Annotated in this window: 51 protein-coding genes and 1 pseudogene (2 of these 52 cut by a window edge); 42 read left to right on the forward strand and 10 right to left on the reverse strand. The window is 63.3% G+C overall.

The annotated features are described in order from the left end of the window. Positions 1 to 1763, forward strand: the 3' portion of a protein-coding gene (locus L0F51_RS01100) for a heavy metal translocating P-type ATPase (protein ID WP_234627565.1). 1066 nt of this gene lie to the left of the window's left edge; only the last 1763 of its 2829 coding nucleotides appear in the window; its start codon lies beyond the left edge, outside the window; it ends in the stop codon at positions 1761 to 1763. Positions 1764 to 1944: 181 nt separating this feature from the next. Further along, positions 1945 to 3180, forward strand: a complete 1236-nt coding sequence (locus tag L0F51_RS01105; protein ID WP_234627566.1) for a GTP-binding protein — start codon at positions 1945 to 1947, stop codon at positions 3178 to 3180. Between the two features lie 95 nt (positions 3181 to 3275). On the opposite strand, the gene folE is transcribed toward L0F51_RS01105, so the two are convergent. Continuing rightward, entirely contained in the window at positions 3276 to 3908 is a 633-nt protein-coding gene (gene folE, locus L0F51_RS01110; protein ID WP_234627567.1) for a GTP cyclohydrolase I FolE, read from the reverse strand. A gap of 363 nt (positions 3909 to 4271) precedes the next feature. On the opposite strand from folE, the gene L0F51_RS01115 reads away from it, so the two are divergent. From L0F51_RS01115 to L0F51_RS01135, 5 genes are all read left to right on the forward strand, one after another. Beyond that, complete coding sequence (locus tag L0F51_RS01115; protein ID WP_234627568.1) at positions 4272 to 5606, forward strand: DUF2778 domain-containing protein; 1335 nt, start codon at positions 4272 to 4274, stop codon at positions 5604 to 5606. A gap of 199 nt (positions 5607 to 5805) precedes the next feature. Beyond that, entirely contained in the window at positions 5806 to 6168 is a 363-nt protein-coding gene (locus tag L0F51_RS01120) for a hypothetical protein (protein ID WP_234627569.1), read from the forward strand. A gap of 305 nt (positions 6169 to 6473) precedes the next feature. Then, positions 6474 to 8372: a methanol/ethanol family PQQ-dependent dehydrogenase gene (locus tag L0F51_RS01125; protein WP_234627570.1), complete on the forward strand. Its 1899-nt coding sequence runs from the start codon at positions 6474 to 6476 to the stop codon at positions 8370 to 8372. A gap of 78 nt (positions 8373 to 8450) precedes the next feature. Continuing rightward, entirely contained in the window at positions 8451 to 8975 is a 525-nt protein-coding gene (locus tag L0F51_RS01130) for a c-type cytochrome, methanol metabolism-related (RefSeq protein ID WP_234627571.1), read from the forward strand. After that, on the forward strand, positions 8972 to 9835 hold the full coding sequence (locus tag L0F51_RS01135) for a substrate-binding domain-containing protein (RefSeq protein WP_370642282.1): 864 nt from the start codon (positions 8972 to 8974) through the stop codon (positions 9833 to 9835). The genes L0F51_RS01130 and L0F51_RS01135 overlap by 4 nt, the downstream gene beginning before the upstream one ends. Positions 9836 to 9932: 97 nt before the next feature. On the opposite strand, the gene L0F51_RS01140 is transcribed toward L0F51_RS01135, so the two are convergent. The 4 genes from L0F51_RS01140 to L0F51_RS01155 all read right to left on the reverse strand — a co-directional run bounded on the left by L0F51_RS01140 (position 9933) and on the right by L0F51_RS01155 (position 13435). Then, entirely contained in the window at positions 9933 to 10589 is a 657-nt protein-coding gene (locus tag L0F51_RS01140; protein ID WP_234627572.1) for a hypothetical protein, read from the reverse strand. A gap of 74 nt (positions 10590 to 10663) precedes the next feature. After that, positions 10664 to 11098: a hypothetical protein gene (locus L0F51_RS01145; protein ID WP_234627573.1), complete on the reverse strand. Its 435-nt coding sequence runs from the start codon at positions 11096 to 11098 to the stop codon at positions 10664 to 10666. Between the two features lie 97 nt (positions 11099 to 11195). Further along, positions 11196 to 12203 carry a YVTN family beta-propeller repeat protein gene (locus L0F51_RS01150; RefSeq protein WP_370642283.1) on the reverse strand — a complete coding sequence of 336 codons (1008 nt, stop codon included), beginning with the start codon at positions 12201 to 12203 and terminating at the stop codon, positions 11196 to 11198. Continuing rightward, on the reverse strand, positions 12200 to 13435 hold the full coding sequence (locus L0F51_RS01155) for an ABC transporter substrate-binding protein (protein WP_234627574.1): 1236 nt from the start codon (positions 13433 to 13435) through the stop codon (positions 12200 to 12202). Before L0F51_RS01155 ends, L0F51_RS01150 begins: the two co-directional genes overlap by 4 nt. Before the next feature lie 250 nt (positions 13436 to 13685). Here L0F51_RS01155 and L0F51_RS01160 point away from each other — a divergent pair, with 250 nt between their 5' ends. The 9 genes from L0F51_RS01160 to L0F51_RS01200 all read left to right on the forward strand — a co-directional run bounded on the left by L0F51_RS01160 (position 13686) and on the right by L0F51_RS01200 (position 21435). After that, positions 13686 to 15368: a cell wall metabolism sensor histidine kinase WalK gene (locus L0F51_RS01160; protein WP_234627575.1), complete on the forward strand. Its 1683-nt coding sequence runs from the start codon at positions 13686 to 13688 to the stop codon at positions 15366 to 15368. A gap of 55 nt (positions 15369 to 15423) precedes the next feature. Then, positions 15424 to 16173 (forward strand): response regulator transcription factor, encoded by a 750-nt coding sequence (locus L0F51_RS01165; RefSeq protein ID WP_234627576.1) that lies wholly within the window; start codon positions 15424 to 15426, stop codon positions 16171 to 16173. Continuing rightward, complete coding sequence (locus L0F51_RS01170; protein WP_234627577.1) at positions 16170 to 16667, forward strand: DUF3280 domain-containing protein; 498 nt, start codon at positions 16170 to 16172, stop codon at positions 16665 to 16667. Before L0F51_RS01165 ends, L0F51_RS01170 begins: the two co-directional genes overlap by 4 nt. 170 nt (positions 16668 to 16837) lie before the next feature. Further along, positions 16838 to 17050, forward strand: a complete 213-nt coding sequence (locus L0F51_RS01175) for a hypothetical protein (RefSeq protein ID WP_234627578.1) — start codon at positions 16838 to 16840, stop codon at positions 17048 to 17050. A 3-nt stretch (positions 17051 to 17053) separates the two neighbouring features. Continuing rightward, the gene (locus L0F51_RS01180) at positions 17054 to 17872 is read left to right on the forward strand and encodes an ATP-binding cassette domain-containing protein (protein ID WP_234627579.1); all 819 of its coding nucleotides are present in this window, start codon (positions 17054 to 17056) and stop codon (positions 17870 to 17872) included. After that, positions 17869 to 18672 (forward strand): ABC transporter permease, encoded by an 804-nt coding sequence (locus tag L0F51_RS01185; protein ID WP_370642284.1) that lies wholly within the window; start codon positions 17869 to 17871, stop codon positions 18670 to 18672. The genes L0F51_RS01180 and L0F51_RS01185 overlap by 4 nt, the downstream gene beginning before the upstream one ends. A 122-nt stretch (positions 18673 to 18794) precedes the next feature. After that, complete coding sequence (locus tag L0F51_RS01190; RefSeq protein WP_234627580.1) at positions 18795 to 19790, forward strand: ABC transporter substrate-binding protein; 996 nt, start codon at positions 18795 to 18797, stop codon at positions 19788 to 19790. After that, positions 19787 to 20626 (forward strand): ATP-binding cassette domain-containing protein, encoded by an 840-nt coding sequence (locus tag L0F51_RS01195; protein ID WP_234627581.1) that lies wholly within the window; start codon positions 19787 to 19789, stop codon positions 20624 to 20626. The genes L0F51_RS01190 and L0F51_RS01195 overlap by 4 nt, the downstream gene beginning before the upstream one ends. Positions 20627 to 20670: 44 nt before the next feature. Continuing rightward, positions 20671 to 21435: an ABC transporter permease gene (locus L0F51_RS01200; RefSeq protein WP_234627582.1), complete on the forward strand. Its 765-nt coding sequence runs from the start codon at positions 20671 to 20673 to the stop codon at positions 21433 to 21435. A gap of 66 nt (positions 21436 to 21501) precedes the next feature. Here the strand turns inward: L0F51_RS01200 and L0F51_RS01205 are convergent, their stop codons facing one another. After that, complete coding sequence (locus L0F51_RS01205) at positions 21502 to 22392, reverse strand: LysR substrate-binding domain-containing protein (RefSeq protein ID WP_234627583.1); 891 nt, start codon at positions 22390 to 22392, stop codon at positions 21502 to 21504. A 128-nt stretch (positions 22393 to 22520) separates the two neighbouring features. On the opposite strand from L0F51_RS01205, the gene L0F51_RS01210 reads away from it, so the two are divergent. The 15 genes and pseudogenes from L0F51_RS01210 to L0F51_RS01280 all read left to right on the forward strand — a co-directional run bounded on the left by L0F51_RS01210 (position 22521) and on the right by L0F51_RS01280 (position 40611). Beyond that, on the forward strand, positions 22521 to 22832 hold the full coding sequence (locus tag L0F51_RS01210) for a (2Fe-2S)-binding protein (RefSeq protein ID WP_234627585.1): 312 nt from the start codon (positions 22521 to 22523) through the stop codon (positions 22830 to 22832). Beyond that, the gene (locus L0F51_RS01215; RefSeq protein WP_234627586.1) at positions 22829 to 24205 is read left to right on the forward strand and encodes an NAD(P)/FAD-dependent oxidoreductase; all 1377 of its coding nucleotides are present in this window, start codon (positions 22829 to 22831) and stop codon (positions 24203 to 24205) included. The genes L0F51_RS01210 and L0F51_RS01215 overlap by 4 nt, the downstream gene beginning before the upstream one ends. Further along, positions 24202 to 25374 (forward strand): FAD-binding oxidoreductase, encoded by a 1173-nt coding sequence (locus L0F51_RS01220; protein ID WP_234627587.1) that lies wholly within the window; start codon positions 24202 to 24204, stop codon positions 25372 to 25374. Before L0F51_RS01215 ends, L0F51_RS01220 begins: the two co-directional genes overlap by 4 nt. A 35-nt stretch (positions 25375 to 25409) precedes the next feature. Further along, entirely contained in the window at positions 25410 to 27002 is a 1593-nt protein-coding gene (locus L0F51_RS01225) for an ABC transporter substrate-binding protein (protein ID WP_234627588.1), read from the forward strand. 14 nt (positions 27003 to 27016) lie between these two features. Beyond that, positions 27017 to 28081 (forward strand): ABC transporter permease, encoded by a 1065-nt coding sequence (locus tag L0F51_RS01230; protein ID WP_234627589.1) that lies wholly within the window; start codon positions 27017 to 27019, stop codon positions 28079 to 28081. 9 nt (positions 28082 to 28090) lie between these two features. Further along, positions 28091 to 28957: an ABC transporter permease gene (locus L0F51_RS01235; protein WP_234627590.1), complete on the forward strand. Its 867-nt coding sequence runs from the start codon at positions 28091 to 28093 to the stop codon at positions 28955 to 28957. 4 nt (positions 28958 to 28961) lie between these two features. Then, the gene (locus L0F51_RS01240) at positions 28962 to 29936 is read left to right on the forward strand and encodes an ABC transporter ATP-binding protein (protein WP_234627591.1); all 975 of its coding nucleotides are present in this window, start codon (positions 28962 to 28964) and stop codon (positions 29934 to 29936) included. Further along, on the forward strand, positions 29933 to 30958 hold the full coding sequence (locus L0F51_RS01245; protein WP_234627592.1) for an ABC transporter ATP-binding protein: 1026 nt from the start codon (positions 29933 to 29935) through the stop codon (positions 30956 to 30958). The genes L0F51_RS01240 and L0F51_RS01245 overlap by 4 nt, the downstream gene beginning before the upstream one ends. Continuing rightward, positions 30955 to 32325: an MmgE/PrpD family protein gene (locus tag L0F51_RS01250; RefSeq protein WP_234627593.1), complete on the forward strand. Its 1371-nt coding sequence runs from the start codon at positions 30955 to 30957 to the stop codon at positions 32323 to 32325. Before L0F51_RS01245 ends, L0F51_RS01250 begins: the two co-directional genes overlap by 4 nt. A 103-nt stretch (positions 32326 to 32428) precedes the next feature. Further along, positions 32429 to 34486 (forward strand): hydantoinase/oxoprolinase family protein, encoded by a 2058-nt coding sequence (locus L0F51_RS01255; protein WP_234627594.1) that lies wholly within the window; start codon positions 32429 to 32431, stop codon positions 34484 to 34486. Between the two features lie 18 nt (positions 34487 to 34504). Further along, positions 34505 to 36499, forward strand: a complete 1995-nt coding sequence (locus L0F51_RS01260) for a hydantoinase B/oxoprolinase family protein (protein WP_234627595.1) — start codon at positions 34505 to 34507, stop codon at positions 36497 to 36499. Then, positions 36496 to 37737: a multidrug effflux MFS transporter gene (locus L0F51_RS01265; protein WP_234627596.1), complete on the forward strand. Its 1242-nt coding sequence runs from the start codon at positions 36496 to 36498 to the stop codon at positions 37735 to 37737. Before L0F51_RS01260 ends, L0F51_RS01265 begins: the two co-directional genes overlap by 4 nt. 182 nt (positions 37738 to 37919) lie before the next feature. Next, a pseudogene (locus tag L0F51_RS01270) lies at positions 37920 to 38078 on the forward strand (aldehyde dehydrogenase family protein); the annotation flags it as partial. 14 nt (positions 38079 to 38092) lie between these two features. Then, a complete protein-coding gene (locus L0F51_RS01275) occupies positions 38093 to 39151 on the forward strand; it encodes a tartrate dehydrogenase (RefSeq protein WP_234627597.1) in 1059 nt (352 codons plus the stop codon). Beyond that, positions 39151 to 40611, forward strand: a complete 1461-nt coding sequence (locus L0F51_RS01280; protein WP_370642285.1) for an NAD-dependent succinate-semialdehyde dehydrogenase — start codon at positions 39151 to 39153, stop codon at positions 40609 to 40611. Before L0F51_RS01275 ends, L0F51_RS01280 begins: the two co-directional genes overlap by 1 nt. A 38-nt stretch (positions 40612 to 40649) precedes the next feature. On the opposite strand, the gene L0F51_RS01285 is transcribed toward L0F51_RS01280, so the two are convergent. After that, positions 40650 to 41927: an FAD-binding oxidoreductase gene (locus L0F51_RS01285; RefSeq protein ID WP_234627598.1), complete on the reverse strand. Its 1278-nt coding sequence runs from the start codon at positions 41925 to 41927 to the stop codon at positions 40650 to 40652. Positions 41928 to 41950: 23 nt separating this feature from the next. Beyond that, positions 41951 to 42619 (reverse strand): haloacid dehalogenase type II, encoded by a 669-nt coding sequence (locus tag L0F51_RS01290; protein ID WP_234627599.1) that lies wholly within the window; start codon positions 42617 to 42619, stop codon positions 41951 to 41953. 231 nt (positions 42620 to 42850) lie between these two features. On the opposite strand from L0F51_RS01290, the gene argE reads away from it, so the two are divergent. From argE to L0F51_RS01335, 9 genes are all read left to right on the forward strand, one after another. Next, complete coding sequence (gene argE, locus L0F51_RS01295) at positions 42851 to 43999, forward strand: acetylornithine deacetylase (protein ID WP_234627600.1); 1149 nt, start codon at positions 42851 to 42853, stop codon at positions 43997 to 43999. 159 nt (positions 44000 to 44158) lie between these two features. Beyond that, positions 44159 to 44995 (forward strand): GNAT family N-acetyltransferase, encoded by an 837-nt coding sequence (locus L0F51_RS01300; protein WP_234627601.1) that lies wholly within the window; start codon positions 44159 to 44161, stop codon positions 44993 to 44995. A gap of 17 nt (positions 44996 to 45012) precedes the next feature. Continuing rightward, positions 45013 to 46392 carry an aspartate aminotransferase family protein gene (locus L0F51_RS01305; RefSeq protein ID WP_234627602.1) on the forward strand — a complete coding sequence of 460 codons (1380 nt, stop codon included), beginning with the start codon at positions 45013 to 45015 and terminating at the stop codon, positions 46390 to 46392. Positions 46393 to 46395: 3 nt separating this feature from the next. After that, a complete protein-coding gene (locus L0F51_RS01310; RefSeq protein WP_234627603.1) occupies positions 46396 to 47325 on the forward strand; it encodes a glyoxylate/hydroxypyruvate reductase A in 930 nt (309 codons plus the stop codon). A gap of 264 nt (positions 47326 to 47589) precedes the next feature. Further along, positions 47590 to 48297: an HAD-IA family hydrolase gene (locus L0F51_RS01315; protein ID WP_234627604.1), complete on the forward strand. Its 708-nt coding sequence runs from the start codon at positions 47590 to 47592 to the stop codon at positions 48295 to 48297. 61 nt (positions 48298 to 48358) lie between these two features. Continuing rightward, complete coding sequence (locus tag L0F51_RS01320) at positions 48359 to 49987, forward strand: ABC transporter substrate-binding protein (protein WP_234627605.1); 1629 nt, start codon at positions 48359 to 48361, stop codon at positions 49985 to 49987. 77 nt (positions 49988 to 50064) lie between these two features. Beyond that, positions 50065 to 51018, forward strand: a complete 954-nt coding sequence (locus tag L0F51_RS01325) for an ABC transporter permease (protein WP_234627606.1) — start codon at positions 50065 to 50067, stop codon at positions 51016 to 51018. Beyond that, positions 51015 to 51860, forward strand: coding sequence for an ABC transporter permease (locus L0F51_RS01330; RefSeq protein ID WP_234627607.1), 846 nt, complete (start codon positions 51015 to 51017; stop codon positions 51858 to 51860). Before L0F51_RS01325 ends, L0F51_RS01330 begins: the two co-directional genes overlap by 4 nt. After that, the gene (locus tag L0F51_RS01335) at positions 51860 to 53521 is read left to right on the forward strand and encodes an ABC transporter ATP-binding protein (RefSeq protein WP_234627608.1); all 1662 of its coding nucleotides are present in this window, start codon (positions 51860 to 51862) and stop codon (positions 53519 to 53521) included. Before L0F51_RS01330 ends, L0F51_RS01335 begins: the two co-directional genes overlap by 1 nt. A 25-nt stretch (positions 53522 to 53546) precedes the next feature. Here L0F51_RS01335 and L0F51_RS01340 read toward each other — a convergent pair whose 3' ends face one another. Next, on the reverse strand, positions 53547 to 54035 hold the full coding sequence (locus tag L0F51_RS01340) for an Lrp/AsnC family transcriptional regulator (RefSeq protein WP_234627609.1): 489 nt from the start codon (positions 54033 to 54035) through the stop codon (positions 53547 to 53549). 221 nt (positions 54036 to 54256) lie between these two features. On the opposite strand from L0F51_RS01340, the gene L0F51_RS01345 reads away from it, so the two are divergent. After that, positions 54257 to 55582, forward strand: coding sequence for an FAD-binding oxidoreductase (locus L0F51_RS01345; protein ID WP_234627610.1), 1326 nt, complete (start codon positions 54257 to 54259; stop codon positions 55580 to 55582). An 81-nt stretch (positions 55583 to 55663) separates the two neighbouring features. Here L0F51_RS01345 and L0F51_RS01350 read toward each other — a convergent pair whose 3' ends face one another. Further along, positions 55664 to 56647 (reverse strand): AraC family transcriptional regulator, encoded by a 984-nt coding sequence (locus tag L0F51_RS01350; RefSeq protein ID WP_234627611.1) that lies wholly within the window; start codon positions 56645 to 56647, stop codon positions 55664 to 55666. A 149-nt stretch (positions 56648 to 56796) separates the two neighbouring features. On the opposite strand from L0F51_RS01350, the gene L0F51_RS01355 reads away from it, so the two are divergent. Beyond that, on the forward strand, positions 56797 to 57671 hold the 5' portion of the coding sequence (locus L0F51_RS01355) for an APC family permease (RefSeq protein ID WP_234627612.1). It continues 568 nt past the right edge of the window; 875 of the gene's 1443 nt are visible here — the first part of the coding sequence; the start codon lies at positions 56797 to 56799; the stop codon falls past the right edge of the window.

Genomic DNA, 57671 nt, shown 5'->3' on the forward strand with positions numbered 1-57671 from the left:
GCATGTCCTATGTCGATGAATCGATGATCACCGGCGAGCCGATCCCGGTGGAAAAGGCTGAAGGCGCCGAAGTCGTCGGCGGCACCATCAACAAGACCGGCAGCTTCACCTATCGCGCCGAGAAGGTCGGCAGCGATACGATGCTCGCCAATATCATCCGCATGGTGGAGGCAGCGCAGGGCGGCAAGCTGCCGATCCAGGCGATGGTCGACAAGGTCACGCAATGGTTCGTGCCGGCGGTGATGAGTGCCGCGCTGCTGACCTTCGTCGTCTGGCTGGTCTTCGGTCCGGAGCCGGCGCTGGGCTTCGCCCTCGTCAATGCGGTCGCCGTCCTCATCATCGCCTGCCCCTGCGCCATGGGGCTCGCAACGCCGACCTCGATCATGGTCGGCACAGGCCGGGCGGCCGAGTTCGGCGTGCTGTTCCGGCGTGGTGAAGCGCTGCAGACGCTGCGCGAGGCGGGCGTGATCGCGCTCGACAAGACCGGCACTTTGACGGAAGGCCAGCCCGAGCTCACCGATCTCAGCGTCTCTGAAGGGTTCGACGAGGCCGAGGTTTTGGCGCTCGTGGCGGCTGTCGAGGCAGGCTCCGAGCACCCGATCGCGGCGGCGATCGTGGCTGCGGCCGAAAGCCGTGGACTGGGGCTGGCGAAGCCCGAGGCTTTCGAGGCGATCCCCGGTTTCGGCATCACGGCACGCGTTGCCGGCCATGATGTCATGGTCGGGGCCGACCGATTGATGGCGGAGCACAAAATCGCTCTCGATGGCTTTACCGAGGACGCAGAACGTCTCGGCGCGGAGGGGAAGTCGCCACTTTATGCCGCGATCGACGGAAAGCTTGCCGCGATGCTTGCGGTCGCCGATCCGGTCAAGGCGTCGACGCCGGCTGCGATCAAGGCCCTGCACGATCTCGGGCTGAAGGTGGCGATGATCACCGGCGACAACCGCCGCACGGCAGACGCCGTTGCCCGCCGTCTCGGCATCGATGAGGTGGTCGCCGAAGTGCTGCCGCAGGGCAAGATCGACGCGATCAAAGCCTTGCGCTCTGGTGGTCGGAAGGTCGCCTTCGTCGGCGATGGCATCAACGACGCACCGGCGCTGGCGGAGGCCGATGTCGGTCTGGCGATCGGCACCGGCACCGACGTGGCGATCGAAAGCGCCGATGTGGTCTTGATGTCGGGCGATCTCGGGGGTGTCGCCAATGCGATCGCTCTCTCCAAAGCGACGCTTGCCAACATCCGTCAGAACCTGTTCTGGGCCTTCGCCTACAACGTCGTGCTGATCCCGGTGGCGGCCGGCGCGCTTTATCCGTCGACCGGCGTGCTTCTGTCGCCGGTTTTCGCGGCCGGAGCGATGGCGCTCTCAAGTGTCTTTGTCGTCACCAATGCCCTGCGGCTGAGGCGGTTTTCGCCGCCGCTCGAGGTGACGGGAACACACACGGCGCCCATCGCCAAGGCTGCGACGAGTGCCGACCCGGAAACACTGTCGGCGGCAGCACAATCTGTGTCCCAAACCCCGGCCATGCCGGCCGATGTTATGTCAGAAAAGGAGATTTCGATGCTGAAGCTCAAGGTTGAAGAGATGTCGTGCAAGCATTGCGTGGCAAACGTGGAGAAGGCGGTGAAGGGCGTCGATCCCGAGGCCAAGGTCGATGTCGACCTCGATGCCGGCACAGCCGCGATTGAGAGCTCGGCCGACGAGGCGGCGATCGAAGCTGCGATCCGTGAGGCGGGTTATCCGAACGAGAAGCTCGCCGCCGCCTGAGCGAGCTTTTTTCATCTTCCGGCCGGGCGGAAGCGCGAGACCCGACCTGGCCGGAACCCATACCTGCCTTGGTGCCGCCTCCCATCTGGCCCGTCTGGTGGCCGGCGAACGCGGCTTGACATGCGAAAGGCGATCTCGGTATCGATACGATATGTTATAAAATTACATATCGCGAGGCGAGATGCAGCAATCCAAGTCCAATGACGGGCGCCTGCCTGTGACCGTGCTGTCGGGTTTTCTGGGCGCCGGCAAGACGACGCTCCTGAACCATGTGCTCAACAATCGCGAGGGCCGGCGCGTCGCCGTCATCGTCAATGACATGAGCGAGGTGAACATCGATGCCGACCTCGTGCGCGAAGAAACGGCGCTGAACCGTGCCGAAGAGAAGCTCGTCGAGATGACCAACGGCTGCATCTGCTGCACGTTGCGCGACGATCTCCTCACGGAGGTACGCCGTCTGGCCGAAGACGGGCGCTTCGATTGCCTGCTGATCGAAAGTACGGGCGTTTCTGAGCCTTTGCCTGTCGCTGCCACGTTTGAGTATCGCGACGAGAACGGACGTAGCCTGTCCGACATCGCGCGCCTGGATGCGATGGTCACCGTCATCGACGCCATGCGTCTCCTGCAGAATTACGGATCGTCCGATTTTCTGGCCGATCGCGGTGAGACGGCGGGCGAGGGGGATGAACGCACGCTGGTCAACCTGCTGGTCGATCAGATCGAATTTGCCGACATCATCATTCTCAACAAGGTATCGGATGCGGAGCCTGCCCATCTCGAGGCGGCCCGTGCGATCGTGCATGGCCTCAACCCGGACGCAAAATTGATCGAGACCGATTATGGCCACGTCGCTGCCGACGACCTCTTCGATACCGGATTGTTCGATTTTGACCGCGCCCACCAGCATCCCATGTGGTTCAAAGAGCTCTACGGCTTTGCCGACCATGTGCCGGAAGATGCCGAATACGGTGTGACGAGCTTTGTCTGGCGCGAACGTCGCCCGCTCATTCCCGAGCGCTTCAACGAATTCCTGCAGACACCGTTGCCCGGCGTCATCCGCGCCAAAGGGCATTTCTGGCTGGCCACCCGAGCTCAGATCGTGGGCGAATTCAGCCTCGCCGGCGCGGCGGCGACGGTGAGACCGCTCGGCTTCTGGTGGACGTCGGTGCCGCAGTCGCGATGGCCGGATGATCCGGAATTCCACAAGCGTATCCTGAGCTTTTTCGACCCCGTTTACGGGGATCGGCGCCAGGAGATTGTCTTCATTGGCATGCTGGGCGAGATGAACCGCGAGCGCATTACGGCGATGCTCGAGCGCTGCCTTGCAGAACCGACCGAGGATGGTCGTTTCGATCCGAATGCCTATCGCGGTCTTCCGGATCCTTTCGAGGCGTGGGGATCGTCGCAGGCCGCCTGATGCTGGCCCATTAAAGTGACACCGCTTCCTGAAGCGGTGTCACTTGATGTCGAGAGCCCGCCGTTTCTCGGGCGGTGAAGCGCCCGTTGTCGCGCTCAGCCGAAACGCTCACTCGGGGCCGCGATTTGAGCGAGAAAGTCCCGCCGCAAATCGGAATTGTCCTTGAACGCGCCGACAAAGCGGCGGGTCACCATGCTGACGCCGGGCTTCCTGATGCCGCGTGTGGTCATGCACATATGAGCGGCCTCGATGACGACAGCGACCCCGCGTGGCCGGAGAACCTCCTCGATTGTGTCGGCAATCTGCGAAGTCAGCGTTTCCTGGATCTGCAGCCGTTTCGCATAGGCTTCCACGAGCCGTGCAAGTTTGCTGATGCCGACGACACGCCGGTTCGGCAGGTAGGCGATATGCGCCTTGCCGATGATCGGCACGATGTGGTGCTCGCAATGCGATTCCAGTCGCATGTTCCGAAGCACGATCATGTCGTCGTAATCGTCGGTCTCTTCAAATGTCCGGGCGAGAAGCTCGGTTGGATCGGTGTTGTAACCTTCGAAGAACTCCTCGTAGGCGCGCACGACGCGCGCGGGCGTGTCGATCAGGCCTTCACGATCCGGATCGTCGCCGGCCCATTCGATGATGAGCCGGACTGCGGCTTCGACGGCGGCGCGATCGGGACGCGGCCGCCCGAGTGTCTTTTCTTGCGGCATGGCCGCGGGGGATGATGTCATGTCTCTGAGGATAGCCTTGGTGATCAGGGCAATTATTTGAAACGTTATAACATCAAAATCAAGAATGATCCCTCGATGACGCCCGCCTTGCGAAGGTCCTCAGGTGAGGTGGATCGAATCCCCATCGGTGGGGAGGTTGCCCTGGCGCGAGCGAGCAGGCATTCTCCGCGCGATTTTTACGTATCTTTTGGCGGTTGCGGCACGGGCATCCCGCCGAGAGCGGAGGCGTCGGTTATCGTAAACGAAAGCATAACGAGCCTCGGCGTATAGAGGAGCGAACCACAGTCCGGAGCGCGCATGTGCCGACGTCCGGTCTGAGTGGGAGTTGCGGTTCGCTCGCAGGGGCAGGGGAGAAGCTTGTTGATGAAGCCGAGCTTTGATGCGCGTCTGTTGACGGCGCGGAGACGCCTGAAGGGCTCCAAGCCTCTGCTCTTTTTGAGCGCCGTTGCCGGCATGGCCGCGTTGGTAGGGACGACGCCGCTCGTCGCCGAGGGCGTCGTACAAGCCTCCGCTCATCTCATCGCGGCCGGAGAGGTTTTTTCGGCGCCGATGATCGGGGAAGACGCGCGGCTCAAACCCGCCTCGCGGGGAGACCGCCTGTCCTCGGTCGCTCTGAAGCAGGATCCCTCGAACCGTCTCGGACAGCGCAGTCCAACGGTGGAGCGCAACCTTTTTGAAGACCCCGATGTGAAGGGCCCGGCGACGGGCCTTTTCGACTCGCAGCGTTTCGCCTGGCAGCCGAGGGTGGTGCACTTGCCGGAAGTCGTTGCGGGCTATCCGGGGGTCCTGGTGCCGGCCAACGAAAGCGGCGCCGTACGACTGGCGACGGCCTTGACGATGGCCTCCCAGACAAGCGCCCAAGTGTTTGCGAACCGCTGGATGTCTGAAACTTTCGAGCCCACGGCCGGAGCATATCTCGCCGCTCTCGTCGGGAGCGAGCAAGTTCCATCGCCTGACCAGATGGTCCCAGACGCGGTGGCCGGCCTCGACTTCGTCCCGGCGCCGAGGCCAGATATCGGCGAAACGGAGATCGCCAGCCTGGAGCCCAATGCCCGCCCGGCATCGACGGTGGGTTTTGACGAGGCTCTCGATGCGCAGGCCGTTTTGAAAAAGGTGGCCGTGCCGGCATCCCGGCCCACGCCGGGCGTCGTTGCGAAAGGCGGGCGTTCGCCCGCAAGCCTTGCTTATGCGGCGGTCGAAGAGCCGACTGCAACCGATTCATCTGACGGCTTTTTCAATAAGCTCTTTGCGCCTGCCAGCAGGGCTGCGCTTCCGGGACGGGACAGCGGCATTGCCGTCTATGAGATTCAATCGGCGACGGTCTATCTGCCCAATGGCGAACGTCTCGAGGCGCATTCCGGCCTTGCCAGGATGCAGGACGATCCCCGCTATGTGCGGGAAAAGAACCGCGGCCCGACCCCGCCGAACGTCTACGATCTCGTCATGCGCGAAAGCCGCTTTCACGGCGCGGAGGCCATTCGCCTGCTGCCCTCCGACGGTCGCAAGAAATACAATCGCGACGGGCTCCTGGCGCACCCTTACATGTATGTCGGCGGCGGCTCGCGCTCTCAGTCCAACGGCTGTGTGGTCTTCGCCAATTACGAGCGCTTCCTGAAGGCTTTCAAGAAGGGGCACATCACCCGCATGATCGTCGTGCCGCGGTTGAAGGACCTCAACACCTATATGGCCGCGCTTTAGGCCTGCGTGGGCCCGTTGGCTGAGCCACCAGGCTGGTGGGTGAGGGTGCCGGCGCAGTGGATACCGAGATGGCAGGCTGGCGCGCAGCTGCGGCCAGCTGCGTTTCCGGCTCGGTTGGCAGGTGACTTCCGCGCCAGCCCGGCTGTGGCTAAACTTCTATAAAATCCGACAGCCTGTCGGCGCGATGGGAGGGCGAACGATGCGTCACACAATCTTTGGCCCCGTCCTTGCCGCCATTCTTTGCACGAGCCCGGCATTGGCGATGGCCGCCTCGGCCGGCAACGACTATCCGAGCGAGGCGATCGCCGAATATGTCTATGCCTGCATGAAGGCGAATGGCGAGACGCGGCCGGTTCTCTCCGCCTGCGCCTGTTCGATCGATGTTGTCGCTTCGCTCCTGACCTACGAGCGCTATCTGACCGCCAGCACCTTCTTGAGCATGCACCAGCTGCACGGCGAAGGTGCCGATATCTTTCGCAACAGCCCGCGTTCGAACGCGTCGATCCAGGATCTGCGCCGCGCCCAGGCCGAGGCGGATGTGCGCTGTTTCAAGGGCAACTAAACGCCCGAAATCACGGCTTTCTCTGGTCTTTTTGGCCTTGGGTGCATCTAAGTGCGACAAGGAGTCATAAGTATCCTTGCCGAGAGCCCAGGATACCTTTACAGTACTCATTAGGTTTTCGACAAAAAAAGACTCCAACCTGGGAATTGGATTCTGTCGAAGGTTAGTTCGAGCGCGCCAATGCAAGCGTAGCTCGATGTCGTGGCGTATTGTCGAAAACCCATTTCAATAAGCGTTCGTGCGTGTGCCAGAGGCTTTGCGTAACGAAACCATAGACGACGCTAATGTCGCAATGGGAGGGTCTAATGGGTCGCATCTTGACGGCGCTGTGCGCCGTGTTTGGGCTCGTCATATTGATGGGGCCTGCTTTCGCAAATGAAAAACTCATCGAAATGGAGAAGAACGCGAAAGAGTGGGTCATGCCCACCGGAAACTACGCCAATCACCGCTTCTCCGAGCTCAATCAAATCAACAAGGACAATGTCGGCGATCTCCAGGTCGTCTGGACGTTTTCCACCGGCGTGCTGCGCGGTCACGAAGGCGGACCGCTCGTCATCGGTGACACGATGTATGTGCACACGCCTTTTCCGAACATCGTCTACGCGCTCGACCTCAACAACGATGGCGCGATCAAATGGAAGTATGAGCCGGTTCAGGATTCGGGCGTGATCCCGATCATGTGCTGCGACACGGTCAATCGCGGCCCGGCCTATGCGCCGGAAGGTGAGGGCCATCCGGCGATGTTGATCCTCAGTCAGGCTGATACGACGGTCGTGGCTCTGAACGCCGACACCGGCGAAGAGGTGTGGAAGGTTAAGAACGGCGACCCCGGCAAGGCCGAGAGTGCGACCGCAGCGCCCCTGGTCTACAAGGACAAGGTGCTGATTGGCGTCTCCGGTGCCGAGTTCGGTGTGCGTGGTCGCGTCACCGTCTACAATCTCGCCGACGGTTCGGTCGCCTGGAAGGCGTTTTCCACCGGTCCGGATGAAGACATGCTTGTCGATCCGGAAAAGACGATGGCGCTCGGCAAACCGATCGGCAAGGATTCCAGTCTGCAAAGCTGGGAAGGCGATCAGTGGAAGACCGGTGGTGGCACCACCTGGGGCTGGTATGCCTACGATCCGGAGCTCAATCTCATCTATTACGGCACCGGCAATCCATCGACCTGGAACCCGAACCAGAGGCCGGGCGACAACAAATATTCGATGACGATCTTCGCACGCGACGCCGATACGGGCATGGCGAAGTGGCTCTATCAAATGACGCCGCACGACGAGTGGGATTACGACGGCGTCAACGAGATGATCCTCGTCGATCTCGAAATGAACGGCGAGATGGTGAAAGCGCTCGTGCATTTCGATCGTAACGGGATCGCCTACACCATGAACCGCGAGACGGGCGAACTCCTGCTCGCCAAGAAATATGACCCGGCCGTCAACTGGACGAGCGGCGTCGACATGGACAAGAACAGCGAAACCTACGGTCGGCCCACGGTGGTCAGCGATTATTCGACCGATGCGCAGGGTGAGGACACCAACGTGGAGGGCATCTGCCCGGCGGCTCTCGGCACCAAGGACCAGCAGCCGGCCGCTTATTCCCCGAAAACCAAGATGTTCTATGTCCCGACCAACCATGTCTGCATGGATTACGAGCCGTTCCGGGTCAGCTACACCGCCGGCCAGCCCTATGTGGGCGCGACCGTGTCGATGTATCCGGCACCGGACAGCCATGGCGGCATGGGCAACTTCATCGCCTGGGACGCCACGACTGGCGAGATCGTCTGGACGATCCCCGAACAGTTCTCAGCCTGGGGCGGCGCGCTCGCCACGGCCGGCGACGTCGTCTTCTACGGCACGCTCGAAGGCTATCTGAAGGCGGTCGATATCGAGACTGGTAAAGAGCTCTACAGGTTCAAGACGCCCTCCGGCATCATCGGCAACGTCAACACCTATGAGCACAACGGCAAGCAGTACATTGCCGTGCTTTCGGGTGTCGGTGGCTGGGCCGGCATCGGTCTTGCCGCGGGTCTCCTGTCGCCTGAATCGGCTGCCGGTTGGCACGAGGCTGTCGACCAGGGGCGCGAGCAGGGGGACACGGAAGCTCAGGTGGGTACGGCCGGCCTCGGCGCCGTCGGCGGCTATTCGGGCCTTGCCAACTTCACCAATCTCGGTGGCGTGCTGACGGTCTTCGCGCTTCCCGATTGAGACTGACGAGCCGAAGCGGGAGCCCGGCTTTTGGCCGGGCTCTCCACCGATGCCCTCATCAATCAGTCAGGAGTTACGATGCTCGCTCGCAGCATGGTTGCGCTCGTCTTTGCTGTCGTCGCCGGATTGCCAGCTTCTGTCGCCGTCGCGCAGAACGATACTCCGGGAGATCCCGCAATCGCGGAGGAGCGGGACGGAAAGTATTTCGACGCCGACGGGACCCCCACCTTCAAGTTCGAGAATGGGCAAGTCGACTGGTACACGTTCTCCGGCTATCGCCGCTATCACGCCGCCTGCCATGTGTGCCATGGCCCCGACGGTCTCGGCTCGAGCTATGCGCCCGCGCTCGCCCACTCGCTCGAACATCTCGATTACGCGAATTTCCTCGCCGTCGTCGCGGGCGGACGCGAGAACGTGTCGAGCTCGCAGAAGAACGTCATGCCGTCCTTCGGCACCAATCCGAACGTCATGTGCTACATCGACGACATCTACATTTATCTGAGGGCGCGTGCGCAGGGAGATCTGCCGCGCGGCCGGCCGCCCAAGAAGGAAAAGAAGCCGGATTCCTTCATGAAGGCGGAAAACGATTGTCTCGGCACATGATGCCGCCTCTTACCCGCATCCGCTGGGCGATCGCAATCTCGACCGCCATCCTCGGGGTCTTTGCGACACCCTGGCCGAGCCTGGCTCAGACGACCGGCCTCGGCGAGGCCATCGAGCTCGTCGATCCGAACGTCTTCCGCGTCTGCGCCGATCCGAGCAACATGCCTTTCTCAAATCAGGAGGAGGAGGGCTACGAGCAGAAGCTGGCCGAGCTCTTCGCTGAAAAGCTCGGGAAGACGGTCGCCTATACCTACTTTCCTGAAGTGATGGGCTTCGTCCGCCATACGCTCGGCGCGTATGAATGCGACGTCATCATGAGCTACGCGCAGGGCGATGAATTGGTGCAAAACACCAACGCCTATTATCAGACCGCCTATGCGCTGGTGACCATGCCGGGCTCCGACGTCGGAGACGTTACGACGCTCGCCGATCCGCGCCTCAAGGACAAGCGCATCGGTGTCGTCGCGCGCACACCGCCGGCGGCCAACATGGCCATGTACGGGCTGCTCAAGAAGGCGAAACCCTATCAGCTGATGGTCGACACGCGGCAGGGGACGAGCGCCGAGGCGATGATCGCAGACCTGAAGAAGGGCGAGATCGACGTGGCGGCGCTCTGGGGACCGCTCGCCGGCTGGTTTGCGAGCCAGTCCGATCCGCCTCTCAAGGTGACCCCGCTTTTGAACGAGAAGGGCGGCTCGCGCATGGTCTACCGCATCACCATGGGCGTCCGGCCGACCGATCAAGAGTTCAAACGCACGCTCAATCGGCTCATCAGAGAGAACCAGGACGCGATCGACGCAATCCTGCTCGACTATGGCGTGCCCATTCTCGATGCGCACGAAAACCCGATCACGCATTGATCCGATGCGCTCCGGCTGGTGCTTTCAGCCGGAGCACCTTCCCTCGATGTGGGGATCTTCGGACGGGGAGGGCGCCGGGGCGTGGCGTGCGTCCCGCTCAATCCGGCAGCTCGGCCTGTATCACCCTTGCGAGCGCGAAGAGCCGTTGTTCGATCAGTGACGACACTTCGCAGACATAGGTGAGGGAATGTCGCCGGTCGTCGAAGATGCGGACCTGCACGAGTAGGTTGGTTTTGAGCTCCTGAGCTTGCGGAGAATGGGGCGAGGCCTGACGGACGTCACTCAGGCGCGATTGCTGCATGCGGATTTCCTCCGCCATCGCCTTCTGCCGCCGCGCATAATGCTTGATGCCGTTCATCACCTCGCTGCGCTCTGCGTTCAGCGTCGTGAAAATCCCGGCGAAGAGTTGGGTCAGACGCTCCTCTTTCCGGGATGGATCGAGCCGAGCTGAAAAGTCCCGGACTGCATCCTCCGCGTCCTCGATTGGCATGCGGCGGGCGCAGAGCCGCCGAGCCAGCCCTGCGATTTCCTCGTCGTCGCGCCACGCCGTCATCGCCTCATCGACCGAGGGGCCGGTCCACACCTGCACGACCGAGAGCGTCGGCACTTCGGGCTGAATGCACGGCCAGTCGGGATCTTTGCGTGGCTGGGCGATCGCAGGCGCGCCCGTCAGAGCGAGTCCCGTCAGAGCGAGCCCCGTCGGAGCGAGCATTGCAGCGACGACGATCAGGAAGCGGCATCCGGAGACGACCATGCAACCAGAATGCGCGTCGATGGGGCCGGCCGCAAGCCCATCAGGGCGATGCCGCCGGCCCCCGCCCCCACCCCTCATTTGACCAGGATCTGTGCGCCCTGGGTCTCCCCGGTGGTGTTGGGAACTCGCAATTCGAACCGGCCGGGCCGGATCGGCACGAAGGTCATCTCCACTTCGCCCGCAGCGTCGAACTCGATCGAATCGACGCCGAGCGGGCGGATTTCGATGTCGTTGATGACGATTTCGTTCACCCAGACATTGCGGAAGAAATCGGCACCATGCACGGCGAGTTCGGCCGTTCCGTCGGCCTCGATCGTCAGCTTGTACTGCTTGCCGGATTCAAGCTCGATCGGCGCCTCGACCAGCGGCTTGCCCGAGGACAGCGTGATCGGCCCAACAGCGATCGGCCGGGTCAAGAGCCCGGACTGGGCATAGGCGCCCACGGGCGTCAGCGCGCAAGCTGCAGCCGCCGCCAGAATGGCAAGTCCTGCGCTCCTCTTCATCTGCATGGTTCTTCCTCCCCTCGTTTTCGCCCTGGCGCTTTTCGACCGTGTCGTTCCGTTCCCTTTGTGTCGCAGTGTCTTGGCCTTTCCAGCCGGCGACCGCCTATTCCGGCGTCGTCACCACCCCCCAGGGCAGTCGCCCGACCTGAACGCTCTTGATCACCTTGCGATCGGCCACATCGATTACGGAAATGTCGTTGGAGATTCCGTTCGTCGAGAAGAGAAGGCTTTCATCGGGCGAGAAGGCGAGCTGCCAGACCCGCTGCCCGACGAGGAGGTACTCCTCCACCTCATAGGTTTCGGCATTGACGATGGCGACGCGGTTCGCCGGGCCGAGAGCGACGAAGGCGGTCTTGTCGTCGCCGGTGATGCGCACCCCGACAGGCTGGATTGCTTCGGGCCGCAGGCCTGGGATTTCGAAGGTGATCTTGTGGGTCACTTCATGGGCAGCCGTGTCGATCACGCTGACCGTCCCGCCGATCTCGGCGGAGACCCAGACCTCCGAGCCGTCGTGTTTGAACTCAGCGAAGCGAGGCCGGGAATCGACGAGCACGTTGTCGGTGATGTCGTGCGTTTTGGCGTCGATAAAATGCGCCATGCTCGTGGTTTCCGACGTGTTGACGATCACCGATCCGTCCGGTGACACGCCCATGCCTTCCGGCTCCACGCCGACCGGGATCTCGCTGACGAGCGAGCGGTCTTCGACGTCGACGACGGTCACGAGGTTGTCGTCCTCGTTGGCGATGTAGAGAAGGCGCCCCTCCGGATCGAGGGCGAAAAGCTCGGGATCCGGGCCGGAGGGGAGCGTGGCAACGACCTCATAGGTCTCGGAATCGATCATTTGCACGGTGTCGTCGTCACTCGCGCAGAGAAGCACGTATTTGCCGTCGTTGGTGATGGTGATGCCGCGCGGACGCTGGCCGACGGGCACGGTCTCGATCACCTCCATGGAGGCGCTGTCGAGCACCGTCATGGTGTTGTCGCCCTCGTTGGAGACGAAAATCTTGTAGGCGAAGGCGGGCGCCGGCAGCGACAGCGCCGTTGCCGCGAGCATCACCCCAACGAGACGGCAGAGCGTCTTGCGCTCTCTTTTCCGAGTGTCCTGTGTCATAGCCGGCACTCGCTCTCGGGTCGGTCGTAGCCGAGTGTGTCGAGTGTCGAGGTCTGGTGCAGGAAACCGTCCTGTGGCGAGACGGAGACGACCATGCGCCCGTCGGCGAGCAGGATCGGTTGCCGGAGCTGCCAGTTCCAGTCGCGCAACGTCAGCTTCTGTCCCTTGAAGGCTGCCACCTCGAACTTCGGTCCCTTGATGAAATCGGCCATCGTCGCGGCATCGCTACTGGATGCGCGCGTCGCCGCCTCGCCGATCATCCGGACGGCCGTCCAGGCGTCCATATCCTTTGCTGTCATTTGTCGGTCGTAGGCAGCGACGAAGCGGTTCTGGATCTGGATTCCAGCCCATTGGTCGTGAGCCGGCGACCAGCTCGTCGGCCTCAGCCCGGAGGTCCCGGCGACCGGCCTCGGATCCCAGGTGTGGTAGGGGACATAGGGCCCAAATATCTCGCTCTCGTCGGCGACGACGACCACGTCGTGATCAGGTGCCGACTGGGTGAAGACGGCCATCTGCGCGTCGACCTGGACGAGGCCGGAATCAGTGGTGCGGGCGCCGCCGGTATCGGTGAAGACGCGCTTTTCCACGATTCTGGCGCCGAAGCGTTTCGCGGCCCGTTCCACCGCGGCGGCATAATCCTGATCGGCTGAATGCGAGCCGACGAGGAGGAACAGCCGCGTCCATTTCTTGGTGACGAGATATTGCACGAGCGCGTCGGCGAGCATCGCCCGGCTCGGCGCCACATGAATGAGATTGGCCCGGCAATCGGATTCGCGCAGCCGGTCGTCGGCGGCGCCGATATTAAAGACGAGCGTATCCCGCTTCGCAGCCTCATCGGTGACGGCAAGAAGCGTGTCGGCAGGAAGGTCCGCCACGACAAAACGGACGCCCCCAGCGCTCATCTCGCCGAGGGCGTCCAGTGCCTGCTGCTGGTCGCTCGCAGTGGCATCTTCAAGTTCGTATTCCTGGCCGGTGAAGCGGCCGGTCGTGTTGTTGTCCGTAATCGCGAGGCGTGCGCCGGCGATGCCGTCATCCTCGCGCGGCCGCTCGCTCAAAGAAATGGGAAGCCAGTCCGGCAAGGGGCTACGCAGGTAGCCGATCATGACCTTGCCCTTACCATCCTGTGCCACGCCCGGGCTGGCGCTGCCGACGACGAGCGCGAACGCAACGGAAAAAACGATCGCGAGGAGATTGCGCGCAATGTCGATCCGCATGAAACGCCCGTTTGCCATGTCTCTACCTCACGTCATCTCGCGTTAGAGCGGAATTAAGCGAAGGTTAGAATACGGTGAGAACTCCAACGCATCCTCTTTTTGGTGTCCGGCCTGCATGCCGAGACTGAGAAAGATATGTTTGCGCACTTGCCGGGAAGAATTGAACGGGTAACATTCATCCGGCGCGACGAAGGCTCGTGAAAAAGAGCAAATAAAAAGCGCGAAAGGGAGGAGGCGACACTTTCGTGCCTCCGGACAGAGGGCCGGCATGCGGATATTTCCGCCGATGACGATCCGCACGCGCATCCTGGCGTTTCAGCTGATCGTCGGGGCCTGTGTCGTCGTCCTCATCGTCGGGGCGTTTCTGGCGATTCAGGCTTTTCACTTCTACCTTACACGCGGGGCGCTCGCCCACCGTCAGCTTGCTGCCGTCACCGCTCTGGCGCGCGACGTCGATCATTACTCCAAGGCGCTCGCCGCGTTGCTGATGACGGGAAAACCGGGGCTCGGCGAAGTGGTGCGCCTTCAGACCAGCATCGGCGCCGCCTTCGAAATCTTGTCGGAAGCGACGCGCGAGGAGACGGCCTTCCTCGACAGACGTGGTGACGCCCGTGGCCAGACGGAGGAGGCGACGCGGATCGCGCGCCTGAAAAGCCTCTATGACGACATGAACCGTCGCGGCGTAGCGCTTCTCGCGATGCAGAAGGTGGGGCAGGGAGAGGCCGCGGCGCAGGTTTTCTTCCGTGCGATCGATCGCCGGGACGACGAGGAATTCTCCGCCCTCATCGATATGGCGATGGCGGACGAGATCGCCGAGATCGAGACGGCCGACCGCGAGGCTCGTGCGCTTCTCGCCCGGCTCGGCTGGGGGATCGCGCTTGTCTCTGCGGTGCTTCTGGCGGGGGCGTTGATCGCCGGCTATGTGCTGCATCGCTCGCTGGTGCGGCCGATCGGGCGGCTGAGTGCGGGGGCCGAAGCGATCGGACGCGGCGAGCTCTCGTTCCGGCTCGGGCCGCTCGGCGATGATGAGATCGGCGTTTTCGCCCGCCGTTTCGATGCGATGGCGGCTCGCATCGAGAAGCAGCGGGCAGAGCTTCTGAAAGCGCGAACGGGCCTCGAGGCGGAGGTTGCATCGCGCACGCGAGAGCTTGAAGAGGCGAATGCCGCCCTCTGCGAACGCGACCGGTCGCGGGTTCGCTTCCTTGCCGATGTGAGCCACGAATTGAGGGCCCCTCTGACCGTCCTGCGCGGGGAGGCCGAAGTGACCTTGCGGACAAAATCTCTGCAGCTCGCCGATTGCCGGGAGACGCTTCAGCGCGTCGTCGAAGAGGCGGAGACGATGGGGCGGCTCGTCGAGGACCTGATGGTGCTTGCACGCTCTGAAACAGACGAACTGGCTCTCGCCTCTGACCAGGTCGACATGAAAGATGTCGTGGAAGACGTCGTGCGGGAGGCGGCGAGCCTTGCGCGGCCGCGGGCCATTCGGATCGCTTCGGAGATGACGGCCGCGCCGATCGTCATCGGCGACCGGCCGCGGTTGAAGCAGGTGTTGATGATCCTGCTCGACAATGCCGTGAAATACTCAAAGCAGGGAGAAACGGTCCACCTCAGCCTTGGCTGCAGCGACGGCGCGCTCGAACTCGCCGTCGTCAATCGCAGCGGTCCGATCGCCGAGGACGAGCTGCCGCGGCTCTTCGACCGCTTCTATCGCGGGCGCGATGCAGCGATGGCCGGTTCCGCCGGCAGCGGTCTCGGCCTCGCGATCGCGCGGTGGCTGGTGGAGAAGCACGGCGGCACGATCTCTCTCGATCGATATGGCTCAGACAGAATCAAGGCCGTGCTGCGCCTGCCGGCAGCCGCGATCGAACGCGACGGCACGGCTTCCTCGCGCCCGATCGAGGCCCGGGAGACGGGCGAGTGGGAGCCGGCCTATCTGCCGGCGGCAGAATGATCGACATGCGTGAGGGATACGGGCCGATGAACGGATGGAACGGGGAGCGGAGATCATGACGAGGCTTCTCCTGGTGGAAGACGATCCGCGCATCTCGGGTTTCGTGCGTCGGGGGCTGAAAGCGGAAGGCTATGTCGTCGATCTCGCCGAAAATGGCCGGGAAGCCTTGGCGCTCGCCTCCGAGGCGGCCTATCCGCTCATCATCCTCGACCGCATGCTGCCCGGTGTCGATGGCATCGAAGTTTGCCGAGAGCTCCGAAAACTCGGCCTGCGCAGCATGATCCTGATGCTGACGGCGAAGGACAGCTTGAAAGATAAGGTCGACGGATTTTCGAGTGGCGCCGATGATTATCTCACCAAGCCCTTTGCCTTCGACGAACTTGTTGTGCGTCTGCAGGCTCTCTTGCGCCGCGGGCCGCATCTCGACGAGGAGGGGCCGCTCGTCGTCGGCGACCTGACACTCGACCCATCCGGCCATTCTGTGCGTCGCGGGGGGCGAGACATCGCGCTGACGGCGCGCGAATTCGCGCTCCTCCACTATCTCATGCGGCATGCTGGCAAGGTGGTGAGCCGCACACGTCTTCTCGCCAATGTGTGGGGCTACAGCTTCGAACCGGGGACGAAGACGGTCGACGTCTATATCCGCTACCTGCGGCGCAAGATCGACGAGGGAGAGGCGGAACCGCTGATCCAGACGGTGCGCGGCTTCGGTTACAAGCTGTCCGCGGGCGGCACAGGCGCCGGCCGGACGGTGCCACGCGAACCGTTGCCGTCTTCCGCCAGAAATGCCGGGTGTCTCCCATGAGGCTGTCCCACCTGGCTCTCTGTATCGTCTTCGCTCTTGCAGGTCTCTCGGCAGAGGCCGCGCCGCTGAAGATCGCAGTCTTCGATTTCGAGCTGATCAACACCACGACCAGCGACCCCCCGAACGCAGCCGAAAAGCAAAGGCTCGTGATGCTCTCCGATCGGCTGCGCGCGGCGCTCGACGCCGACCAGACATTCAAGATCGTCGATATCGCACCGGTTCGCGAAAGGGTTGCTGAGACGCGGCTGCAGGCCTGTGGCAATTGCGATCGCAACTTCGCTGAAAGCCTCGGCGCCGACCTCTCCATGGTTCCCGTCATTCACAAAATGTCGGAGCTGATCCTGAACATCTCGATTGCCGTGCGCGACGTGAAGACGGGCAGGATCATCGCCGGTTTCAACGCCGATATCCGATCCAACACCGATCGTTCCTGGCAGAAGGGGCTCGATTGGCTCCTGGCGAACCGCATCCTTCCGAAGGGTCTGCCAGAATGACGGCGATCATCAGGACAGGATCGGTGCACGCTGGTCTTACCGCGGACCAATCCCGCCATATTTACAACCGCGCGTCGCATCAGCGGCGTTTATCTGCATGGGCCGAAGTGACCGTCGCAGGACGGATCCGAGGACCTTCCCCGGGGGGCACCGGTACGAGAGGAGATGACATGGACGTCGTCGATCTGGTCCTCGCCGTGTGTCTGGTGAACAGCCCCAATAGCTGCCACGAAGAGCACCTCTACTACCAATCGAGCGGGCCGCTGAAGGCCTGCCTCTGGGAGGCGATGCCGACCATGGCGCAATGGGCGGGCGAACATCCGAAATGGCGCATTGCCGGTTTCCATTGCGCCTGGGTGAACGACAGGGAAGAGAAGATCTGAGCGATGGTGGTCCTGCGGGCGGTCTCGGCGCAAAGCGACCTTCTCGGCGAGGTGCCCGTAAAGGCCGAACGGCAAGCCCTTCTTCTGGAGCATCTCTCCTTCTCCTACCGCGACAAGCCGGTGCTCGATGATGTCGGCTTCGCCGTGGAAAAGGGACGATTTACGGCGCTCCTCGGTCCCAACGGCGCCGGCAAGACGACGCTTTTCTCGCTGATCACAAGGCTGCTTGCGACGTCGCAGGGGCGCATCCTGATCGCTGGCCGTGACACGCGAGAGACGGGCGCGGCAGCGCTTGCGCCGCTTGGCATCGTCTTTCAGCAGCCGACGCTCGATCTCGATCTCACGGTGCGTCAGAACCTTGCCTATTTCGCGCGGCTCCGGGGCCTTTCCCGGAGAGAGGCGGGCCGGCGGATCGACCGCGAACTCGCCCGCTTTGACATGGCCGAGCGGGCCCGAGAGACGGTGCGCTCGCTCAACGGGGGGCATCGGCGCCGTGTGGAGATCGCCCGCGCGCTCCTGCATGATCCGGAGCTTCTTCTGCTCGACGAACCGACGGTCGGGCTCGATGCGCCTTCGCGGAAGGCGATCGTGCGCCATGTGCATGCGCTGGCGGGCGAGCGTGACGTCGGCATTTTGTGGGCGACGCATCTGATCGACGAGATCCAGGATGAGGATGCGCTCGTCATTCTCCACGCGGGCAGGGTGGTGGCGCGCGGCACGGCGGCCGATATCATCGTGCGGTCTGGCACCGGCTCTCTCGATGCTGCCTTCACCATGCTGACGATGCCGGCGTGGGAAAGCTCGGTGGGAGGGAGGGCGTGAGCCTCTATGCGCGCGCCTTCACGGCGATCGTCTGGCGCGAGATCATGCGCTTTCTCTATCAGCGCGAACGCTTCCTCGCGGCGCTGGTGCGGCCGCTCGTCTGGCTGATCGTCTTCGCCGCCGGCTTCCGCGCCGTCCTCGGCATCTCGATCATCCCGCCCTACGAGACCTACATCACCTACGAGGTCTACATCGTGCCGGGGCTCATTGGCATGATCCAGCTCTTCAACGGCATGCAATCATCGCTGTCGATGGTCTACGACCGGGAGATGGGTTCGATGCGCGTGCTTCTGACGACGCCGCTGCCGCGCTGGTTTCTTCTGGTGGCGAAACTGACGGCCGGAACCGCAGTCTCGCTCCTTCAGGTCTATACGTTCCTTGTGATCGCCTGGCTCTTTGGCATCGAATTCGCTCCTCTCGGTTACGTTTTCATCCTGCCGGCGCTTGTCGTGAGCGGGCTGATGCTGGGCGCTGTCGGCATGTTCATCTCCTCCACCGTCAAGCAGCTGGAGAATTTCGCCGGCGTGATGAACTTCGTCATCTTCCCGGCCTTCTTCCTGTCTTCGGCTCTCTACCCGCTGTGGCATATGCGCGAGGCGAGCGTCGCGCTCTACAGGATCTCCATGGCGAACCCCTTCACGCATGCGGTCGAACTCGTGCGGTTCGCGCTCTACGGCAAGCTCGCACCTGTCTCGCTGATGGTCGTTCTCGGCTGCCTTGCGGTTTTTCTCGTTCTTGCGATCTGGGGCTACAAGCCGGCGCAAGGGATGGAGATGCGGGCCCGGCCTGCGGAGGCATAAAGATACCGATCACTTCGGCCGGGCGCGACAACAGCTTGGCAGCGGCAAAGATACTGCTAAATTCATAGAAAAATCCGCTCCCGCATGTCTGCGGCGGGAAAAACGGCTGCGATTTGGAGGAAATGATGCGCCATCTAGTCTTGGCGCTCTCGGTGTCGTCCGTCTTATGTCTTGCCATCCCCCAAACGGGGGAGGCAGGCGCGGAAGAAATCGTGCGCGTTGGCGTCTTGAAGTTTGGGACCGTCAACTGGGAAATCGACACCATTACGAACAATGGCTTCGACGAGAAGCATGGGTTCAGGCTGGAACCGGTGGTGCTTGCCGGCAGCGATGCCGGCCGCATCGGCATCAATGCCGGCGAGATCGATGTCATCGTCAGCGACTGGCTCTTCGTCTCCCGCCAGCGGGCGGACGGCATCCCGCTGACCTTCGTGCCTTATTCGACTTCGGTCGGCGCCATCATGGTCCCGGATGACAGCATCGCGAAGACACTGGCAGACTTGAGGGGAAGTCGTGTCGGCGTCGCCGGAGGCCCGCTCGATAAGAACTGGCTCATGTACCGCGCCGTCGCGGAGGACAGATACGGTTTCGATCTCGCCGAGGAGACAGAGCCTGCGTACGCTGCGCCGCCGTTCCTCGCGGAGAAGCTGAAGGATGGCGAACTCGCTGCCGCGTCGAATTTCTGGCATTACAACGCGCGCTTGGAGACGGAAGGCTACCGTGAGCTCCTGAGCGGTCAGGACGCTGCGACAGCCCTCGGTGCGACGGGACCGATCTCGGCGATCGGCTATGTCTTCAATGAGGAGTGGGCGGCCGAGCACAAGGACACGATGCTCGGCTTTGTGGCCGCCTCGCGCGAGGCGAAGGAGCTTCTCGCCTCCTCGGATGCTGCCTGGGACAAGCTCCGCCCGAGCATGAATGCGGAAAACGACGCCGTCTTCCACAATCTCGTCCGGCGCTACCGCGAGAGCATTCCGAGCCGGCCGATTGCCGAGGAAGAGGCCGATACCAAGAAAATCTATCTGAGGCTCGCAGCGATCGGCGGCGAGAAGCTGGTCGGGTCGGCGAAGACCTTGTCGCCCGGCACCTTCTGGTCGGCTCTGAAGGATGCCCAGTGACCACGGACGGGCCAATCCCCCCGCAAGATGCGCGTGTCGGCGCAACGGTGCTGCCCTTCCATGCCGCCTTGCATGCGCCGTTCAATCCGCTGCTTGCGGCCAAGGCGCAACGTGACGCCTTTTCCGTTCACATCGCGGCCAAGCGCTTCAAACGTGCGAACGGTGGAGAGGTGGAGGTCATCCGCGACCTGTCCTTCGCGCTGGAGCCGCAGACCTTCACCTGCCTTCTCGGCCCGTCGGGATGCGGTAAGACGACGACGCTGAAGATCATGCTCGGCCTCGACGGCGACTTCTCCGGCGCGGTTTCTTCAGCGCTCATGCGCGCGCGGTCCGCCGCTGTCTTCCAGGAGCCGCGGCTTCTGCCCTGGCGCAGCGTGGAGGACAATATCCGTCTCGCTCTGCCGCCGGAGATGGCGGAGAAGGATCTGATGCCGGTGCTCGACGCCGTCGAACTCACGCATGTTCGCAATGCTTTTCCCTCCGAGCTGTCGCTCGGCATGGCGCGCCGCGTGGCGCTGGCGCGCGCTTTCTCCGTGGAGCCGGAGGTTCTGCTCCTCGACGAGCCTTTCGTATCCCTCGACGAGATGACGGCGAACCGGCTTCGCCACCTGCTTCTGCAGCTTTGGCAATCCCGGCCCGTCACGGTGCTCATGGTCACCCACAACATTCGCGAGGCGGCACGGCTCGCCGACCGGCTGATCGTCCTCTCGCCGTCGCCCGCACATGTCGCCGGAACGGCCGAGATCTCAATCCCCCGTGCCGATCGCATCGGCGCAGCGCTTGGAAGCCTTCTCGTCGATCTTGCCCGACGCTTTCCGAGCCTTGCGCTGGAGTGAACGAGCCGGCTTAATCGCTCGACCCACAATGACAGGAGCGGCGCATGAGGTCCTTCCTCGGAGGGCCGGTCGGGCTGCGGGCGATCTCGATCGCAGCCTTTTTCGCCGTCTGGACCACCGCCTCCTACGCTTTTGGTCCGCGCCTTTGTCCGGGACCTGCCAGCGTCTTCGCTTTTGCGGCGGAGGAGATCGTCTCGGGCGAATTGCCCTATCATCTCGCGATCACGCTTCTCAGAGTGATCGCGGCCTTCGCAATCGCCATGTCGATCGGTCTGGCGACCGGCCTCATGATGGGACGCAGCCGGATCGCCAACGATCTCGGCGAGCCATGGCTCATTCTTTTCCTCAACGCGCCGGCGCTGATCGTCATCGTGCTTGCCTATATCTGGATCGGCCTCAATGAGAGTGCGGCGATCCTGGCGGTCGCGCTCAACAAGATCCCGAACGCCACCGTCACCATTCGCGAAGGGGCGAGGGCGCTCGACACGCAGCTCCTGGAGATGACGCGCGTCTACGGTTTTGGGCGCATGAAGACGCTGCGCCATGTCATCCTGCCGCAATTGCAGCCCTATATCGCCGCGGCGAGCCGCTCCGGCCTGGCGTTGATCTGGAAGATCGTCCTCGTCGTCGAGCTTCTCGGCCGCTCCAATGGCATCGGCTTCCAGATCCACCTGTACTTCCAGGTCTTCGACGTGCGCGCCATCCTCGCTTACACGCTCGTTTTCGTCTGCGTCATGCTCCTGATCGAACTCGCTGTGGTGCAGCCACTCGAACGGCACGCCAACCGCTGGAGACCCAAACCGGCGTGAGGCTCGCAGCGGATGCGGCAGTCTCTGGAGATGGCTTCGCCCGGGCCAGATGGGCCGGGCCGGTCGTCAGCCTTCCAGATACTCTTCCACCGCCTTCTGCAGATGCTCGATCATGCTGTTGCGGAAGCGCGACCACGGAAGCGTTTCTGACAGAAGCAGATTGATGGGCAGAGAGAGGAGGGGCCGGAACGGTCGCCAGTCGACGTTTTCCGGTGCCATCAGCATGGCGAAGCGGTCGACGATGGCGACCCCCGACCCCTGGGCCACCTGTACGGCCGCAACGATCGACATCGTCGCCTGGATGTCGACACGTCGGGTCTCGTCGTACTGCAGGAAGGCTTCGTCGAGGAGCGCGCCGAAATGGTTCAACGAGTTGAAGGAAATGAACGTCTCGTCGGTGAGGTCAGGCGGCGTGACGTGGCTGAGGGCCGAGAGCCGGTGTCCACGCGGGAAGATGCAGATCATCTCCACCTGACCGAGGCTCCGCATGGTGAGCGTGTGAAGATCCTGCGGTGACAGGCAGAGGCCGAGATCGACCTGATGTGAACGCACCATCTCCGCGGTCTCGGCTCCCGGCAGGAGATGCGAGACGATCTTGACCCGCGGATTTGCCGCACGAAACGATGCGATCGCGCGCGGCACGATCGCGGCGGCGAGCGAGGAGGAGGCGGCGATGCGCAGCACTCCGCCCGAGCCGGCGCGCAACTCCTCCGCAAGAAGCCGCAACGCTCCGAGATCTCGAAAAACGCGGTCGGCGTCCGGGAAGAGCATCTCCGCCTGCGGTGTTGGATGAAGGCGGCCGCGGATTCGCCGAAAGAGCCGGAGACCGAGTTGATCCTCCATGTGATGGAGGATCTTGCTCACGGTCGGCTGCGACACGTTGAGAAGCTTGGCCGCGTCGGTGACGCTGCCTGTCTGCATGATCGTGCGAAAAATCTCGAGCTGGCGCGCGTTCATGGGTCTCCGGCCGGCTTTGTTCTGCCAGCCTATAGCCGCAGGCTATTGTTTGTCGACACATCGGAATTTGATCTCGTCTGTATCTCGCTCTTCAATCGCGACAACGAGACGCAGCGGTTTTGCATGTCATGGACGAACAGTCGCTCTTTCTTCGTGTCGCCGAACAGAAACGTGAGATCGTGCCCTTCTTTGTGAACGGACACCCAGCGACGGCGCTGTCTGGGGACACCGTACTGACGGCGCTCCTGACCCATGATCACGAAGTGCGTCGCAGCGAGATCCTGCAACAACCGCGAGCGGGCTTCTGCCTGATGGGGGCCTGTCAGGACTGCTGGATTTGGACTGAAGACGGCAAAAGAGTCCGTGCCTGCTCCACGATGATCGAGCCGGATATGCGGTTGCGGACGCGTTCGCCTTTCAACGGAGCGCGTCCGGAATGAGCTCGTCTCGGGTCGTCGTCATTGGTGCGGGGCCGGCCGGAACGCGGGCGGCGGAAACGCTGGTCGCCGCCGGATTGCGACCGGTGGTCGTTGATGAAGCACCGAGGAGCGGCGGCCAGATCTATCGCCGCCAGCCGCAGGGTTTCAGCCGCCCCTTGAAGAAGCTCTACGGGTTCGAGGCCGACAAAGCCGCCCGTCTGCACGAAACCTTCGACCGTCTTCAAGACAAGGTCGACTATCGTCCGGGGACGATGGTCTGGGGCACGGAGGGCCGCAATCTCCACCTTGCCGACCGCGATGGCCGCCAAGACGTCGTCGGTTTCGACGCCCTCATCCTCGCCACCGGCGCCGTCGACCGCATCGTTCCTTTCGAGGGTTGGACGATGCCCGGTGTCTATACCTTAGGCGGCGCCCAGATCGCTCTCAAATACCAGGCCTGCCTGATCGGCCGGAATGTGGCGCTCGTCGGGTCCGGACCGCTCCTTTATCTCGTCGCCTACCAGTATCGCCGTGCCGGCGGCAAACTCGCCGGCATCTTCGATACGACGCCGCTCTCGCGTGAGCTTGCGGGTCTGCCGAGAATGGCGGCAAACCCCGCCAACACGGCGAAGGGGCTCTACTATTTCGCCTGGCTGGCGGCACACGGCGTTCCCATGCTGCATGGCGTGGCGCCGGTGCGCGCAGAAGGCGAGGGGTGTGTCGCGCGCCTCGTTTTGCGCGACCGCAAGGGCCGCGAGCGGACCTTTGCCTGCGATGCGGTCGCGACAGGCTATCATGTCCAGTCGGAGACGCAGCTTGCCGATCTTCTCGGCTGCGATTTCGATTTCGATGCCCGCGCCGGGCAATGGCTGCCCCGCCAGGACGAGATGGGGCGTTCCTCGGTGGACGGCGTCTATCTCGCCGGAGACGGTGCTTCGGTGCGTGGCGCCGATACGGCCGAGGCGACCGGCACGCTTGCCGCGCTCGCCTGCCTCGAGGATCAGGGCCTGCCACGTGATGCTGCCGTGCGCGATCAGGCGCTCCGGGCCATGCGGCGAGGTTCGGCCTTCGCGTCGGCGCTGCGTGATGCTTTCCCGTTTCCCGAGCATCTCTACGAGAACCTGGCCGATGAGACGATCCTGTGCCGATGCGAGGAGGTCTCGGTCGGCACGTTCCGCGCCACCTTGCGGGACAAGGGCGCTGACGAGGTCAATCGTGCAAAGGCGTTCTGCCGTGTCGGCATGGGGCGCTGTCAGGGGCGCATGTGCGGTGCTTCGGCCGCGCGTGTCGCCGCGCAAACGCTCGGTGTCGAACTCGCTTCCGTCGGCCGCCTGCGCGGACAGGCGCCGGTGAAGCCGCTGCCCGCCGCCATTCAGACGGAGGCCGGCGAATGACGGACGCGACGAAATACGACGTGGTCATCGTCGGCGGCGGGCTGATGGGCGCGTCCGCAGCCTTCTTTCTGGCGACACGCTACAAAGCCTCCGTGGCGCTTGTGGAGCGTGGTCGCGTCGGCGCTCAGGCGAGCGGCGTCAATTTCGGCAATGTGCGGCGCCAGGGGCGTCCCTTCATCCAATTGCCGCTCGCGCATCATGCCCGTGACATCTGGGGCCGGCTGCCGGCCTTGATCGGCGAGGATTGCGAATTCCTGCCGACGGGTCATCTCAAGATCGCCTTCGACGAGGAATCGCTTGCAGCCCTCGAGACCTATAACGCGGAGGCGCGAAACTGGGGCCTGTCGCTGACGCTCGTCGGTGTGAATCGGCTGCGTGCGGACTATCCGTTTCTCGGGCCCGGTGCCGTCGGCGCCTCGTTCTCGCCAGAGGACGGACACGCCAATCCACGGCTCGCTGCACCCGCATTCGGGCGGGCGGCACGGCGGGCGGGCGCGCATGTCCTCGAGCAATGCGAAGTGATCGGCGCCACGCGTCAAAGTGACGGTTTCATTATCGAGACGGCGGATGGACGCATTCTGCGCGCCCCGATCCTCATCAACAGCGCCGGGGCATGGAGCAATCGCTTCGCGGCCGGCTTTGGCGAACCCGTCCCGATGGAAGCCCGTGGCCCGCAGATGGGCGTAACGGAATCGCTTCCCTACTTCGTCTCGCCCGTGCTCGGGACGGGCGATTCCAGTTTCTACATGCGCCAGGTGAAGCGCGGCAGCGTCGTCTTCGGAGGCGGTGCTCATGTTGCGGTCGATCTCGCCGATCCGAGGCCCCGGCCGCGTCCCGCACATCTCCTCACACAGCTGCGTTCGCTTACGAGATTTCTCCCCTCCATGGCCGGCGTTCAGGTGGTGCGCACCTGGAGCGGCGTTGAAGGCTACCTCCCGGACAAGCTGCCGGCGCTCGGCTGGAGCGCGAAGGTCCCGGGGCTTCTGCACGCTTTCGGCTTCAGCGGTCACGGTTTTCAGCTCGGTCCAGGCGTCGGATCGGTCCTCGCCGATCTCGCCGCGACCGGCGACACGAACGTTCCGATCGAGCCTTTCTCGATCCAAAGGTTCGCGGGCAACGGTCCCGCGAAAAGCTCGCCCGCAGCGCCCTCTTCGGGCGGCGCCCGGTGAGATCTCCTCACGAGCAAGAAAAAGGGGAACGATCGATGAAATGGATGAGGATGCTGGCCCTCGCGGCCGGTGCATTCTGCGCAGCTTTCGTGGCGGCGACGCCGCCGGCGGCTGCACAACAGCGCGGCGGCACCATGGTGATCGCCTTGAGCGGCGAGCCGAGCGCACTCGTCGGCTTTCTGCACACCGATACCGGCGGGCACAGCATCGCCGCCAACATCTTCAGCGGCCTCGTCGGGCTCAATGAAGATTTTGAGCCGGTTCCTGAACTCGCCCGTTCCTGGGAGATCTCCGAAGACGGCCTCACTTACACCTTCCATCTCGATCCGAATGCGCGCTTCCATGATGGCGTGCCGGTGACGGCGGAGGATGTCGCCTTCACCTTCAACGACGTCGTCGCGAAGTACCATCCAAGCCGCGGCTCGTGGTGGCCAAACGTGGAATCGGCCACCGCGGAAGACGAGCACACTTTCGTCATGAAGCTGAAGAAGCCATTTCCACCGCTTCTCACGCTTCTTGCCTACCAGCTGCGGAGCGGCGCGGAGATCCTCCCGAAGCATATCTACGAGGGCTCCGATCCGATGACCAATCCGGCGAACGAGCACCCGATCGGCAGCGGCGCCTTCAAGTTCGTGGAATGGTCGAAGGGAAGCCATGTCGTTCTCGAGCGTAACGACGATTACTTCATGGAAGGAAAGCCTTATCTTGATCGGCTGATCTTCCAGTTTATCCCGGATCCGAACACCCGCATCCTCGCTTTCGAGCGCGGCGAGGTCGATTTCATCGATTATACGGCGGTGCCGCACAACGAGGTGGCGCGGCTTGCCAAGGATCCGCGCTTCAAGCTTCTGACCGGCGCGGATGCGATTGCCGTACAGGGCATGTGGCTTCTCAACGTCCGCAAAGGGCCTCTTGCCAAAAAGGAAGTGCGGCAGGCGCTCTCCTATGCGATCGATGTCAATGAGATCTCCGAAAAGGCGCTCTTCGGAGCCGGCCGGCCAGCCCACAGCTTCCTCAACAGCAATCTAAAATGGGCCTTCAACGGCAGCTACGACGTCTACGACCGCGATGTCGAAAAGGCGAACCAGCTCCTCGATGAAGCGGGTTATCCGCGCGGTGAAAACGGCACCCGCTTCACGATCAACATCCTCTGGGCCGCGGGTCGTCCCTATGACGGCAAGTCGGCGGAGATCATCCGCGATCAGCTTCGCGACGTCGGCGTCACTGCGGATGTGAAGACCTACGATCGGCCGACCTTCATCGAGAAGGTCTTCGATCAATGGGATTTCGATACGGCGATGCAGCTTTACAGCACCGGCCCCGATCCCGCGATCAGCGTGGTGACCCGCTATCACACCAAGCAGATCAACCATTCCCCCTTCACCAACGCCATGGGCTACTCGAACCCGGAGCTCGACAAGATCTTCGACGAGGACGCTTCTGAGGTGAGCGACGAGAAGCGCAAGGAGAATTGGGACGAGGCGCAGAAGATCCTGATGCAGGATCTGCCGGCGATCCCCGTCTTCGAGTTCCCCGACGGGCATCTCGCCAACGCCCGGCTGATGGACGCGGTGACCGGCCCCTACGGTTACTTCCAGAGCCGGCATAACGCCTGGTTCAAGGATTGAGGCGCGGGCGGATCATGGTCGAGGCCACCTCCACAGCAAATGGCGGCGACGCCGTCGCGACAGACGTCGCGGCGGCAGGGAAGGCGAGAGCCAAACGCGGCATTCGCTTTCGCTATGCCCGCTATGTCGTGCGGCGCCTTCTGCAGGCGGTGCCGATCATCGTTGTCATCGTGCTCATCAACTTCACGCTGATCCAGGCAGCTCCCGGCGATCCCGTCTATGCCCTGATCGGTCAAATGGAGACGACGCCCGAATACATCGCTCAGGTGCGCGAGGAATTCGGTCTCGACGAGCCGCTGCCGCAGCAATTTCTCTCTTATATCGCCAAGATCGCCACCTTCGATCTCGGCTATTCCTTCCGTTTCCGTCAGGACGTCTCCGGTCTCATCTTCGAGCGGGTGCCGGCGACGTTCCTCCTGATGGGCACGGCCCTCGTCATCAGCAGCCTGCTCGGGATCGGTCTCGGCGTCATCGCGGGTCGCCGTCCGTTCGGCTGGACCGACAATGCGGCGACGATTTTCGCGCTCGCCGGCTTCTCCATGCCGGTCTTCTGGCTCGGCCAGCTCGTGCTTCTCGTCTTCGCACTCAAACTACCCTGGTTCCCGGTTCAGGGCATGGTGTCGCTTCGCGCGCCGAGCCACGGCTGGGGCTATATCGCCTCGGTGCTCCACCATCTGGTGCTGCCGGCAACGGTCTACGGCATCTACCATCTGACGCTCATCTTTCGCATGACGCGCATCAAGATGATGGACGTGCTGGTGCAGGACTTCATCACCACGGCGCGGTCCAAAGGCGCGGGTGAAAGGCGGGTTCTTTTCGTGCACGCCCTGCCCAATGCCATCCTGCCGGTCATCACCGTCATCGGCTACAATTTCGGCTTCATGCTCGCCGGCTCCGTGCTCGTGGAGACGGTCTTCGGCTGGCCGGGCCTCGGGCGCCTCATGTACGAGGCGATCAACGCCCGCGACTACCCACTGCTTCTCGGCCTCTTCGTGGTGATCTCGCTCTTCGTGATCATCGCGAACGTTCTCACCGATATCATCTATGCGCTCATTGATCCGCGCATTCTGTACCGCTGAGAGGTGGCGATGACGATCGAGACATCCAGCTTCAACGTTGCCTCCCAGCCGAGCGGTCTGCGCATCTTCTTCCGCAACCGCGCCTCGGCGGTGGGCACGGCCGTCCTCATTCTCCTCGTGCTCCTGGCCGTGCTCGGCCCGGTTCTGTCGCCCTACGATCCCTTGAGCATCGGCGTCGGTGAGACGATGGCACCGCCGTCACTCACCCACCTTTTCGGAACCGACGAACTCGGCCGCGATATCTTCAGCCGGGCGAGTCTCGGTGTCGGCGTATCCCTCTTCGTCGGGTTCGTTGCGGCCGCCATGTCGAGCACGATCGCCATTCTGATCGGCTGCATCTCGGGCTATTTCGGCGCTTTCGTCGACGACGTCCTGATGCGCATGACGGAGATCTTCCAGGTCATCCCGCGCTTTTTCCTGGCGATCCTCCTCGTCGCCTTCTTCGGGGCGAGCATCGTCAACATCGTCATCGCCATCGGCCTCTTGAGCTGGCCGGAGAGCGCGCGTGTCATTCGTGCCGAGGTGATGAGCCTGAAGAACCGGCAATACGTCTCCTCCGCCCGCATCGCGGGCGCGAGCACCGCGAGCATCATCTTCGGCGAGATTCTTCCGAATGCGCTCGGTCCTGTCATCGTCAACGCCACCCTTCAGGTCGGTCAGGCGATGCTCCTGGAAGCCGGGCTCAGCTATCTCGGTCTCGGTGATCCGAACCGCATCAGCCTCGGTCTGATGTTGCATCAGTCGCAGGAGATCATGCGCACGGCCTGGTGGGCCACGGCGCTGCCGGGAAGTCTGATCTTCTTCGCCGTCCTCGCCGCCAATCTCGTCGGCGATGGCCTCAACGATCTTTTCAATCCCCGTGCGCGAGCGAGGTGAAGCCGTGACCGACGTCCTTCGCATCGATGATTTGAGCATGCACCTGGAGACCGAACTCGGCACGGTCCGTGCCGTGGAAAACCTCTCGCTCCGCGTGGACGAGGGAGAGGCGGTCGCTCTCGTAGGTGAATCGGGCTGCGGCAAGTCGATGACCGCGCTTTCCATCATGCGCCTTCTGCCGCCTTATGCACGCTTCCGGTCCGGCTCCATCCGAGTGGCGGGCAAAGACCTGGTGACGGCGCCCGAACGCGCCATGCGCCAGATCCGCGGCGGCACGATCGGCATGATCTTTCAGGATCCGCTGACCTTCCTCAATCCGTTGCGGCAGGTGGGCGAGCAGATCGCGGAAGCGGTCAGGCTCCATACTGGGGCAGGCCGGGCAGAGGCGGATGCGCAAGCGCTCGAGGCCTTGCGGCGCGTGCGCATCGCCGACGCCGAGAACGTCGTGCACAATTACCCCCATCAGCTCTCCGGCGGCATGCGCCAGCGCGTTTTGATCGCAATCGCCGTCGCGTGCCGGCCGTCGCTCCTCATCTGCGATGAGCCGACGACGGCGCTCGACGTGACCATCCAGGCGCAGATCATGGAGCTGATCGACAATCTTCGCCATGAACTCGGCACGGCGGTCCTGCTCATCACCCACGACCTCGGCCTCGTCGCGCAATATTGCAGCCGGGTCTATGTCATGTATGCCGGGCAGGTCGTGGAAGATGCCAAAGTGCGGGAGATTTTCCAGCACCCGCGCCATCCCTACACGCAGGCGCTCCTGCAATCGTCTCTGCGGCCGGATCGGGTGAGCGAGGATTTCGCCGTCATCGAGGGCCAGCCGCCGCAGCTTCTGGCGCCACCGCCTGGCTGTCGCTTCCATCCGCGCTGTCCCCGCGCGTTCGATCCCTGCCCATCGGCGATGCCCGGGCTCGATCGGGCAGGAGAGGGCCGCGCCAAGGTGCGCTGCCACCTGCAGGAGGCACATCAATGACCAACGCTCTCCTGACGATCCACGAGCTCAAGGTTCATTACGAAACGAGCGGTGGACTTTTCAGCGCCGGCAGCCTGCCCGTGCGGGCCGTCGATGGCGTGAGCCTCGAATTGAAACGGGGCGAGCTTCTCGCTCTCGTGGGGGAATCCGGCTGCGGCAAGTCGACGATCGCACGCACGCTCGTCGGCCTCACCGAACCGACCGCTGGCGACATCATCTATTCGGGGCGCAACGTCGGCAATTTCAATGCGCAGGAACGCCAGAATTTCCGCCGTTCCGTGCAGATGGTCTTCCAGGATCCCTTCGATTCTCTGAACCCGCGCAAAACGGTCTTCTCGACGATCGCGCAGCCCCTGCGCATCCACAAGATCGTCCCGCGCGCTGAGCTCAAAGCCGAAGTCATCCGTCTTCTCAACGCCGTCGGGCTGTCGCCTGCCGAAGCCTATCTCGGGCGCTATCCGCATCAATTCAGCGGCGGTCAGAGGCAACGCATCTGCATCGCCCGGGCCATCGCCTCGCGGCCGAAGGTCATCATCGCCGACGAGGCGGTGTCCGCGCTCGACGTGTCCATCCGGGCGCAGATCCTGACGCTGTTCCGCAAGCTGACGCGAGAGCTCGATCTCGCCTCGATCTTCATCACCCACGATCTCAGCGTCGTCCGTTCGCTCTGCGAATCCGTGGCCGTGATGTATCTCGGGCAGGTGGTCGAGCGCGGCCCGACTGAGAGAGTTTTCACCCGTCCGCAGCATCCCTACACGCGCGCCCTTTTGCAGGCGAGCCCGATCGCCGACCCGGATGTGGCGCGGTCCAGACGGGGTTTCCTGCTCGAAGGCGACGTGCCATCGCCGGCCAATCCGCCTGCGGGTTGTCGTTTCCATACGCGCTGCCCGATCGCGCAGCCGAAATGCGCCTCCGAGCCGCCGGCATTGCGGTCGATCGAGGGCGTGGAGGCAGGGTGCCATTTTCCGGAAGGCTGGCGGCAGACCGAAAAGGTCTCACGGGCGGAGGAGGCGGTCTCGTGAGGACGACGGCGCGCTTCTGTGAATGGGCTGCGGAGACCTCGCGAGACTGGCCGGCCGCCTGCCTGAAGGAGGCGCGGCTCTGCCTGATCGATACGATCGGCTGCATGCTTGCCGGATCTGTCGAGCCGGCGAGCGAGAAGGTCGTGACGACGGTTGCCGCCTGGGGAACGGGCGAAGCGACCGTCCTCGGAGGAACGAGGCGCTTGCCGCCTCCCTTTGCCGCCTTTGCCAACGGAACGGCCGCGCATGCGCTCGATTACGATGACGTTCTCGATCCGGCGATGGCGCATCCGAGCGCGCCGCTGACGGCGGCACTCCTCGCGCTCGCCGAGGAGGAAGATCTTTCTTGGGCGGAATGTCTGGATGCTTTCATCGTCGGCTTCGAGGTGATGGCGCGCCTCGGCGAGGCGATGAACCTCGCGCATTACAACAAGGGCTGGCACAGCACGCTCTCCCTCGGAGCCCCGGCGACGGCTGCTGCCGCTGCCCGGCTGATCCGGCTCGATGCGGCCCAGACGGCCTCGGCGATCAGCCTCGCAACCAGCATGGCGGGAGGCTCCAAACAGCAGTTCGGCACGATGGCAAAGCCCATTCATGCGGGGCTTGCCGCAAAAAACGGTCTTATCGCTGCACGACTGGCGCAAAGCGGCGTGACCGCGGCGGAGGAAGCCATCGACGGGCCGTGGGGGATCGTCGCCATGACGGCGGGCGAGGCGGCGCCGGGCACCAGAGTGATTGACGAAAAACTCGGCGGCGAGCCTGCGATTTCGGAGTATGGCGCCTGGCGCAAGCTCTACCCGTGCTGCGGTAGCACCCACCGCCCGATCGACGCTCTTCTTGCCATACGCGCGGAGGAGGGGCTGAAGGCCGAGGATGTCGCCGAAGTCGAGGCCTTCGTCTCGCTCGCAGCGGCCACCAATCTTCGCTACCGGCTGCCACAGAATGTGGCCGAGGCGCGCTTCAGCTTGCCGTACTGCGCGGCGGCGGCCCTGATCGACGGGCGGGTCGATACCGAGACGTTCACGCCCGCGGCGATCCGACGACGCGATGTCCTGGCCCTTGCCGAACGGGTGACGGTGACGCGCGACGAAGAGCTTTCGGAGATGGGTGCCGTCTCCGAAACGCCTGAGCGGGCGCGCGTGCGGGTGACGCATAAAGGCGGCCGTGTGAGTGAGCGCGTCGTCTCGGTTCCGAGCGGCCATCCGCAGCGACCTCTGAGCGAAGACGCGCTCAAGACGAAATTCCTCGCCTGCGCGGCGCGCTCGGCGATCGCCGTGGATGCCGAGGCGATCTGGCGCGCCGTGCACGGTCCGCCGGGCGAGGGACGCGTCGCGGAGATGATGAGGCATGTCCAAGTGCATCACTGACACCGCGCCAGCCCAGAAATTCGAGATGGATGCCGACCAGAGCGCCGGTCTGCCGAAGGGCGGGCGGCGAAGGGAGCGGCTTTGACGACAAGGAGACGTAACGATGAGCTATCGAGTCGGTGTCGATATCGGCGGGACCTTCATAGATTTCTGCTTTTTCAACGAGCAGACGGACGACATTTTCACCCTCAAAGTCCTCACCACGCCTTCGAAGCCGGGCTCTGAGGTGATGGAAGGGCTGAAGATCGCGCAAAGTCGCCACGGCATCGAGCCCTCCGAGATCACGAGCTTCGTCCACGGCACGACCGTCGGCGTGAATACTCTGATCCAGGGTGTCGGCGCGCGGCTCGCGCTCTTCGCCACCGAGAATTTCGAAGACGTTCTCGAGCTGGCGCGCCTGCGCATGCCGGAGACCTACAATCTCCAATCCTCACGCCCAGATCCGCTCGTGGCAAAAGACCTCGTCTTCTCCATTCGCGAACGCATGCGCAGCGACGGCAAGGTGTTGCGGTCGCTCGACCGCGACAGCGTCATCGCAGCCATTGAACGCGCTCGGGAGAAAGGGGCGGAGGGCATCATCGTCGCCCTCATCAACGCGTATCGCAACGCCGATCATGAACGCGAAGTGGTGCGCATCGTGCGCGAAGTGGCGCCGGAGCTCTTCGTCTTCGCTTCCACCGACATCTGGCCGGTGATCCGCGAATATGAGCGCACCACGACGGCCGTCATCAATGGCTACGTCCATCCGCGCGTCGCCCATTACATCTCCTCGCTGCAAGAAGCCCTGCGCGAGCATGCGGTGGAGCCGGAACCGCTGGTGACGAAGTCGAACGGCGGCATCATGAACGCCGAGCTCGGCAAGGAGAACTGCGTCAGCATGCTCCTTTCCGGCACAGCCTCGGGCGTCATGGGCGGTGCCTTCGTCGCCAGCCGGGCCGGCTGCATGGACGCGCTCACCATCGATATCGGCGGCACCAGTGCCGACGTCGCGGTGATCATCGACGGCAAGCCGCAATTCGCTGCCGGCGAGAAGGTGGGGCCACATTCCCTCTACGTCCCGGCAGTGGCGGTGTCCTCGATCGGTGAGGGCGGCGGCTCCGTCGCCTGGGTCGATGATTTCGGCGTTCTCAAGGTCGGACCCGAAAGTGCTGGTTCCGATCCGGGACCTGCCTGCTACGGGCGCGGCGGCACGAAGCCGACGATCACGGACGCCTTCGCCGTCTGCGGCCTCATCGGTCATGAAAGCCTTGCCTATGGCAGCATCTCCATCGACGTGGATAAGGCACGTGCGGCTGTCGGCACGATCGCGGACAGGCTCGGCTGGAGCCTGGAAGCGACGGCGCAGGCGATCATCAACGTCGCGATCTCCGGCATGTATCTGGAGATCAACAAGCTGATCGCCCGTCACGGCATCGACGTTCGAAGCTTCACGCTCGTCGCTTTCGGCGGTGCGGGCCCGATGCTGGCGCCCATGCTGGCACTCGAACTTGGCATCCGCCAGGTGCTCGTGCCGACGACGCCCGGTGTCGTCAGCGCGCTCGGCGGCCTTGTCTCCGACATCCGCAACGACTTCATCGCAAGCCATTATCTGACCGTGGCGCCCGATAATATGGAAGCGATCCGTGCGGGATTTGCCGAGCTGAAGAGCGAGGCCCTCGCATGGCTGCGCGACGAGCAGAAATTCAAAGGCGAGCCGACGTACCTGCTCTCCGCCGACATGAATTACGCCGGCCAATCCTTCGAAATCGAAGTCGACCTCGAGGCGAACTGGCTCGAGGGAGAGGACGTGACGGCGATCATCGACGCCTTCCACGCACGCCATGTGCAGCTCTACGACTTCCATGACGCCGATGCCGAAGTGAACATCGTCAATCTGCGTCTCGTCGTGACGGCCGCTGGCCCGCGTCCCGAGCTGAAGAGCGTGCCGGTCTCTCCGGCGCCTGCGGAGCCCGCACGCTACGTCCCATCGACCTTCGCCGACAAGAAGGTGCAGGCGGGCCTCTACCTCCGTAGCGACCTCGTTCCGGGACATTCTTTCGAAGGTCCCGCGATCGTCATCCAGTCCGACACCACGACCTGTGTTCCTGAAGGCTTTTCAGCCTCCGTCGATGGCTTCGGCAACATCATGCTGCAGGCGACTGCGGAAAAGACCCTCATCTGATCGGCCCGGGAGAGAAACATGACCGACAAGGCTACCCTGCAGATCCTCGCCAACCATTTCCGGGCCGCCTCGGAGAGCATGGCCTACACGCTCTACCGCACGGCTCAATCCGCCTTCGTCAAGGAGACGGAGGATTTCACCATCGCGCTCGTCACGCCGGAAGGAACGACTTTTTCGGTGCCCCTCGATTACGGTGCGACCTGGTATCCGGGGCTCGATTACGGGCCCGGGATCGAGCGGATTGCCGAATACAACGAGGGCGACGTCTGCCTCACGAACGATCCCTACAGCGGCTTTCTCGCCACCCACACGCCCGACATCCATATGTGGAAGCCGATCATCGTGGACGGAAAGCTCGTCTGCTTCGCTGTCGGCCACATCCACAACACCGATATGGGCGGCGCCGTCCCGGCCAGCCTGTCGCGGACGCTGACCGAGATCCACCAGGAAGGCATCCGCTTCCCGCCCTGCAAGCTCTACGACAAGGGAGTCCTCAACCAGGAACTCCTCGACATCATGATGACCAATGTTCGCCAGCCCGAGCAGAACTGGGGGGACCTCAAGGCCTTCGTTGGTGCGCTCAACACGGGCGAACGGAAGGTGCGCGAGATCGTCGCCAAGTTCGGCGTGGAGGCGGTGACGCAGGGCATGCACGACATGCTCGACTACGGCGAAAGCCAGGCGCGCGAGATCCTGCGTTCGATGCCGGACGGGGTCTATGAATTCTCCGATTATTGCGACGAGGATTCGCTCAACGGCTATCCCTGCCGGCTGGCCTTGAAGCTGACGATTTCAGATGGCGAAGCGGAACTCGATTTCACCGGCACCGACACCCAGCTCACCTCGTCGTTGAACGTGCCGACGGGCGGCAATCCGCGCCATACGCTGATGCTCGTCGGCGTCTATTACATCCTCTACAGCCTCAATCAGAACCTGATGCTGAACGCCGGTCTGACCCGGCCTTTCACCTGCATCTTGCCCGAGGGCAGCGTCGTCAATCCGGTCTTCCCGGCAGCGGTCGGCATGCGCAGTCTGACCTGCGGGCGGCTCCGCAGTCTGATCTTTGGAGCGTTTGCGCAGGCGATTCCGGAGCGGATGCCGGCGGCGCCTGCCGGATCGAGTTCGATCGTCAACGTCATGACGACGGAGCCGAAGACCGGGAGGCGCATCATCGCCGCGATCGATCCGATCGTCGGCGGCTCGGGCGGCATGCCGACGCGCGATGGAACGGACGGTTCCGGTGCGGACGGCGCCTACCTCAAGAACACGCCGGTGGAGATCAACGAAGCGGAGGTGCCGATCGAGATCATCCGCTACCGGCTTGCCCCCAATTCCGGCGGTGCCGGGCGCTGGCGCGGCGGGCTCGGCACGATGCTCGAGTTCAAGGTTTTCTCGCCCCACACCCGCATCACCATCCGCAACCGCGACCGCAGCCGCTTCCGTCCCTGGGGGATCCTCGGCGGCAAGGCCGGCAAGCCTTCGGATTCGATCCTCAATCCCGACACCCCCAACGAAACCTTCCTCGGCAACCAGGATTTCGTCATCGCCGAACCGGGCGATGTGTTCCGTATCTTCTCGCCCGGCGGGGGAGGGCGCGGCTCGCCTCTCGAGCGGGAGCCCGCCCGCGTCCTGCGCGATGTCGAACGGGGCTTCCTGTCGGAGAAACTCGCTCTTGAGGAATACGGGGTCGTCATCGTTGCCGGTGCCGTCGACGAGGCCGCGACCGAGACACGCCGCAGTGAAATGCGCGCGGAGACGGACGGGAGCGCCTTTTTCGACTTCGGCCCTGAGCGCGAGGAATATGAGAAGGTGTGGACCCGCGAAGCCTACGACGCGCTGACGGAGATCATGTTCTCCCTGCCGGTCGAATGGCGCTTCTTCATCAAGCATCGCATCTTCCGAGCGCTTGAAGAGGCCGCAGACACCGGGCACGGCAGTGCCGAACTGGTGCGGCGCGCTTATCAGGGGCTCCTCGAGGAGCTTCCTCAGATCCGGGAGGCGGTGCCCGCTTGAGCGGGCGAGGTTTGCAGGAGGCGGAGGGGCGGGCCAAGGCAAGCGAGGCGCCGCCCCCCGTCTGGCTCCTGGTCCTCGTCACGGCGACGGGGCCGCTCGCGCTCCATATTCTCGTTGGCGCAGTGCCGGGTCTGCAACGTTCCTTTGGCGGTGATTATGGGCGGCTGCAGCTCACGCTGACCGTCTTTCTCGCCGGAATCGGTGTCGCCCAGCTCGGCTACGGCCTCTTGTCAGAGCGCTTCGGACGGCGGCCCGTGCTGCTGGCGGGGCTCGGCCTTTACACCGTCGCGAGCGCCGCCTGCGCGTTCGCACCGTCGATCGAGATTCTTCTCGTCTGCCGGACGCTTCAGGCGGTTGGCGGCTGTGCCGGCATGGTCATGTCGCGGGCGATCGTGCGTGACCTGTTCGGACGCAGCCGATCGGCAAGCCTTTATGGCTATATCACCATGGCGATGGCGCTTGCGCCGGCTGTTTCGCCCACCATCGGCAGCTATTTCGACCTCTGGCTCTCCTGGCGCTGGTCGTTCGTGTTCTTGAGCCTTTTCGGGGTGGTGGCGACCGTCGGGGCAGCCTGGCTCCTGCCGGAGACACGGCAAGCCACTTCGGAGGTCGATCTTTCCGGCTGGTTCCGGGCCTATGGCCGTCTCGCCATCCGCCCGGCCTTCCTCGCATATTCGCTCAACACGGCCTTCACGATGGCCGCCTGGTACACCTTCATCGCCGGCATGCCGTTTATCCTCGTGGAAGTGGAGGGCCTGCCGCAATCGACCTACGGGCTCCTCGTCATGCTCGTGCTGTCCGCCTATGCGACCGGCAATTTCCTGTCCGGACGATTTTCGGCACGTTTCGGCAGCGATCGCATGATTTTCGGTGGTGGGATCGTGTCCCTTGTCGGCGCCTGTCTCTTCACCGCCGTCGCCGAGAGCGGGGCGGGCGGGCCGCTTGTCTGGTTCCTGGTCATGTCGGTCAATGTCCTGGGCAACGGGATAACGCAGCCCAACGGCATCGCCAGTGCCCTCAGCATCGATCCGCCACGCGCAGGCGCGGCAGCGGGGTTTCTCGGGCTCCTTCAGATGGCGGTGGCCGGACTCGCGACCGTTTTCGTCCTGCAGCTTGGCACGCCGAGCGTCCTGCGGCTCGCGGTTTCCATTCTCGTCCTGATCCTCGCGTCGCACGTGGCCTTTGCGGTCGCCCTGTGGACGGGACGAGGCACTCCCGACCTCTCTCATGCCGAATGAGGCAGGTTCTCCACTTTTCGATGGCATGCGCGTCATTATCCGCTTCGCGCAGCCCTCCTTGCAGAGGATTCTGCCAAGCATGCCGTCACTTCGTCATGTCCTGTCGGCATGGCTCGGCTAGCTTCGCGCAGCCCCCTGCCGTCTCCGCGAGGCCTCCCATGTCCCTGAGTTTTGATCCGGCACGTCTCCACGCAGGAACCGTGTGGATCCACTGCTATGACCGCTCGCAGGATCACATCCTGCCGACCGGCGGCTCAAAGGGCTCCGGCCTCGGCAAGGATCTCGGCCGCGAAGCCTTTCTCGCCAACCGACGAACGACGTCGGTGTTGATCGATCTTTGAAGGACGGAAATGACATGAGCGCAGCTAAGACCTACGACATCGCTCTGGTGCCGGGAGATGGTATCGGGCCCGACGTGACGAAAGCCGCCTGGGCAGTTGCCGAGGCTGCAGCCGCGAGAGACGGATTCGCTCTCGCTGGCACGACCTATCCCTGGTCCTGCAATTATTACCTGGAGACCGGGCGGATGATGCCGGAGGACGGCATCGAGACGCTGCGTGGCCACGACGCCATTCTGCTCGGCGCTGTCGGTTGGCCCGCGACCGTCCCCGATTCGGTGTCGCTGCATGGGCTTCTCCTGCCGATCCGGAAGGCTTTCGATCAGTACGCCAACATTCGTCCGCATCGGCTTTTGCCGGGCGTGGAAGGACCTCTCAAATCGAAGACCTTCGACATTCTGTGCATCCGTGAAAACACCGAAGGCGAATATTCGGGCGCCGGCGGCCGCGTGCATCAGGGCACGTCCGACGAAGTGGCGGTGGAGACGGCAATTTTCACCCGCACCGGCGTGGAGCGCATCCTGCGCTTTGCGTTCGAGGCGGCAAAGGGGCGGCGCGGGCGTGTCGCGTCGGTGACGAAGTCGAACGCGCAGAAGCACTCGATGGTGTTCTGGGATGAGATCACGCGTCTCGTCGCGGCCGATTATCCGGATGTGGAGGTGACCTCCTACCATATCGATGCGATGGCGGCGCGCATGGTGATGGCGCCTGAGACGCTCGATGTCGTCGTCGCCTCCAATCTCTTCGGAGACATTCTCACGGATCTGGGTGCGGCGATCCAGGGCGGTCTCGGCTTCGCCGCCTCGGCGAACGTCAATCCGACGCGCTCCGCCCCCTCCATGTTCGAGCCTGTCCACGGTTCGGCCCCGGACATTGCCGGGAAGGGTCTTGCCAATCCTCTCGCGGCGATCTGGTCGGCCGCGATGATGCTGGATCACCTCGGCGAAGGGCAGGCATCGGCGCGCATTTTGAAGGCGATGGAGGCCGCGACCGCTCGCGGCTTCGGCATTCGGCCGGGCGCCCAAACGACTGATGCAATCACGGACGCCGTTTTGACGGCAATCAACGAGGAATGATGATGGACGGCAATATCTCTCCGAGCCTTTTGCGGCAGGCGGGGCTCATCGACGGAGCTTGGGTCGAAGCCGATCAGGGCGCCACGATCGAGGTGATCGATCCGGCGACGGGCGCGGTCATCGGCACGGTCCCGGATATGGGGGCGGCCGAGACGCGGCGGGCGATCGAGGCGGCGGAGAAGGCCTTCGCTTCCTGGCGGCGTACGACGCATGCGGAGCGTGCCGACAAGCTCCTTGCCTGGTACGGGCTGATGCTTGCGCATGAGACGGAACTCGCCACGCTGCTGACCCGCGAACAGGGCAAGCCGCTTGCCGAAGCGCGGGGCGAGATCCGCTACGGAGCTTCCTTCGTGCGCTGGTTCGCGGAAGAAGCGCGCCGGATCGGTGGCGAGACGATTCCGTCACCGACGCCGGATCGGCGCATCCTGGCGCTGAAGGAACCGGTGGGGGTGGCCGCGATCATCACGCCTTGGAACTTTCCGAATGCCATGATCACCCGTAAGGTGGCGCCGGCGCTCGCAGCGGGCTGCACCGTGGTGGTGAAGCCGTCCGAGTTCACGCCATTTTCGGCACTGGCACTCGGCGTTCTGGCCGAGGAAGCGGGTATCCCGGCGGGTGTCATCAACATCGTCACCGGCATGCCGAAGGACATCGGCGGCGAGCTCACCGGCAGCGAGATCGTGCGCAAATTGAGCTTCACCGGTTCGACGCGCATCGGGTCGCTCCTGATGGCGCAGTCGGCCCCGACCGTGAAGCGGCTGAGCCTCGAACTCGGCGGCAATGCCCCGTTCCTCGTCTTCGACGACGCTGATCTCGATCTCGCGGTCGAGGGGGCTGTCGCCTCCAAGTTCAGGAACGGCGGCCAGACCTGCGTCTGTTCGAACCGCATCCTCGTTCAGGCGGGGGTCCATGACGCCTTCGTCGAAAAGCTCTCCCGGCGGGTTGCGGCGATGCGTGTGGGGTCGGGCCTTCAGGAGGGCACCGATATCGGTCCGATGATCAATCGCGCCGCCCTGGAGAAAATCGAACGCCACGTGGAGGACGCGCTCGCGCGGGGTGCGAAGCGTGCGCACGATCCTGTCGAGCTGCCGGACGGCCCGCAATACGTCGCGCCTCTCGTCCTGACGGAGGCGAATACGGACATGCTGCTCGCCTCGGAGGAGACGTTTGGGCCGATTGCGCCAATTTTCCGCTTCGAGCGCGAGGAGGAAGCGGTCGCGACCGCCAACGCAACGCCGTTCGGGCTTGCCGCCTATTTCTACACGCGCGATCTCGCCCGCACATTCCGCGTTGGCGAGGCGCTCGATTTCGGCATCGTCGGGCTCAACACCGGCCTTATTTCAACGGAAGTCGCGCCTTTCGGCGGCGTCAAGCAGTCGGGCCTCGGGCGTGAAGGTGCAAAGGTCGGCATCGAGGAATATCTCGAGACCAAGGCCTTTCACATCGGCGGCCTCGGCTGAAAAACTCTGAGAAGCGGGAGCCTCGCATGAGGCTCCCGTCACTGGATCCGGTCGAGAGCCCTGTAGTAGAGCCCGACGAGCGGCAGGAACCAGGGCTTGCCGAAATGGCCGGGCACGGCCTGCCAGTCGACGCCCTTCATCGGATTGCGGTCGTCACGACCGAGAATCACATCGGCCATGATGGCGCCGAGATGGGTGGAAAGCTGGGCGCCATGGCCGGAATAGCCCATCGCATAATAGACGCCGTCGGCTTCGCCGGCGCGGGGGAAGCGGTCCTTCGTCATCCCGACGAGGCCGCCCCAGCAATAATCGATGTCGATATCGGCGAAGTCGGGGAAAACCTCCGCCAGGTTCTCGCGCAGGATGCGACCGGACTTTTCGTCTGACGTGGCATCCGAGACGGCGGAAAAACGGGCGCGACCGCCGAAGATCAGGCGATTGTCGGGCGACAGGCGGAAGTAATTGCCGATGTTGCGTGAGGTGACGCAAGTCCGGTTGCCGGGCATGACCGCCTCTGCCTCGCCCGGGCTGAGCGGACGCGTCGCGATGACGAAGCTGCCGACCGGGATGACCCGGCGGCGGAAATAGCCGAAGGGCCCACTCGTATAGGCACCGGTCGCAAGGAAAACACGATCGGCCGCGAGCGTCCCGCGTGGCGTGGTCAGCAGGTGACCGGAGGCGGTCTTTGTATGGTCGCGGACCGGTGCCTCTTCGAAGATCATCGCGCCATGGCGGTGTGCGGCCTCTGCGAGGCCATGGACGAAGCGGCCCATATGCATCATGGCGCTCTTCTTGAAGAGCATGGCGCCATGGAAGGCGTCGGAGCCGATCTCGCCGCGAAGGTCGTCTTTCGACAGGAGGGCGGTTTCCGGGTCGACTTCGTTGTGCACCGCCTCGAAGTTCTTCGCGATCGCTGAGAGATGTTCCGGCTTGGAGGCGAGCTTCAGCTTGCCGGCACGGCGGAAGCTGCAATCGATCTTTTCCTCCGCGACGATCCGCTCGATCGTATCGATCGCATCGTCGAATGCGCGGTAGAGGGCTTTGGCCCGGTCCGCACCGAGCTCATCCTTTGCCGCCGGATAGGAATGGGCGAGGCCATTGTTGAGATGGCCGCCGTTGCGACCCGAGCCGCCATAGCCGACGTGCCGCTCTTCGAGGACGGCCACGGAAAGCCCGGCCTTCGCAAGGCTTCGGGCGGCCGACAGACCGGTAAAACCTCCCCCGATGACGGCGACGTCGTAACGGCCTTCGACTGGGCCTCGCGCGCCGCCGGAGAAGCGGGGCGCGGTTTCGTGCCAATAGGATTTGAGCTGCATCGTCGCGGATCCCGGGACGCGGCTCAGAGGCCGACCACAGCCGGCAGACCGGAAATGTCGGCGATCTCGGTGTAGCCGTAATAGGGATTTGCTGGTTCGTGGCCGCGGTTCACCCAGACTTTGTGCTCGATGCCGAGATCGTGCGCCGACATGAGGTCGTAGCGGAAAGACGATGAGCAATGCAGGATCTCATCGGGGCCGCAGCCGAGCTCATCGAACATGTATTCGAAGGCGCGGAAGCGCGGCTTGTAAGCATTGGCCTGCTCGGCCGTGAAGACATGGGCGAAAGGCGCGCCGAGCTTCTCCACATTCGACATGATCTGAGAATTCATGGCGTTCGACAGAACGACCAGAGGATATTCCTTGGCCACCTTCGCAAGGCCTGCCGGCACGTCCGGATGCGGACCCCAGGTCGGCACGGCTTCGTAGAATGAGCGGGCCTCCGCCAGATCGAAAGCGACGTCGTTGCGCTGGCAGGTGCGCTCGTAGGCGCTGACGAGCACCTCTTCATAGGGCTTCCAGTCGCCCATGATCTCGTCGAGCCGGTAGGCGGAAAAATTGCGGATGAAAGTGGCGAGCTTCTCCGGCGACAGCCTTTCTCTGAGGATTTCTTTGGCTCTCTCGGCCATCTGAAAATGGGTGAGCGTGCCATAGCAGTCGAAGGTGATGTATTTCGGGCGGAACACGGGCATGGCCTTTCTTCACTGCGACGAAAACGGCGCGTTGGGGGCTATCCTGATGTGAGCGTAGCGGCGATTTTGCGCGCGTTTTCGTGGTCCGCCCCGCAAGCAAAGCAGATTCTTCCGAATGCCGGTGTCCACACGGCAAGGGCTGCCGGTCCTTTTCTGCCAGTCTTGATTACGACGCGCGATCGTTTCCAAAGGATGGCGTCCTATTGCGCTCCTGCCGGGGAAGGCCCACCGATGTCCGCCGAACGTATGCTCTCTGCCCTTGTCGCTTTCCCCTCCGTCGTGGGAACGCGCAATGGGGCACTCATCGACTATATCCGCGACTATCTCGCCAGCTACGACATCGCCTCTGCGGTGATCTCCGGGCCGGAAGGCGACCGCTTCAACCTCTTCGCGACGATCGGCCCGAAAAACGTCCCGGGCTATATTCTCTCCGGCCATATCGATGTCGTTCCGGCGAATGAGACGGGATGGGCATCCGACCCGTTTCGCCTGCGCAATGTGGAGGACAGGCTCATCGGTCGAGGCGCCGTCGACATGAAAGGTTTCGTGGCGGCCGTGCTTTCCTCTGTGCCGGAGCTGGCGGCGTTGGAGCTGCAGCAGCCGATCCATATCGCACTCTCATACGATGAGGAGGCGGGCTGCCGCGGTGTGCCGCATCTCATCGAAAAGCTGCCGACTTTGTGCGCTCCACCTCTCGGCTGCATCGTCGGCGAGCCTTCGGGCCTGGAGCCCGTGCTGCGCCACAAGGGCAAGGCCGCGATCCGCATCCGGGCGGAAGGCGTCGCTGGCCACAGTTCCCGCCCAGATCTCGGTCAGAACGCCATCCACGCCTTGTTGCCGGCACTGAAGGCTGTCGCCGACGAAGCGGCGATCCAGGAAGAGCGCGGCCCGAGAGATCCGCATTTCGCACCGCCCTACAGCACCTTGCAGATCGGCGTGGTGTCGGGAGGCGAGGCGCTCAATATCATCCCGAGCCATGCGGAGGCGGATATCGAGGCGCGGGCGGTGCCGGGGCTCGATCCGTTGGGGTTGCTGCAGGGCGCGCTTGCGGAGGTCGAAGCGAGCGAGGCTCTCGCGGCTGAGGTCATCGCGAGCTATCCCGCGCTGTCGTTGGACGAGGACCATCCACTCGCCGCGCTCGCCTCGGAGCTTTCCGGGCATGCCCTGGTCGAAGCCGTCAGCTACGGGACGGAGGCCGGTCTGTTTCAGGCCGCCGGAGTTCCCTCCATCGTTTGCGGGCCGGGCGACATCTCCCGTGCGCACAAGCCGGAAGAATATATCACCGTCGATGAGCTCAACGGGGCCCGCGCAATGGTGCTCCGGCTCGGACGCAGGCTTACGGCGGGGGGCATATCCGAGGACATGGCGCGCTCTCTCTGAAACGTCTCAGAAAGCTCAGCGGTTGCGGCCCGCTCGGTAGAAGCTGCGGCAGCGTATCGGCGGGACGGCCGGATGTGTCGCCGGTGGCGGGCCCGCCGGGCACATCGTTCTCTCCTGTCCTGCTACCAATTGGGAGAACCGAGGATTCTGTTGCGAGAGATGACCGACATTCTGCTTGAGCCGTTTTCCGATGCGCATCTTGAGGCCGCCGTCCGCCTGTCGCAGGCCGAGAATTGGCCGCACCGAACCGAAGACTGGGCGATGGTCGCCGCAGTCTCGCAAGGCTTCGTCGCAACGAAGGATGGGCGCGTCGTCGGCACGGCTTTCAGCACACCCTTCGGACCGGATCTTGCAACGATCGACATGATCATCGTCGACAGCTCTTTGCGCGGTCAGGGGCTGGGACGCCGGCTCGTGGAAGCCGCGATCGAGACGTCCGGCTCGCGCAATCTGCGCCTTGTGGCGACGGAGGACGGTCTTCCGCTCTACAAAAAGCTTGGCTTCGGTGAGCGTGGCGGGATCGTCCAACACCAGGGCAAGGTTGCTTCCGCGACGCCTTCAGCGGACGTCGAGGTGGCACGCGACACGGATCACGACGCGATCATCGACCTCGATCGCGCAGCCTATGGGGGCGATCGCCGCGCGCTTCTCGGGCAGCTCTTTGCCGCCGGCGGCGAAGCGGTCGTTTTGCGCGACAAGGGATCTCTCTCAGGTTTCGGGATTTGTCGCCCATTCGGCCGCGGCCGGGTCATCGGCCCCGTCGTTGCCGCGAATATCGAGGCGGCCAGGAGCCTGATCCTCGCCCTCATTAAGCGGCACCCCGGACAATTCCTGCGCATCGATACGCGCCGCGACACCGGTCTCTCGTCCTGGCTCACGGATCTCGGGCTCCCCGAGACCGGATCCGGTGTGGCGATGGCGCGGGGCGAGGAGCCCCGCGCGATCCGCGACGGAGAACCAAAAACTTTCGCCCTTGTCTCTCAGGCCTTTGGCTGACGTTTCCGGAGAACGACATGCTTTCAAATTCATTGCTCGAGGCTGATCGCGAGCACCTGGTACATCCTTTGAGCTCCTTTCGCGGACATGAGCGGGAGGGCGTACGTGTCATGGCCTCCGCAAAGGGGGCGTGGCTGACGGACCGAGAGGGACATCGGCTTCTCGACGGCTTTGCCGGTCTGTGGTGCGTGAATGCGGGCTACGGACACGAGAGCATCGTTGAGGCCGCCGCCGAACAGATGCGCCGCCTGCCATACGCGACCGGCTATTTCGATCTGGGCTCCGAGCCGGCGATCAAGCTTGCCGAAGCGCTCGCCGAGAGGGCGCCGGGTGATCTCGACCATGTGTATTTCACGCTTGGGGGATCGGACGCGGTCGACAGCACGATCCGTTTCATCCGCTACTACAACCACGCGCGCGGCACGCCGGAGCGGGATCAGTTCATCTCGCTGGAGCAGGGTTTCCACGGGTCTTCGACCGCAGGCGCAGGACTCACGGCGCTCAAGGGCTTCCACACGGGCTTCGGCGTGCCTTTCGAGTGGCAGCACAAGATCCCGTCCCATTACCTCTACCGCAATCCGGTCGGAAGCGACCCCGAGACGGTGATCGCCGCCTCGGTCGCGGCGCTGGCGGCCAAGGTTGACGAGATCGGTAAAGACCGCGTCGCCGCCTTTTACGCCGAGCCGATCCAGGGCTCGGGTGGCGTCCTGGTGCCGCCGCCGGGCTGGGTGAAGGCGATGGCGGATACCTGCCACGAACTCGGCATTCTCTTCGTCGCCGACGAAGTCATCACCGGTTTCGGTCGTACGGGCCCGCTCTTTGCCTGCCTGGAAGAGGGCGTGGTGCCGGACTTCATGACGGTCGCGAAGGGGCTCACCTCCGGCTATGTGCCGCTCGGTGCCGTCTTCATGGCCGATCATGTCTATCAGACGATCGCCGATGGGGCAGGGGAGGCCGCGATCGGCCACGGCTACACCTATTCCGGCCATCCGGTGAGTGCGGCTGTCGGCCTGGAAGTCCTGAAGCTCTACGAAGGGGGACTTCTGGACAATGGCCGGCGGGCCGGGAAGCGGTTGATGGCGGGCCTTGAAAGCCTCGCCGAACACCCGCTTGTCGGCGATGTGCGTGGCCGCGGAATGCTGGCTGCGATCGAACTCGTCACCGACAAGTCGGCAAAGACGCCGCTACCTGCTGCGGCGGAAGCCGGAAAGCGCATCTTCGATCGTGCCTACAAGAACGGGCTGATCGTGCGTGCCTTCGCTCAGGGCGTCATCGGCTTTGCGCCGCCGCTTTGCTGCAGCGATGAGGAGATCGACGAAATCGTGGAGCGCACCCGCCGCGTTCTCGACGAAACCTTGGCCGACGCGGATGTGCGCGCGGCCATGAAGGGCGTCTGAGCGATGGCGCTGCTTTACCTTTCGCACAAAGAGCGTGCCGAGGTCTGGAAGCCGATCTTCGCGCGGGAATTGCCGGAACTGGAATTCTACGACGGCTTTGATGCGGTCCAAGATCCCTCAAAGGTCCGTTTCATCGCGACCTGGAACGCTCCGGCCGACCCGGTGAAGACCTATCCGAACCTGGAGATGATCCTCTCGGTCGGTGCCGGTGTCGACCAGTTCGACTTTCGCGCTCTGCCGGAGCATGTGAAGGTCGCGCGTATGGTCACGCCGAGCATCGCCGAAATGATGCGCGACTACGTCGTTCTCGGCGTTCTGGCGATGCACCGGCAATTGCCCCGTTACATTGCCCAACAGAGGGACAAAACCTGGAGCGCCGGCCGTGTCGATCTTGCGCGGAGGAAGACCGTCGGCGTGATGGGGCTGGGTCAGCTCGGAACGGCCGTGCTGGAGGCGCTTCGTCCCTTTGGTTTCAAACTCGCCGGCTGGGGGCGCTCGCCCCGCGCGCTCGACGGGGTGCAGACCTTCGTTGGGCGGAGCGAGCTTCCGGCGTTCCTGGCTGGGACCGATATTCTCATTTGTCTTCTGCCGCTGACGAAGGAGACGGAGACCATTCTCGACGCGCAGCTCTTTGCGGCTTTGCCGAAAGGCGCCACGCTTGTACATGCCGGGAGAGGCCGGCAGCTCGACCACGATGCTCTTCTAGATGCACTTGATACCGGCCATCTCGAAGGCGCTTTCCTCGATGTGACCGAGCCCGAGCCTTTGCCGGCCGAGCACCCATTCTGGAGCCATCCGCGCCTCGTTCTGACGCCTCATGTCGCCACCATGACGGATTTCGAAGAGGGGGCCTTGGCCGCAGTCGAATGCCTGCGGGCGCATGAGGCAGGGCGACCGATCCCCGGGCTCGTCGACAAAGCGCGCGGCTATTGAGAAGCGCATGAGCAAAATTCCGACTTGCCTCAAAAATCGACAGATTATGCTGTGATGTCGGTCGCATTCGGAACCTCATAGAGGGTTGAGCTGCGAGACTGCATTCCTGGAAAGAAAGCACATTACAGTCAACGGAGTACAAAACCGGGCTGATTTCTGACCAAAGCAATCGCCCGGCGACGTTGAGTGCATCGGTGCCCCATCGCGGAAGATTATGCTGCCGGGTGGCGGCATCTCTCGTGGGCGTTCAAGGCGGAGGAATGCGTGACCCGCAAGCTGGCGACTTTCAAAGTTCTGACTTTCGACGTCGTGGGTACGCTCATCGACTTTGAGACGGGCATCAAAAACGGGCTCGCCAGCCTTGCCGCAGAAGGAGGGGCGACGCTGGATGGCGAGGAGGCTCTGGCCATCTACCGTGAGGGTCGCCGGGATCCAGATGCCGGTCGATTCCCCGACGACGTCGCTCGCTGCTACGACAAGATTGCCGCGAAGATGCACCTCCCGCGAGGCGACGAATATGGTGCCCGGGTCGTCGCAGCCGTCGCCTCTGCACCGGCCTTTTCCGACAGCCGCGCAGCTCTTGCGAAATTGCGCCGTCGCTTCCGGCTCGTTGCTATGACGAATGCGCAGCGCTGGGCCTTCGAGCGCTTCTCGGACGAACTTGGGAAGCCGTTTCACAAGTCTTTCACGGTCGACGACACAGGGACCGAAAAACCGGACCCGGCCTTCTTCGAGGCGGTGCTCGCCGATTTGAAGGGCGAGGGGATCGAGAAGGCCGACATCCTGCATGTCGCCCAGAGCCAGTATCACGATATCGGCGTCTCCCGGCAGCTCGGCCTCACCAATTGTTGGATCGAGCGCCGTCACGGCCGGAAAGGCTACGGGGGCACGATCGCCCCTGAGCGGTTCACCGAGCCGGACTATCACTTCACTTCCCTGGCTGCATTGGCGGAGGCCGTCGACCAGCCCTGAACCTGTTTCAAACCGCGCCAAGACGGGATGCCACCTCTTTGTCACCGGAAAGGACCGACGCATGAGCCAGAATGACCGGACGAACTGGGACGTCACGAATTGGACGAGGCGCGACGATGCGATGGTCGAAGAGGCCATCCGACGAGGCGCGTCACGCCGTGATCTCTTGCGTCTGCTTGCGGCGAGCGGCGTGGCAATGGCGGCCGGAAGCGCCATCATGACGCGTGCGACGACCGCCTTCGCCGCAACCCCGAAACAGGGCGGTTCGATCACCGCGGCCGGCTGGTCGTCCTCGACCGCCGATACGCTCGATCCGGCGAAAGCCTCGCTTTCCACCGATTATGTGCGCGGCTGCTCGTTCTACAACCGCCTGACCTTTCTCGAGGAAGGCGGCAAGGTGCAGATGGAGCTCGCCGAGAGCATCGAATCCGATGACGCCAAGACGTGGAAGATCACCCTTCGCCCGGACATCACCTTCCATGACGGCAAGACGCTGACGACCGACGACGTCATCTATTCGCTCCAGCGCCATAAGGATGAATCCGTCGGCTCCAAGGCGAACGCCATGGCGCAGCAGATGGAGACCTTCAAGAAGGTGGACGACCGGGTTTTGGAGCTGGTGCTGAGTTCGCCGAACGCCGACCTGCCGATCATCCTCTCTCTGCACCACTTCATGATCATCGCCGATGGCACGACCGACTTCACGACGGCGAACGGGACCGGCGCTTTCAAGTGTGAGACCTTCGAGCCCGGCGTCAAATCGGTCGGCGTCCGCAACGAGAATTACTGGAAAGAGAAGCTTCCCTATCTCGATTCCCTCGAGTTCATCGCGATTCCGGATGAGACGGCGCGTGTGAATGCGCTTCTGTCCGGCGACATCGCGCTTGCCGCCAACATCAATCCGCGTTCGATCAGGCGCCTCGATACGATCGATACGGTGACTCTGTCGAAGACGACGTCAGGAAACTATACCGACCTCAACGTCCGCCTCGACATGGCGCCAGGCGACAAGAAGGATTTCGTCGACGGTCTCAAATCCCTCGTCAATCGCGAGGTCATCGCGCGCTCCGTCATGCGCGATCTGGCTGTCATCGCCAACGATCAGCCGGTCTCGCCGAATGACCGCTATTACAATGCAGAGCTGAAGCCGAAGGATTACGACCCGGAAAAGGCGAAGAAGCTCTTCGAGAAGGCCGGCGTTCTCGGGCAGTCGATCCCGATCGTCGCTTCGACGGCTGCGACCTCGTCGATCGATATGGCGATGGTGGTGCAGCAGGCGGGGTCGGAAATCGGCATGCCCTTCGATGTGCAGCGTGTTCCCTCCGACGGCTACTGGTCGAACTATTGGCTGAAGGCGCCCGTTCACTTCGGCAACATCAATCCGCGGCCGACACCGGATATCCTCTTCTCTCTGCTCTACACCTCCGACGCGCCATGGAACGAGAGCCGCTACCAGTCTGAAAAATTCGACAAGATGCTGGTGGAGGCACGCGGTACCCTCGATGAGGCCAAGCGCAAGGAGATCTACGACGACATGCAGGTGATGGTGGCAGAAGACGCCGGCACCATCATTCCGGTCTGGATCTCCAATGTCGATGCCGTGTCTTCGAAGCTGAAGGGCCTGCAGCCCAATCCTCTGGGCGGCATGATGGGTTACGCCTTCGCCGAATATGTGTGGCTCGACGACTGAGAGAGCTGAAGGCCGAGCATCCGGCATGCCGGGGTGCTCGGCCTATCGCGCCCCCAGAACGAAGGAGAGAGAGCCGCATGAATTCCACGATTGCCGGTCTTATTATCCGCCGCGTTGGGATTATGCTCGTCTCCCTCGTCATTGTTGCCTTTGCAGTCTTCGCGGCCACGGAGCTTTTGCCGGGCGACGTCGCACAGATCCTTCTCGGGCAGTCGGCGACGCCGGAAGCCGTGGCCGGGCTCCGCAAGGCGATGCATCTCGACCAGCCCGCGGTCCTGCGCTTCCTGCACTGGCTTGCTGGTCTTGTGACGGGCGACTTCGGCCGGTCCTACGCCAACAACCGAGACGTGGCAGACCTGATTGCCGGGCGTCTCGTGAACTCCCTGAAGCTCGGAGCCGTCACCACGCTCTTTTCGGTGCCGCTGTCGCTGTTTCTCGGTGTCACGGCGGCCATGTTCCGCGGTTCGTTCTATGACCGCCTCGTGTCGGTCTTCACGGTGACCGTGATCTCCGTTCCGGAGTTCATGGTTGCGACCCTCGCCGTTCTGATTTTCGCTGTCTATCTCGGCTGGCTGCCGGCGCTCTCCTTCGCCAATGAAGTGCACGGCCTGGGTGAGCTTCTGCGTGTCTATGCCATGCCGGTGATCACGTTGAGCTTCGTCGTCTCGGCGCAGATGATCCGCATGACCCGCGCTGCCGTGATCGATACGATCAACACGCCCTATGTCGAGATGGCGCTCCTCAAGGGCGCGACCCGGCGACGAATGGTCATGAGACATGCGCTGCCGAACGCGCTCGGTCCGATTGCGAACGCCATGGCCCTGTCGCTCTCCTATCTCCTCGGAGGCGTCATCATCGTGGAGACGATCTTCAACTATCCGGGCGTCGCCAAGCTGATGGTGGATGCCGTTGCGACCCGCGATCTTCCTCTCATCCAGACCTGTGCGATGCTGTTCTGCCTGAGCTATCTTCTTTTGATCCTCATTGCGGACGTGATTGCCATCGCCTCCAACCCGAGGCTGCGCCAGTGAAAGCTCTCGTCGCCTCCGCCCGCCGCCGCACAGGCTTCCACATCAATGCCGTCGGAACGATCGGGGCGATCGTGGTCCTGTTTTGGATCGTGATTGCAATCTGCGCGCCGCTTCTCGTGCCTTATCCAGTCGGCAAGATCGTCGATTTCGATTTCTTCGGACCGATGTCGCAGAAATTCTGGCTCGGCACCGACTATCTCGGCCGGGATATCCTCTCGCGCATCTTGATGGGCGCGCGCTATACGGTCGGCATCGCCTTCGCCGCGGTGTCGCTCGCCTGTTTCGTCGGCGTGGCGCTCGGCATGATCGCCGCCGTCGTGGGCGGCTTCTTCGACACGGCGCTGTCGCGTTTTCTCGACGCGCTCAACGCCATCCCTTCGCTCATGTTCGGGCTTGTGGTCGTTGCCGGCGTCGGCAGCTCCATCCCTGTGCTGATCATGACGCTGGCGCTCATCTATGCGCCCGGCAGCTATCGCTTCGCCCGCTCGCTTGCCGCCAATACCAACACGATGGATTTCGTGACGGTCGCGCGGGCGCGGGGAGAGGGCACCGTCTACATCATTCGTGAGGAAATTCTGCCCAACATCATCGGCCCGGTGCTGGCCGATTTCGGCCTGCGCTTCGTCTTCATCGTGCTGCTTCTGTCAGGCCTGTCTTTCCTGGGCCTCGGCGTGCAGCCGCCGAATGCCGATTGGGGCGGCCTGGTGCGTGAGAACCTCGCCGGCCTGCCGTACGGTGCGCCTGCCGTGATCTTTCCGTCGATCGCCATTGCGAGCCTGACCATCTCGGTCAACATGCTGATCGACAATCTGCCGACACGCATCCGCGATCGGAGCGCCTGATGGGCAATATCGTCGAAATTCGTGACCTTGCCGTCGCCGCGAAGACCGATTCCGGGCGCGTCGTGGATATCATCAAGGGCGTCGATATCGAGGTGGCCGAGGGCGAGGTGGTCGCTCTGATCGGCGAAAGCGGCTCCGGCAAAACCACGATTGCATTGACGCTTCTGGGGTACACGCGCCCGGGTTGTCGGGTCACCCGTGGCGAGGTCGTGGTTGCCGGCCGCGATATGGTGACGATGAGCGAGGCCGAACGCCGGCATGTGCGCGGGCAGCAGGTCGCCTATGTGCCGCAGTCGGCAGCGGCGGCCTTCGATCCCTCCCAGACCATCATGGAACAGGTGGTGGAGGTTTCCCGCATTCATCAACTGATGCCGCCGGAGGATGCGCGGCGTAAGGCCGTCGACCTCTTCCGGGCGTTGTCGCTGCCCAATCCGGAGACGATCGGCGCGCGCTATCCGCATCAAGTCTCGGGCGGACAATTGCAGAGGCTGGCGGCGGCGATGGCGCTGATGGGCGATCCCGAGGTGATGGTGTTCGACGAGCCGACGACGGCTCTCGACGTGACGACACAGATCGAAGTTCTGCGCGCCTTCAAGTCGGTCATCGCCGAGCGGAATATGGCCGGGATCTATGTCTCGCACGATCTTGCCGTCGTCGCGCAGATCGCCGACCGCATCGTCGTCCTGAAGGGCGGCGAAGTGCAGGAAGTGGCCGAGACGGAGAAAATCGTCCACGCGCCGCAGCACGCCTATACGAAAGAGCTCATCGCAGCCTTTCATCCCGTCGAGCGCGCGCCGGCGGATATGTGCAAGATGGCCCAGAGAAACGCCGTTCTGGAGGTGAGGAACCTCAGTGCCGGTTACGGACCCATCGGCTCCGACGGGCAGCCCGGCTTTCTCGCACTCAAAGACGTCACCTTCCGTCTGGCGGCAGGGGAGAGCCTTGGGATCATCGGCGAATCCGGCAGCGGGAAGTCGACCCTGGCGCGCGTCATTTCGGGCCTGCTGCCGCAATCCTCAGGCAGCGTGACGTTCGAGGGCCGGGAACTTGCGAAAAGTGTGAGCGGGCGCAGCCGTGAAGAGCTGCGCAAGATGCAGATCGTCTTTCAGCTCGCCGATACCGCTCTCAACCCCAATCGGCCGGTGCGGGCAATTCTGGGTCGCCCGCTCACCTTCTATCACGGTGTGAGAGGACGTCAGCGCGAGGCGGAGGTCGACCGGCTGCTCGATATGGTGCGCCTGCCAGCTGCCTTGAAACATCGTCTGCCGAGCGAATTGTCGGGCGGCCAGAAGCAACGCGTCAACCTGGCGCGCGCCTTGGCGGCGAAACCTGAGCTGATCCTCTGCGATGAGATCACCTCGGCGCTGGATACGGTGGTGGCGGCCGCCATCCTGAAGCTCCTCGATGAATTGCAGCGAGAGCTCGGCCTTTCCTACATGTTCATCAGCCACGATCTGTCGACGGTCGAAGCGATCTGCGACGAGGTCGTGGTGATGTATCAGGGAGAGAAGGTGGAGGAGATGCCGACGAACCGCATGAAGTCGGGTGCCGAGCATCCCTATTCCCGTCTCTTGATATCCTCGGTGCCTCAGCTCGACACCAACTGGCTCGACCGCCTCGAGCAGGACAACGAGCTGATGAAGGCCGTCGCCGGACGCTGAGCAAAGCTGCGGCCAGCGGCTTCCCTCAGGCGTGAAGCTTGTCGCGGAACAGCGATGTCAGCGGCAGATGCGGCTTGATGAAAGGCGACTTGATCACCACGAAGCTGAAGTACTTGTCGATCCCGATGTCGTCGTCGATGAGCTTTTCCATGATCGTCTGGTAATGCACGATGCCGGCTGTCACGAATTTGGCCAGATAGTCGTAACCGCCCGAGACGAGGTGGCATTCCACGCAGGAATCGATCTTCTCAATTGTCGCCTGAAAGCGCGAAAAGTCCGTATGTCGATGGTTTTTCAGGGTGAACTCGGTAAAGACGGTCAGCGTCTCTCCGATCTTGCTCACATCGATCTGCGCTGAATAGCCGGTGATGTAGCCGGCGGCCTGAAGCTTCTTCATCCGAGTCAGGCAGGGGCTCGGCGAGAGATTGACGAGCTCGGCCAGCTCGACATTGGTGATACGTCCGTTCTTCTGCAACTCGCAGAGGATTTTCACGTCGATCATATCGAGTTTCATGCGCGAATTGGTGGGCAGGGGGGCCTCCTCCGGCGTACACGGCATAAGATGCCGGCAGATTGCGCCGAGTTGAGCCTTCTGACAACCAGCCTGCACGTGCATGCTTGAAACACAAGCTGCCGCCGTCCGCATCTTTCGAAGCATCTTCTGCTGCTGAAGCTGGCGATTGCTACCGATCCGAACCGGTCTCGATGCTAGATTCGGAGCGATTGGAGAGATTCATGCCTGTTCCTTTGCTGAGCGTTCCCTCATCCCCGAAATTGCCGGCGGCCGCCGATGTCGTCGTGATCGGAGGCGGGATCATCGGGGCGACGGCGGCATATTTTCTGGCAAAGCGGGGCGTTAAGGTCGCTCTCCTGGAGAAGGGGATGATCGGCGCGGAGCAGTCGAGCCGGAATTGGGGCTGGTGCCGACAGCAAAACCGTGATGCACGCGAACTGCCGCTGGCGACCAGGAGTCTGGAGCTGTGGGACGAGCTTGTTGCGGAGTTCGGACCCGATCTCGGGTTCCGGCGCTCCGGCCTTCTTTATCTCTCAAACGACGAGAAGGAGATCGAAGGCTGGGCGGAATGGTGCCGCTTTGCCGCGACGATGGGCGTAACGAGCCATCCTCTCAGCCGAGAGGAGGCCACGTCGCGGGGCGCCATCACTGGAAAATCCTGGAAGGGCGGCGTCTTTTCTCCGTCTGACGGGATTGCTGACCCCGCGCGCGCGGCACCGATGATCGCCGAAGGCATCATGCGGTTCGGAGGCACGGTTCATCAATCCTGTGCCGCCCGAGGCATCGAAACAGAAGGCGGGCGCGTCTCCGCGGTTGTGACGGAAAAAGGTGTTATCCGGACGCGACAGGTGGTGATGGCAGGCGGGGCCTGGGCATCCTCGTTTTGCCGGCAGCTCGGCGTGGTGTTTCCGCAGGCGTCGATTCGCTGCTCCGTCCTTTCCGTGGAGCCGGGAGTGGAAGGGCTTCTCGACGCACTGCACACGGCGGAGGTGACCGTGACGCGGCGCGGAGATGGCGGCCACACGCTCGCGGTGTCGGGCATGGCGAAGACGGATCCGACTCTGCAGCAGCTTCGCTTCGCCCGGTACTTTCTGCCGATGTTTGCCAAGCGTTGGCGCAGCCTTTCCCCGGGTGATCTCACGGCGTTGCGCGCCGGACATGAGACGATCGCGCGCTGGTCAATCGATCGGCCGACGCCCATGGAGCGGATGCGTATTCTCGATCCCGCACCCTCCATGCGGGCGACGGACAAAATCCTGTCGCGGGCACGTAAGCTGCTGCCGGCTCTGAAACAGGTGCCCGTGCAGGCACGCTGGGCCGGCTACGTCGACAGCACACCTGATGGTGTGCCGGTGATCGACCCGAATGTGGGGCCGGGAGGGTTTCTGCTGGCCGCCGGTTTTTCCGGACATGGTTTCGGGATCGGACCGGGGGCGGGGCAGCTCATCGCCGACCTCGTCACCGGAGCGGAACCGAGCGTCGATTACAAGCAATATGCGCTGTCGCGCTTTGGACGCAGCGCCCGGGGGAAAGTCGCCGAATTCTGAAACAGGTTTGTGGTCGCCGCGCGACGGGCTGGGCCCGCCCGTCAGTCCTCAGCCGAGCCTGCAGATCCCCCGAGGATGCGCCTACTCGCCGTCCCCCCACCGCTTTTCGGCGCGCCACAGCGCCGTGCTGTCAGCATAGCCGAGCGCCTGCGCGAGCCGTGACCGGTTTCCGCCAGGGGCCGCGTTGTGCCGGCGCAAAAGGGACTTCCTGTAGTCCTGCACCAATTTGCGGATGGACGTGCCTTCGTCCGCGAGCCGGCGCTGAAGTGTCCTCGGTGGAATTCCGAGCTCTCTGGAGATTGTGGCGAGCGTGATGTTGGTGAAACCGAGATGGATGGCGATGAGCGCCAGGACGCGTTCGGAATAGGTGGTGGGAGCCACGGTTTCGACGAAGAGGTCGTTGATATGCCGCTCCAGGACGCTGGCGAGAGCGGGATCCTCTTTGCGATAGACACGGCGGGCGCCGGCAAGGTCCATCACCAGCCTGTTGGTCGACTGCCCGAACAGGACAGGTGCCTGGAAGATGCGCTCCAGCGGTTTCGGGTCGCGCGGGGCGCCGTGCTCGAAGTGCACCTCGAGGGGCCGCCAGCTGCTTGAAAAGCACTGCCTGACGAGATGGCAGGTCGTCGCCAGAGTGAACTCGCTGTCCTGCCTGCGCGGGGAGAGCGACGTGTCGGTGATTCCGTAGGACCATATCAGTGTCTCGTCTTCGCAGGAGACGGACGAATGACTGGCGCCCTGCAGCGCGGCCATCGAGCGGCACAGGCGCTTGAAAGCGGCTTCGATGGTCGAGGTCATCGAGAAAAGCATGCCCATCGGCCCGAGATCCGCGGGCTTGATCGACACCCCGAGCTCAGCACCGAGAAAAGGATCGCGAACCACGACGGCAGCCTCTTCGAAGGCAGCGAGATAGCGGGCGATCGGGACGACAGCATAGGGATCGTTGAGCTGAGCCCGCAATATACCGTGGCCCGCCAGTAAAACGTCGGTCTTGGCTGTGCGCTTGTCGAGTTCTTGAATGATCGGCGCCAGTGCGGAGGCACGAATTGATGCAATCACTGGCATGCGACTGTCTAAGTGTAGGGCATTTGCCGTTGACATAATCGTCAAACCCCCTCTCGGCGCGAATTATCGATTCATTGGCGTAACATGCAATATCGATACCAAATTCCCCCTCGTAGCTTTGGCGAATAGCAGTTCCAATGAGGGGTGATATGACGTTGGAAATCGCCAATCCCGTCGCCAGTCCGAGACTGGCAAGGAATTCGGTGGGGCTTGCCCATATCGTATTCTTCGTCGTCGCAGCCGCCGCTCCTTTGACCGCCGTTGTCGGAGCTTCACCGGTCGCTTTCGCTTTCGGCAACGGTGCGGGCGTTCCCGGCGCCTACCTTCTGGCGGGGCTGTTGTACCTGGTCTTCTCCGTTGGGTTCACGGCAATGAGCCGCCATGTGGAGGGAGCCGGTGCTTTCTATGCGTATATCTCTCAAGGCATCGGCCGGCCGACGGGCGTCGGCGCGGCCCTGATGGCGCTGATCACCTACAGTGCCGTGCAGATCGCCATCTATGCGCTCTTTGGCGTCTTCGTTGCGGCGGGGCTCGCGCCCTACGGCATCGAGATGCCCTGGTGGGTCTGGTCGTTCGCTGCCTTGGCCGTGGTCCATCTCTGCGGGCAGCGCAACATCGCGTTCTCGGGCAAGATCCTCGGTGTCTGCATGGTGGCGGAGATCGTCATTCTCCTGCTGCTCGATGTCGGGATCCTCCTGCAAGGCGGCGGGCCGGAAGGCATCGGCTTGACCTCGTTCGCACCCGCTACCGTCCTGTCGCCGGGGCTGGGGGCGGCACTCGTCTTCGTCATCGGCTCGTTCATCGGCTTTGAGGCGACCGCCATTTTCGGCGAAGAGGCTGAAAACCCTGAGACGACGATCCCGAAGGCGACTTATGTCGCCGTCCTTCTCATCACCTTGTTTTACGCGTTTTCGACCTGGGCAATCGTGCAGCATTACGGCGCCTCGCAGGTGCAGGCGGTCGCCGAAGCCGGGCTCGACAATTTCTTCTTCGCAGCCATGGATGCGGTACTCGGGCGCTGGGC

Origin of the sequence: Afifella sp. H1R (assembly GCF_021462425.1) — a bacterium.
Lineage (GTDB): Bacteria > Pseudomonadota > Alphaproteobacteria > Rhizobiales > Afifellaceae > Afifella > Afifella aestuarii.

Coding starts and splice junctions, on each gene's coding strand:
- L0F51_RS01105 (WP_234627566.1), top strand. CDS start 1,945: ATGCAGCAATCCAAGTCCAATGACGGGCGCCTGCCTGTGACCGTGCTG.
- folE (WP_234627567.1), bottom strand. CDS start 3,908: ATGACATCATCCCCCGCGGCCATGCCGCAAGAAAAGACACTCGGGCGG.
- L0F51_RS01115 (WP_234627568.1), top strand. CDS start 4,272: ATGAAGCCGAGCTTTGATGCGCGTCTGTTGACGGCGCGGAGACGCCTG.
- L0F51_RS01120 (WP_234627569.1), top strand. CDS start 5,806: ATGCGTCACACAATCTTTGGCCCCGTCCTTGCCGCCATTCTTTGCACG.
- L0F51_RS01125 (WP_234627570.1), top strand. CDS start 6,474: ATGGGTCGCATCTTGACGGCGCTGTGCGCCGTGTTTGGGCTCGTCATA.
- L0F51_RS01130 (WP_234627571.1), top strand. CDS start 8,451: ATGCTCGCTCGCAGCATGGTTGCGCTCGTCTTTGCTGTCGTCGCCGGA.
- L0F51_RS01135 (WP_370642282.1), top strand. CDS start 8,972: ATGATGCCGCCTCTTACCCGCATCCGCTGGGCGATCGCAATCTCGACC.
- L0F51_RS01140 (WP_234627572.1), bottom strand. CDS start 10,589: ATGGTCGTCTCCGGATGCCGCTTCCTGATCGTCGTCGCTGCAATGCTC.
- L0F51_RS01145 (WP_234627573.1), bottom strand. CDS start 11,098: ATGCAGATGAAGAGGAGCGCAGGACTTGCCATTCTGGCGGCGGCTGCA.
- L0F51_RS01150 (WP_370642283.1), bottom strand. CDS start 12,203: ATGACACAGGACACTCGGAAAAGAGAGCGCAAGACGCTCTGCCGTCTC.
- L0F51_RS01155 (WP_234627574.1), bottom strand. CDS start 13,435: ATGGCAAACGGGCGTTTCATGCGGATCGACATTGCGCGCAATCTCCTC.
- L0F51_RS01160 (WP_234627575.1), top strand. CDS start 13,686: ATGCGGATATTTCCGCCGATGACGATCCGCACGCGCATCCTGGCGTTT.
- L0F51_RS01165 (WP_234627576.1), top strand. CDS start 15,424: ATGACGAGGCTTCTCCTGGTGGAAGACGATCCGCGCATCTCGGGTTTC.
- L0F51_RS01170 (WP_234627577.1), top strand. CDS start 16,170: ATGAGGCTGTCCCACCTGGCTCTCTGTATCGTCTTCGCTCTTGCAGGT.
- L0F51_RS01175 (WP_234627578.1), top strand. CDS start 16,838: ATGGACGTCGTCGATCTGGTCCTCGCCGTGTGTCTGGTGAACAGCCCC.
- L0F51_RS01180 (WP_234627579.1), top strand. CDS start 17,054: ATGGTGGTCCTGCGGGCGGTCTCGGCGCAAAGCGACCTTCTCGGCGAG.
- L0F51_RS01190 (WP_234627580.1), top strand. CDS start 18,795: ATGATGCGCCATCTAGTCTTGGCGCTCTCGGTGTCGTCCGTCTTATGT.
- L0F51_RS01200 (WP_234627582.1), top strand. CDS start 20,671: ATGAGGTCCTTCCTCGGAGGGCCGGTCGGGCTGCGGGCGATCTCGATC.
- L0F51_RS01205 (WP_234627583.1), bottom strand. CDS start 22,392: ATGAACGCGCGCCAGCTCGAGATTTTTCGCACGATCATGCAGACAGGC.
- L0F51_RS01210 (WP_234627585.1), top strand. CDS start 22,521: ATGGACGAACAGTCGCTCTTTCTTCGTGTCGCCGAACAGAAACGTGAG.
- L0F51_RS01215 (WP_234627586.1), top strand. CDS start 22,829: ATGAGCTCGTCTCGGGTCGTCGTCATTGGTGCGGGGCCGGCCGGAACG.
- L0F51_RS01220 (WP_234627587.1), top strand. CDS start 24,202: ATGACGGACGCGACGAAATACGACGTGGTCATCGTCGGCGGCGGGCTG.
- L0F51_RS01225 (WP_234627588.1), top strand. CDS start 25,410: ATGAAATGGATGAGGATGCTGGCCCTCGCGGCCGGTGCATTCTGCGCA.
- L0F51_RS01230 (WP_234627589.1), top strand. CDS start 27,017: ATGGTCGAGGCCACCTCCACAGCAAATGGCGGCGACGCCGTCGCGACA.
- L0F51_RS01235 (WP_234627590.1), top strand. CDS start 28,091: ATGACGATCGAGACATCCAGCTTCAACGTTGCCTCCCAGCCGAGCGGT.
- L0F51_RS01245 (WP_234627592.1), top strand. CDS start 29,933: ATGACCAACGCTCTCCTGACGATCCACGAGCTCAAGGTTCATTACGAA.
- L0F51_RS01255 (WP_234627594.1), top strand. CDS start 32,429: ATGAGCTATCGAGTCGGTGTCGATATCGGCGGGACCTTCATAGATTTC.
- L0F51_RS01260 (WP_234627595.1), top strand. CDS start 34,505: ATGACCGACAAGGCTACCCTGCAGATCCTCGCCAACCATTTCCGGGCC.
- L0F51_RS01275 (WP_234627597.1), top strand. CDS start 38,093: ATGAGCGCAGCTAAGACCTACGACATCGCTCTGGTGCCGGGAGATGGT.
- L0F51_RS01280 (WP_370642285.1), top strand. CDS start 39,151: ATGATGGACGGCAATATCTCTCCGAGCCTTTTGCGGCAGGCGGGGCTC.
- L0F51_RS01285 (WP_234627598.1), bottom strand. CDS start 41,927: ATGCAGCTCAAATCCTATTGGCACGAAACCGCGCCCCGCTTCTCCGGC.
- L0F51_RS01290 (WP_234627599.1), bottom strand. CDS start 42,619: ATGCCCGTGTTCCGCCCGAAATACATCACCTTCGACTGCTATGGCACG.
- argE (WP_234627600.1), top strand. CDS start 42,851: ATGTCCGCCGAACGTATGCTCTCTGCCCTTGTCGCTTTCCCCTCCGTC.
- L0F51_RS01300 (WP_234627601.1), top strand. CDS start 44,159: ATGACCGACATTCTGCTTGAGCCGTTTTCCGATGCGCATCTTGAGGCC.
- L0F51_RS01305 (WP_234627602.1), top strand. CDS start 45,013: ATGCTTTCAAATTCATTGCTCGAGGCTGATCGCGAGCACCTGGTACAT.
- L0F51_RS01310 (WP_234627603.1), top strand. CDS start 46,396: ATGGCGCTGCTTTACCTTTCGCACAAAGAGCGTGCCGAGGTCTGGAAG.
- L0F51_RS01320 (WP_234627605.1), top strand. CDS start 48,359: ATGAGCCAGAATGACCGGACGAACTGGGACGTCACGAATTGGACGAGG.
- L0F51_RS01325 (WP_234627606.1), top strand. CDS start 50,065: ATGAATTCCACGATTGCCGGTCTTATTATCCGCCGCGTTGGGATTATG.
- L0F51_RS01335 (WP_234627608.1), top strand. CDS start 51,860: ATGGGCAATATCGTCGAAATTCGTGACCTTGCCGTCGCCGCGAAGACC.
- L0F51_RS01340 (WP_234627609.1), bottom strand. CDS start 54,035: ATGAAACTCGATATGATCGACGTGAAAATCCTCTGCGAGTTGCAGAAG.
- L0F51_RS01345 (WP_234627610.1), top strand. CDS start 54,257: ATGCCTGTTCCTTTGCTGAGCGTTCCCTCATCCCCGAAATTGCCGGCG.
- L0F51_RS01350 (WP_234627611.1), bottom strand. CDS start 56,647: ATGCCAGTGATTGCATCAATTCGTGCCTCCGCACTGGCGCCGATCATT.